The following is a 57443-nucleotide window of genomic DNA, read 5'->3' on the forward strand; positions in this document are numbered from 1 at the left end:
AAACCGTACGTTTTTAATCTTGATACTGAGACGAAGTGGGAAACAGTTTACAATCGGCCGGTAGAAATGAAAGGCCGCCTTCTCGGTGGTTGCATGGATACCATTCGCCATTTAATCGGTACACCTTACGGAGACGTGAAAACGTTCCAGCAAACATACTTGGCAAATGAACCAATCGTGTGGTTCCTTGAGAACTGTGATATGTCCGCAACAGATTTCCACCGTACGCTAATGCAAATGCAGCAAACGGATTGGTTTGATTATGCATCCGGAATCGTTTTTGGACGCACACCAGCAGGTCAGGAGGTTGGGGGATTCACCACGCTTGATGCAATGGAAAGGTTGGCAGAATCGACAAACTTACCTATTATCTATAATGCTGATATCGGTCATGTGCCGCCGCAGATGACTTTCGTCAATGGAGCGTATGCAGTGATTAAAGCTTCAGACGGTAAAGGTGAAGTGACCATGACATTGAAAAAATAACAAAAAGCTGTTCTTCCCTGAAATAGAGAAGAACAGCTTTTCTTATGATAATCCTTGGCCTAGTATGAAACTCCACCGGCAATAGCTTGCAGAATAAAGACACCAAATAACAAGGTAATTAAACGCCAATCGAAAATAGCTGTAGTAAGAGAGTCGACTAAGTTTTTTGTAACTAAGGGAATGACTAATCCGGTTATCGTTTCAGCCAAGGCCAAAATAACCGCGAAAATAGTTATGCCTATAGGCCATTTGAGTGAACGAATCAATTGGAAAAATTGTGTGGATGATGAACTTTCAATCTTCAAAGTGTATGTCGTCCCTTCGTATCATTAAAATTAGTTAGTAATACCCAATTTTAATACTAATCTATCAGAGAAACATTGACTATCTTCCGACATTAATCGACAATAATGTAGGAGATGAATATTGCATACATTTGGAATTTATATACAACATTTGGGAAACGAATGGATTGGGATAGATATGGGAGGTGACAATGTGTCAAATAGACAAGTACAAGCTTATTTTTTGTTGGTTATCATTTTATTGACAGTTGTTACCTTAACTATTTTTAATTATAAATCTTCAAAAGAGTTTGTCCAAGAAACTGTAAAAAAAGAAAATCGTTTATTACTTGATAACTTTACAGATGAAACAAATAAGTTCTCAAATGAACGTGTAGCCGAGCTTGAGTTGATAGCTGATTACATAGCGTTACTTAAAACAGAAGAAGACATCGTTCAGTTTCTGAAGAATCAGCGTGAAAAAATGCCGTTTTTTTCTTCACTAGGTTTCATAACTCCTGAAGGGGAAGTGTTGGCGGGAGATGGTTCTCGTTTTAAAGTGAATCAACAAGAATCTTTTGATCGTGCTTTGCAGGGGGAGCTGGTCTTTAGTGAATTATTTCCTTACTATCAAGATTCCACACAGTTGGTAAGTGCAGTCCGAATTCCTGTATTCCAAGACGGCAATATCATTGGCGTACTCTCTGGAGTATTCAATATGGGCAATCTAGTTGGTGCGATCGCATCAGATTCAAACTTACCGGGGACATTATTTTTATTTAGAGAGAATCAAGTGATTTTCTCTAATTCCAATCATGATTTTGAAACAGCTGTACCTAATGGATCTCAAGTCCTGTCCCAAATCAACGCAACGGGACAAGGGACCATCATAATAGACGAGAATAAAGCACATTATGTTATGTATCAGCATACTAGTGGCGGTTGGACATTTGTAGTTGACTCCTATAAAGAGAAGACTGTTCAGCAAATTTCGTCCATTTTTTGGCGTAATACGATGATTGTAGTATTAGCAATTATCTTTCTTTGTAGCATTCTCTATTATTTGAAACGTAATGAACAACGTGAAGAAAACATGTTGAAACGTGATTTATTAACGAATTTGCCAAATCGGGTAGTGTTAGAAGAACGTTTAAAAAAAGGATTGAACCCACAGAATTTTAAAAGGTTCACCTTGTACTTTATCAATTTAGATCGATTTAAAGATATAAATGAACGAAATGGCTATCAGTTGGGTGATAGAGTGCTATTTGAGACAAGTCGAAAAATCCAGGCATTTGCCGGCAAGAATGAGTTGTACAGAGTTGGCGGAGACGAATTTGTTCTGCTTGTACCCGCTCATTCGGAAGAAGAATTACGAACCAGGGGACTTGAACTAGTAAAATTAATGGAAGTGCCCATCGAATTATCTTCAACGGAAAGTATGTGGGTAACATTCAGTGTCGGGATTCGTAAGTCTCAATTAGGTGACTGGCCAGATCTAATGATGCAAGATTCAACATTTGCAGTACAAGAAGCAAAAAAACAAGGCGGAAACCGTTTTGTCTTCTTCTCTCAGGAACTTGCCAATCAAAATGAGCGTGTTCGTTTGATTGCTAACAATGTGGTTCATGCGTTAGCCAACAATGAATTTTTCATGGTCTATCAGCCGGTTTATGATTTATCTACGAAAAACATAACGAGCTATGAAGCTTTGTTGAGGTGGAAGTCTCCAACTATTGGACAAGTGTCCCCTGTGGAATTCATTCCTTTATTGGAAGAAAGCGATTTGATTATTCCTGTAGGAAAATGGATTTTGCGCCAAGTGACGGCACAACTGAATCGTTGGGAAGCGGAAGGACACGAAGATTTTCAAGTGGCTGTCAATATCTCCGTCAGGCAAATGATGCATCCCGATTTTTTACATGATGTAAAATCCATTATTCACGAAGCTAACATATCTGCACAGCGATTAATTTTTGAAATTACGGAAACCGTGGCAGTACAAAATAGTGAACTAGCCAATCAAATTTTGACCGAGTTAAACAATTTAGGTGTCAAAACAGCACTGGATGATTTTGGAACCGGCTATTCTTCTTTATCAATATTAAAAATCTTACCTATCCAACAACTAAAAGTAGACCGATCCTTTATCGTGAAAATGGAACTAGAAGAAGACAAATCACTGGTGATTTTACAAGGGATTTTGGACATTGCTCGAAATCTTGGGATGACTACCGTTATGGAGGGTGTAGAAACACTCGAACAGCTCGATTTATTGAAAAATATGGGTGCTCAAAAAATCCAAGGTTTTCTAATCAGCCAAGCCGTAGTGGCGGAGCTTGCAATTGAATTGCGAAAACAAACATGGCTGCATTAAAAAAGGAACTTCTCTCGAATGAAGAGAAGTTCCTTTTGCATTCTTTTGAATTAGAATTTTTCTACGTTATCTCATGTCTAGTTCCAAGCGCAAACTCGCACAAAGAAGGCTTTCAAATCAACCTTCCAGAGCCGGCGTCGAGTTAGAGTGGTGCTTTTCATCTTCAATTAAGCAGGATTTGCTTCAAGTTCTACAGTGATTTTAATGTCTTTTCCTACTAATACACCGCCAGTTTCAAGCGCTTGGTTCCATGTCAAACCAAAATCTTCACGGTTGATTTTCGTTTCAGCTGTGAATCCAACTACTTCTTGGCCCCATGGGTTTGTGCCTTTACCCTCGTATTCAGCTTCAAAGACAACCGGTTTCGTGATGTCTTTAATCGTTAAATCTCCAGCAATTTCATATTCGTCGCCATTTTTCGAGATATTGTTAGCCACAAATTTGATTTCCGGAAACTCTTCAGCATTGAAAAAATCACCTGAACGAAGGTGATTGTCACGATCTTCGTTACCTGTATTAATACTTGCCACATTGATATTGAATGCAATATTTGCATTAGTTAAATCTGCTTCATTCGCTACTACAGTTGCACCGAAATCACCGAAATTTCCACGTACTTTTGATACCATCATATGTTTTACAGAAAATCCAATACTTGAGTGAGCTGCGTCGACATTCCAATTTTTCATTTTTTATTCCTCCATGTTGTTTTTTGTTTTCTATAAACTACTATATGCAGGTGATATCTCGATGTCAATAGTTCTTAATTAAAATATCTCGAATTAAAGATAATTATTTTTTTTAATAAACGACAATATTTATCCCTCTAAAATCAAGTTGTTAAAAGTAACCTGCTATTAAAAGGTAATTAAATTACTGTATGGTTTACGTGGGTTTTTATTTACGTTATAATGACTAACTATAGAGGTGATTTCAATGAAAGAAACTACATTATGCCCACGTTTATCAAAAGCGATGGAACTCATCGGGAAAAGATGGACTGGCTTGATTTTATATCAATTATTAGAAGGTCCTCAKCGATTCAACGAAATTGAATCAGCTTTGCCGGTTAGCGGACGTCTTCTTTCCGAACGCTTGAAAGAACTTGAAAAAGAAGGATTAGTTAAGAGACATGTTTTTGCCGAAGTACCTGTGAAAGTTGAATATTCTTTGACAGATAAAGGAAAAGGGCTGAAAGATGCAATTGCCAACATCGAACAGTGGTCAAAAGTATGGTTATCTTAAAATTACTTGTCAAATAGATCGCCAATACGCATACTATGTAATGGAAAGAGTTAAGGGAAAGGATTTGGCTTTTCATGACTAAACAGCGTTGGTTTGACGATTTAACAGAAAAAATTTCACACGAATGTGTAAAAATAGATGAACCACTTTACTTGCACACGATGACAAAAATGGGTGGCCGGGCCGATTTATTTGTATCTCCGACTACCGAAGAAGAAGCAATTTTTGTTGTGTCATATTCCCATCAACAACAGATACCCATGCTTTTGCTAGGGAATGGATCCAATATGGTGGTCCGAGATGGTGGAGTACGTGGAATTGTCTTGAATTTGTCTAAGTTAAATGAAATAAAAATTGATGGTACGCGTGTATATGCTCAAAGCGGTGCTGATATCATTGATGTATCTAAAGCGGCAGCAAAAGAAACCTTATCAGGTCTCGAATTTGCGTGTGGTATCCCAGGTTCAGTCGGTGGTGCAATGGCCATGAATGCGGGCGCATACGGTGGAGAGATAAAAGATGTTATTTTCCAGTGTACTGTATTGACTCATGAAGGGGAAAAGCTGGTCTTATCGAAAGATGAGCTTGAGTTGGATTATCGCATGAGTGTGATTACGAAAAAAGGCTATTATGTATTATCTGCAGAATTTGACTTAGTTAGTGGAGATCAACTGACCATTGATGCGAAAATAGCGGATTTGACACATTTACGTGAATCTAAACAACCTTTGGAATATCCTTCAGCAGGAAGTGTGTTTAAACGTCCTCCAGGTTATTTCGCTGGGAAACTTATTCAGGATTGCGAGTTGCAAGGCAAAGGATTTGGTGGAGCTGAAGTGTCGACGAAACATGCAGGCTTTATTGTAAATAAAAACAATGCCACTGCTACTGACTATATCCAAACAATTGAAATGGTCAAAGAGAAAGTAAAAGAACAATTCGGTATCGAATTAGATCTTGAAGTGAAAATTGTAGGCGAAAATGAATAAATGAAGAAGCCTCTAATTCCATTGGGATTAGAGGCTTCTTTCATTCCGTTAAACTAAAGAGACAATCTGTGCGAAGAATTATTGAAATACTACAAGTGGAATGGACTGTGACAGGTCATGTCCACTTGTTTTTATTTGAAAGGACTTTTTTGGTCTCAGTCGAAATAATATAGTAAGAAAGTATCAGGGGGAGAAAGAAGTGAAGAGGAAGAGAAAGATAGGAAAGTGGATTGCTTGGATTGTCGGCGGCATAGCACTGATTCTTTTAGCCGTAGTCATTTTTTTGAATGCCTACCTCAGTAAATCTGAACCGCAAATTGAAGGGAACATGGCAGTGGATGTACTGGACAAGGAAGTAACGGTTACCCGTGATGAACAAGGGGTACCTCATATCAGCGCGAAAAGTGATGCGGATTTATATCGGGCCCAAGGATTCGTGCAAGCACAGGATCGCATGTTTCAAATGGATTTAGCGCGACGGCAAGCTAGCGGTCGTTTATCCGAAGTGGTGGGTGCAACAGCGGTAACAACAGACCAGTTCTTCCGTACGTTCAGTTTGAGAGAAGCTGCAAAAGATTCTTGGGCTGGATATGACGAAGACGCAAAGCAAGTGCTCTCTTGGTATGCAGAGGGCGTGARTGCGTACATGGAACAGGCGAGCGAGCAAGGCAAACTGTCATTTGAGTTTAAATTACTGGGATATGAGCCTGAGTCTTGGACAGAAGTAGATTCTTTAACAATCGGAAAATTCATGGCGTATGATCTTGGCGGAAATTGGTCGAGTTTAGCTGTTCGCCACTGGGCACTGGGGAACTATCCTGAAGATAAAGCTCGTGAGTTATTCATTACATATCCAGAAGATAAACCGGCGATTATTGCAGCAAATTTAGAGAACCAAGTAACAGTTGCAGGTCAATTTGACCCTACTGTTATTCCTAACGAATTCAATGGTAGCAATAACTGGGTGGTTTCCGGTGATAAAACAAAGTCGGGCCTTCCATTGCTTGCGGACGATCCGCATTTAGGATTAAGCACGCCGTCCATTTGGTATCAGATGCATCTCCAGTCACCAGAGCAAAATGTAAGCGGTGTCATCTTTGCGGGAATACCAGGCATTATTTTGGGACATAACGACGAAATCGCTTGGGGTGTAACGAACGTTGGCCCTGACGTTCAAGATCTTTATATCGAAACACCAAATCCTGAGAACCCAACACAATTCAAATATGAAGGAAAATGGGAACAGGCTGAAGTTCGTAACGAACCGATTAAAGTGAAAGATGGTGAAACGGTTGACTTCGAAGTTGTCGTTACCCGCCATGGCCCAATTGTTTCAAATGTCATGTTTGATGAAGAAGAACCAACGGCGCAGTTCTCCATGCAATGGACAGCACTGGAGCCCACGCGGGAACTACAAGCCGTGCTGAATATGAACAAGGCTTCTAATTGGGATGAGTTCGAAACGGCATTGGAGGATTTTCATGCTCCCGCACAAAACTTTGTTTTTGCAGGAAAAGATGGAACCATTGCGTACAAAGCGAATGGTCGTATTCCGATTAGAAAATCGGGGGATGCCCAGTTGCCAGTACCAGGTGATTCCGAGGAATACGGGTGGCAAGGGTACGTTCCGTATGATGAACTACCGACTGTTGTGAATCCTGATGAAGGGTATATCGCAACTGCAAATAATCAAGTGGTAGACAATTCGTATCCTTATCACATTACCGACTTTTGGGCTCAATCCTACCGCTATGAACGGATTGCGGAAGTATTGGAAGAAGGCGATGATTTCACGAAGGAAGATATGATGGCACTTCAAATGGATCAACATAATCTACAGGCACGAGAGTTCTTAAAAGAGATGGTTGCATCCGTTGAAAATATGGATAAAGAAAATAAATATGATGATATAACGGATATGTTAAAAAAATGGGATCAAGTGGACTCAGTTGATGCTGCTGCACCTCTCGTTTTCCATAAATGGATCAAACAGTTGCCTGCCWCTCTATTCAAGGATCAAATGCCAAAAGATATTTACGATTTATTGGCAGGGAAAGGCAATATTACGGATGCCATGATGCGTGAAAGTTTCCAAAATCAAGAAGGGGCATGGGTGAAGGAGCAAGGAGGGGTGGATAAGTGGATGATGGATTCATTTGAAACGGCCGTCACTTCTATTACGGAGGAGTTTGGCAAAAACTCGGATGACTGGAAGTGGGGAGATTACCACCAACTCACATTTGACCATCCATTAGCAGGTGCGTCACCAATTTTTGCTTATTTCTTGAATCCATCACATGTGCCGATTGGTGGTTCCAATATTACGGTTCAAGCTGCAGGGTTTGCTGCAGATGGCTCGGTTGATCACGGGGCTTCTYGGCGTTTTGTAGCAGATATGAAGGACCTATCAAGTGCCCATCACATCGTAGGGCCTGGTCAAAGCGGTCATATGAAATCAAAATGGTTCCATAATCAAAGTGAATGACTGGGCTGAAGGAGATTATCATGAAACGATGGTAAATGGTGACATACAAGATTCCCATACGTTAACATTAAAACCATAAGAGGGTATGTTAGGGCGTGTTAATCGTATGAAGGAATTTTTATTAGTGGGCATCGGTGGAATGATTGGTGCATTATTGCGCTATAGCGTGATGTTGACAACGCCAGATACGCTTGTTTTATGGATAGTAAATCCAATCGGTAGTTTCGTTTTGGGATGGTTGACAAGACGTGCTGCCACTACCGGAAAAACCGCTTCCGTTTTATGGACAACAGGAGTTCTCGGTTCATTTACTACATTTTCAACTTTTTCTGCGGAATGGCTAGATCTAATGCAAAATCATTTTGTGTTGGCAATGGCTTATGGTCTTGGCATGACATTGACTTGTTTTGTTACAGCCGCGTTAGGCTATAAGTTTGGAGGTGCATGTAAATGACACTTTTCTCAATAGTACTTGGTGGTTGTTTTGGCGCTATGTTGAGATATGCCATTTCCCTAAAAATCCAAGGTATGAAAGGAATTCTGTTGATTAACTGCGCAGGTTCCTTCTTGATGGGCTTATCCCTTTATATAGCCGTGGAAACGAGCTGGTTGCTCATATTTTGGACAGTTGGTTTTTTAGGTGCATTCACAACCTTTTCGACTTTTGCCGTTCAATTCATTGAAAGCTGGTCGAATGGACAGCAACGAAAAGCAGTAGGTTATGCATTTTTCACCCTCGTCGGTGGTTTTTTGTCCGTCACCCTCGGATGGTGGATTGGAACTGTTATATGCGAATTGCGAATAGATTGTCTCAAACCGTGAATAGAGGGAAATATGAAAGTAGTAAAGGGTCTTCCGTGAGAACGGAAGTCCCTTTTTATTAGAAATGCCCTTTTTCAATGACTCTGCCTAAACGACCCGTTGTAGTTTCAGCGAAGCGAATAGACTGATAAACAGATTCTTCCGTAGCTTCAATCGCCGCTTGGAATAGTTCATTCATAAGAGGATGATCATCCCTTAATAACGTTTGTGTTTCAAACGGATGATTTGATTCATGTGAAATGATAGTGGCATTAGAGAATGCGATAACAATGTCACCACTGCCGTTATGAATGTGTGTGCCCGTTCGGCCGAGTCCGATTGCTGCACGTTTCGCCATTCGCTTCAATTGACGTGCGTCTAGAGGAGCGTCTGTTGCAACGATGATAATGACGGACCCATCTGGTTTGTCCAAATTGTCTTGTGCCCAATTTGCCATTCGACACTCATGAGCACGACCGAAATTCGTTAGTGTAAGAACTCCCACGGTAAAAGCGTATTCTTCATGTTTAGCAATTCGCGATGAACTGCCGATGCCTCCTTTCACCCCGTAACAAATCATCCCGGTACCAGCACCAACTGCACCTTGTTCAAAACTTCCAGGTGTAGCGTTCTCCAGAGCTTCAATCGCATGTTCGGGACGAACCGCCATAAGGCGAATCGAATTTAAATGACTATCGTTGCATTCTCCCACTACCAAATTAAGCGAACTCGTTGAATCTCCGATTGCTGGATTTTGTTCCAACATGAAGGAGAGTGTGCCCTCTAATACCGCTCCGACACTGAATGTATTTGTCAGCATTATGGGCGATTCCATTAATCCCAGTTCTTCAAGTTGAATGAGACCGACCGTCTTGCCGAAGCCATTCAGGACAAAACTTGCAGCAGGTACTTTATGTAGGAATGGATTTTGCTCATGTGGCAATATCGCAGTGACCCCTGTACAAATCGAATCTTTTTCATCCAAATATTGTTTCAGCGTGACATGTCCCACTTTTATACCGGGTACATCTGTAAGTAAATTTAATGGACCTTTTTCCACTTGATCATCTCCTGAACGAACATAAAGACTGACCAATGAATTGGTCAGTCTGAGTTCGAGTTTATAAGTAAGTACTGAATTCATTTGCTTCAAGGTGTTTATTTGATTAGTAGGACAGGTGAATGTACACGTTTTGCCACTTTATGACTTACACTACCAAGCACCATTTCCTGTAGGGTATTTAGCCCCCGGCTGCCGATTACCACGATATCGTAATTTTCCTGGTTCGCATGCTCCACAATGACAGGACCGGCTTCACCATGCAGCAATTTAATTTCAGTTGAAATCCCTTTGGACGTAAATAATTCTTTTATAGGCATAATCTTGTTTTTGCGATCTATATGCAACTCTTCACTACTCATGCTATGAATGACATCAGTCCTTGTTTTATCGTAATCCAAAACATATAACAAGGTAACATGCGCATCCGGACTTGAGCTCGCCAGGAAAACAGCGTGAGTTGCTGCTCTCTTCGAATGTACAGAACCATCTACGGCCACCAAAATTTGTTTATACATCCTCAACCCCCCTTAGTGAAGTGATTCTTCTCTGAACCTTATATACATGATATATATTCTCTAGAGTGAAAGCTAAATCCTTTATTTGCGCAGATACATTTTTATTATTTGGAGTAAGCGAAGCAATCTTTAAGTACTTCCTAAGAACCAAAACGACGGTGAAAGAAATTTGTGCAACCTGGAATGCCATTCTGTCTACCTGGAACCCAAAAGTGTCAACCTGGACCCCGATACTGTCTACCTGGAACCCCAAACTGTCAACCTGGACCTCGATTCCAAATCATAACGCTTAAGAAATGGAGGATGACCTGGAAAAACTTCCATATACCATTCATTTGAGCCGAAAAGCATTGCGTATTATTAAAGAAAACATTATGTTTGCATTAGGTTTAAAAATAGTGGCGTTACTGCTGATCATTCCAGGGTGGCTGACTCTTTGGATTGTGATCTTTGCAGATATGGGGGCAACGTTACTCGTTGTATTGAATTCAATGAGATTACTGCGCATTCAAAAGTAACGCCGTTCGGGGGAAGAGCATGCGATTAACAGAATGGACAATGGAAGAGCAAGAACAACTGATACATTTTATGACCACAAATACCTGGCCTTTTCACGGAAATTCAAATCCTGCGAGAGAAATTATTGAAAAGACTATTGAAGAGGGCGGGTACGAATCAGACGAAGTCAAAACGTTTTGGGTCGAAAATGATGAGCAGCAAAAAGTTGGTATTGTAAAAGTGTTCGATTTGCAAGATGAAATACCCGTATTTGATTTGCGGATTGCTGATAGTTATCGGGGTCATGGATACGGTCCCGCTGCTTTAATCAAAGTGGCGGAATATGTATTCAATCTGCCTGAAAAGAAAATTCGTGTGGAAGGGCATACTCGACAAGATAACTTTGCCATGCGCAAAACGTTTGAACGTGCAGGGTTTGTAAAAGAAGGGCATCTTCGAAAAGCTTGGTTTTCACCAAAAGAAAATTCCTATTATGATGCTATTACGTATGGAATAACAAGGGAAGACTTTATTGAAGGTACGACTACCCCGGTCTTATGGGATGATCAGCAAGTACCTGAGAAATCGGAAGCGAAAGTACATGTCGCGATGCGTAATTTCCCGGATTCATTTGAATCGGAGAGACTCTTTATCCGTGCACCAAAAGTTGAAGATGCACCACTGGTGTGGGAAAGTGTCAAAGTATCCCACAAAGCCCTCCAACCATGGATGCCGTGGGCACAAAGTAGTCAAAAAATCGAAGACACAACTGAAAATACAAGACAGGCTGTTGCCGATTTTGTCACAAGGAAAGATTTGCGACTTCATTTGTTTTTAAAAGAAACAGGTGAGTTTATTGGGGCAAGCGGCTTTCATCGTATAAATTGGGACATACCTAAAGTTGAAATTGGGTACTGGTTGGACAGTCGATTTGAAGGGAAAGGCTATATGACGGAAGCGGCTGAGCGTTTGACTGAATTTGCTTTCGAAGAGTTGGGAGCCAGAAGAGTGGAAATTCGGTGCGATACAGATAATGTGAGAAGTCGGGCTGTCGCTGAACGATTAAAATTTACGCTAGAAGGAATTCTGAAGCAAGAGTCGCTATCTGCGGATGGTAAATATATACGTGATACTTGTATCTACGCCAAAATCAAATAACATGAAAAGGGATGTCCGTAATATACGGACATCCCTTTTGTTACAGTTTTCGTTTACCCGTTACTAATTGTACGACTAAAATGATACCTGCAATTAATAAAATCAAGTGAATCAGACCGCCGCCAATTTTAAATACAAGTCCTAATAACCAAATAACTAATAATACGACGATGATCATCCATAAAATTCTACCCATTCAAGCTCATCCTCTCTGCATTTAGGCCGCTTTTATATTAGTAAAGTACCCCTGATATTTTCGCCATAAACCACTCAAACTAAAATTAAGTTGTTTTTTGTACGTTTCGGCATATATAGCTTGCATAACCTACATAATTAGGAGATGCAACTTTGTAATTAACTCTTTTGAGGAAGTATCTGCTGTTAATGATCATTCAGCGTCTGTGTAGATTTTAGCATCCTGTTGCACTTTGCTTTATTCATTGAGAACGATAAGCGACTATAGTACACTTATATAAGCTATGGAAAGAGAGGAACAGAGTGATGCCGACACCTAGTATGGAAGACCATATTGAACAAATCTATATGCTGATTGAGCAAAAAGGATATGCGCGTGTATCGGATATCGCTGAATCTCTTTCAGTTCTTCCTTCTTCTGTAACGAAAATGGTTCAAAAACTCGACAAAGATGGATACTTGATATATGAACGCTACCGAGGTCTGATGTTAACACCGAAAGGGTTGAAATTAGGAAAGCGGTTGGTTAAGCGTCATGATTTGTTGGAACAATTTTTGCGTTTAATTGGCGTACAGGAAGACAAAATATATGAAGATGTTGAGGGAATAGAACATCACTTAAGCTGGAATTCGATCGATCGTATTGCAGACTTGATTCAAGCGATGGAAGAAAACCCTGACTTTCTTCAAAAACTTGAAGAACTTAAAGAACAGCAACAATCAGAATAGGAAAAAGCGAAAGGAGTGTCCGCTATGAGCGAAATGATATCTGGAGAAATTGTTGACTTACAGATAAAGTCACAGGAATCTTCTAAATGGATATTATCCAATGGTGAAATTGAAGTACCAATCAATGGATCTGAAGCACCTGAAGGAGTTCAGGAAGGCGATACAATTAAAGTATTTTTATTTAAAGACCGTCGTGGCAATTTAAGTGCAACTTCCACATTGCCACATATCACAAAAGGTACTTACGGATGGGCAAGAGTCATTAAAATGGACGAGCGTGAAGGTGCAGTCGTCGATATCGGCAGTTCACGTGAAGTGATTGTGAAACCATCTGACTTGCCATTATTAAAAGAGCTATGGCCAAAAACTGGTGATCATTTATACATGACATTGAGAACCGATTTTAAAGGAGACTTATTCGGTCGACTGGCAACCGAAGATCGCGTAGCTGAAACATTCGTGGAAGCGCCGACATCTGTAATGAATGAAAATTTGAAGGCTAGAGCATACCGCTTATTGCCAATCGGTTCGTTTTTCATCAGCGTTCCTCAAGGGTACAGAGTGTTTGTTCACCACACGGAACAAATGGCTGAACCACGTATAGGTGAAGAAGTTGAAATTCGGGTGATTGGTGTGAAAGAGGATGGGTCATTGAATGGCTCGATGCTGCCACGAAAACAGGAGCGATTGATGGATGATGCAGAAACACTGTATCGTTACTTGCAGGATGTTGGCGGTAAAATGCCATTTACTGATAAATCAACTCCAGATGAAATTTACGACATGTTCAATTTGAGCAAAGCTTCTTTTAAACGTGCACTAGGAAAGTTAATGAAAGAAAAGAAAATTGAACAAAAAGATGGTTGGACTTTGGTCAAATCTGACATTTAAGTTTAAAATACACTTTTAATGGGCACAAAAAGAATGGGGAGAAAAATCTCGCCGAAACTTTTTGTGCCTATTCGTCGTATTATCAAAAGGGAAGCATATTCATAGACAGAATGGCTTGACCCATCACAATAAGAATTGTTCGTTCTGAGAGGAGAAATATCAATGAAAAAGAATATTGTCCGCTTTGCTTCATTTCTATTAGCTGCCTCGTTGCTAATGCCTTCTGGTGCTTTGGCAAGCACAGGTTCCTCATCTTCTGGAAATGTAATTAATGAAAAATTTGGCATGCCAATCGTCGTGTACGGAGCTGATTTAACAGAAGCTGAAAAACAAAGTGTCAAAGACAGTCTGAATGTGACGAGTGAAAGCGAAGTCGAAGAAATCTCAGTAAATGGCGATGATTTAGTTAAGTATATTAAAGATGGAGATTCGTCAGCCCGTATGTTTTCATCCGCAAAAATCACACGCGAGGATGCAGGCAAAGGCTTAGTGATTAAAATCGTGACAGAAGAGAATATCACGCAAGTAACCGCTGAAATGTACGAAAATGCAATGTTAACTGCCGGAATCGAAGATGCAACGGTTGAAGTGGCAGCACCAAAGAAAGTAACGGGTCATTCCGCTTTAGTGGGGATTTACAAAGCATATGAAGTCAGTGGAGAAACATTGGACAAAGAGCGTACGGATGTAGCGAATGAAGAACTTTCCGTGGCAACCATTTTAGCTGATAAATCGGGTATTGATGATGCAAAAGTAAGTGAACTGTTAACGGAGATTAAAAAAGATATCGCAGAACAAAATCCTGCAACTAAAGAAGAAGTTGAAAAGATTGTTCAAGATCAATTGGCGAAACTCCAAATTGAGTTAAGTCCAGAAGACCGTCAATTATTGGTCGATTTAATGGATCGTATTCGACAACTGGACATCGATTTCAGTAAATGGTCTGATCAGTTGAATGACTTAAGCAAAACAATTGAAGATAAAATCGGCAACATTGTTGATAATGAAGGCTTTTGGCAAAGTGTTAAAGACTTCTTCAATAGTTTAATCGATTCCATTCGGTCATTATTTAATTAAGTGAAAAACCTCCCAAGTGGAGGTTTTTTTTCATGAAGTGAAATGTTTAAATCTTGTACATGCAGCTACTTTCTTTCAAGGCTCAATTGGTCTAGCTCCAGTGCCAGAAAGGCGAAATATTCGTTTATTCCTTCCATCATCGGTGTAAAACTAGAGCGGAACTTTTCACTTTTCTACATTGAAACAGAACAATTGCGCATCCTTTAATTGCGTGCTAAACTAAAAGAAAAAATATCTCGAATTCGAGATATTTTTATATAGGAGGAATTATTATGGAATTGGCCGGTATTCATCATGTATCAGCAATTACAGCGAACGCTGAAAAAAACTTTGATTTCTTTACTCGTATAATGGGTATGCGACTCGTGAAAAAAAGTGTGAATCAAGATAACACATCGTCATATCATCTGTTTTATGCGGATGCAGTAGGTACACCTGGGACGGATATGACCTATTTTGATATTCCGCACGCAGCAAAAACAGTACCTGGTGTTTCAAGCATCAGTAACACGGCTTTTCGCGTAAAAAGTGAAGATGCCCTGGCATTTTGGAAAGAACGCTTTACGGAACACAATGTTTATTTCGAAGAAGTGATTGAACGTTTCGGAAGAAAAACGATGTATTTTGAAGACTTTGAAGGATCACGTCTCATGTTGGTAGTTGATGATGGAAAAGGAGTACCTTATGGAATCCCTTGGACAAAATCAGCGGTTCCTGAAGAATTTGCAGTTGTTGGATTAGGGCATGTCACTTTGACTGTTCGCAAAGCTGAACAAACACAACTTGTCTTGACTGAAGTATTAGGTTTTACAAAAGTAGGCACGTATCCATCACCTATTCAAGGAATGCCTGAGATTACGGTTTTCTCCACTGGGGAAGGAGGGCCTGCGTCAGAAGTGCATATTGAAGAACGTCCCGATTTGCCAATGGAGCGACCAGGTCGTGGGAGTGTCCATCATGTGGCATTCCGGGTAAAAACGTTTGAAGACTATGATAAATGGGAAGAGTTACTCCGTTCAAAAGGATTTATGACTTCTGGCAAAGTTGATCGCTACTACTTTAAATCAATTTATTTCCGTGAACCAAATGGAATATTGTATGAACTTGCAACTGATGAGCCAGGGTTTGCCACTGATGAGTCAATGGATACATTAGGTGAAACCCTTGCATTGCCACCGTTTTTGGAATCACGTCGTGAACAAATTGAAGCCTCACTTCGCCCGCTTTCATTGAAAGAGTAAATTATGCTACACTGAAAAAAAGGAGTGGTGGTAATGGAGTTCCAGTTTATAGAATTAGGTCATGATGCATACGCATTTGTGCATGAAAAAGATGGTCAGGCCTTAGGGGAAATTACATGGACGTTGCTTGGGGATGTAATGGTGATGGATCATACATTTGTTTCTCCTGCACTTCGAGGGCAAGGGGTAGCTAAACAATTACTCGATCGTTCAGCAGAATATGCTCGGGAAAACGTATATAAAATGGAAGCCGTTTGTTCATATGTCGTGTCTGCTTTCAATCAATCTGATGAATATGAAGATCTTAAAGCATAAAAAAGGCAATCCGCTAATTCATTTAGTGGGTTGCCTTTTATGTCGACTTCGTCATATTGTTTATCCCTCACATTTGAGTAAAAATAAATAAAAATCCAGTTAATACGGAAGACCCTACCATTGTGTACATGAAATCTGATTGACTGAAAATTAATTTCTTTTCCATCTTGCATCAACTCCTTCCATTATGGTATTACTGATTGTGTACCCGTGCATTCCACTTTTAAAACAGGTTTATTCATAATTTCTTAAGGGAATAAAGAATAATGAAACCATATTACCTGTGGTTCGTACATAATATAGTAAATAAAATTTAAGAGGTGAATGCTTTGAGCAGAGCGGGAGAAGTAACATTAGGTGTAATTGGTACTATATTAAACGTCATTTTATTAATTTTTGCGACACTTACAGTTGTGGGGGCATCCAATGCAAACCCCGATGAAATGAAACAAATGTTAGAAAAAGAAATAATGTTATCCGATCCGTCCATGACAGCTGAAGACATTGCTGTATTTAATGATGTTGTTGATGTCGGTCTGAATGTAGTCGGCGTGGTAGGATGGGTAATTGTTGTAACTTTACTTATCAGCGTCATTTTAAGTATATTGGGCGTAGTGAAAGTGTCCAAAAACAAGAGTCCGAAAGCTGCAGGAATCTTATTCATCTTTGCAGGGTTATTGTCAGGTATTTTGTTATTAGCGCCAATTTTGTTCTACATTGCAGCAATTATGTGTTTCGTGCGTAAAACACCTGTAGAAGATTCTTACTACAACAATGAAGTGCAACATCAAAATCAACCACAACAACCATTATAAAAAAGTGGAAAGCGCTAATCTAGTCTAAATCTAGCGCTAACCATATACGGCTTTTACAGGTAGGTTTTAAGTTTAATAGCCTAACTAGATAAGAAAACGCCTGTTAACATTTAATTGTTAACAGGCGTTTTTAAATAATAAACATATTTAGCTGTCGATAAAGGGTGTCCTTCAAAAAACTCATCGAACTCTTCGACACATGTAAAATTACTACGTTCATAGAATGTACGACCTTTTTGATTTTCGCTTTCAACGTAAACAAATAATTGTTGAGCATCTTGAATGTGTTGCAGTCCTTCATTTAATAACTGCTTCCCATATCCTAAATGCTGATGCGAAGGCAATAAATAAATGGCTGTCAGCTCGGCATCTCCATCTTCATCTACACGCGTGAAATTGGCAAACCCAATAATTTCGTCATCATGAATAGCGACATACACAGATGTTTTTTCTAAACGTTTCATCATCATGGCATTTGAATAAGCCCGTTCAATAAATAAATCTTGAATTTCAGCTGGAATAATACCTTCATAAGTATCATGCCAACTAATCTTAGCGATTTGCTGTACCGCAGCAATATCGTCTTGTTTCATCGCTCGTATCAAATCGTCTCACCTCAAAATTCTTTCAACTATCATACCAAAGATTTCACTTGTATGCCATAGCTGTGAAATAATATCCTCAAGGGGAGTGGAAAATATGTGGACAATCAAATCATTTCAAGAGTTATCAACATTCGAACTTTATACATACTTACAATTGCGAGTGGATGTCTTTGTAGTAGAACAATCATGTCCCTATCCCGAGATAGATGGATGCGATATGGATTCATACCATCTCGCTTATATTGAAAATGGTGAATTGCTTTCATATGCACGCATTTTACCTGCCGGGATAAAATATAACCGTATTTCAATTGGAAGAGTGATTGTGAACAAAAAAGCACGGGGGAGAGGGCTGGCAAAGCAATTAATGGAACAGGCAATATCTTTTAGCAGTGAAAAATGGCCAAACGGTGATATTCAATTGCAAGCTCAAACGCAGCTGAAACATTTTTATGGAACTTTTGGCTTTGAGGAAATTTCGGAAGAGTATAACGAAGATGGAATTCCACATGTCGATATGCTATTGCACAAGTTTTGATAATGTCATCATTTTGCCATCATTATGAAGTGTTGAACATGAAAATAAGGGGTATCTAATAGTTATAAAAAGAAATTAGATTTTTTGGAGGATTGGTGACAATGGGAAAAGGGAATAATCGTTCATTACTGTTAGCCGGACTGGCAGCAGGAGCATATGCTTACTTTAGTAAACCTGAAAATCGTGAAAAAGCACTAGTAGCTTTCAATAATACGAAAACAAAATTCAATGCCTATATGGAATCACAAAAAGTGAATAAAACAGAATTGACGAAGGCAGGTCATTCAGAACCTCATGATATTGACGACAATAAAATGGTAGGCGAAGGTGCCATGACAAGTGTTCATTATTACAACGAGTCAGTCCAGGATAAAAACAAACAATCGGATTCAAATGATACAGATCCAATTGAAAAGAAATTGGATACGGAAAATGAATAAAAAAGAAGGCTACGCTACGAGCGAGCGTACCCTTCTTTTTTTTTGGAAGTGATTAAGGTCAAAAGTATCACCGTTAAACATACTAAAGAACTATTCGCGTGATTACATTTAGAATCCGAGGGATCTTCGGAAATAACTAGCATATCGCTGACTGACAGGAATTCTGGTTCCATCAGTCATCTCAAGTAAAAAAGTCGAATGGGAATCAGGTTGAATTTCTTTAATGAATGCGATATTGACTATGTATGAACGGTGACATCTGATAAAGGTTTCCGAAGAAAGAAACAATTCCAATTCACTTAAATTAAAACGGTGATAACCTTCCTTACTTTCGGTTTTCACAAACGTTTTTCTTAGCTGGGTTTCCAGGAAAAGGACATGTTCATGTTTAACAGGATACCAATTTTCGTCCGTTTTTATCGTCATATATTGACTTAAAAATGGAGAAGGTTGATGGGGAAGTATTGCAGTTACTGCACCTTTGGTTTTACCCTCTTCGATAATGGGGATACTCATTCCATAATAAGATACACCAAAAAGATCAGGATCTATAAACTCGTTCACTTTTTGACCATATAAAAGAGCTTTATGTGTTGCCGTTCCTTCTTTTATCGGATCACCAGGAAGTATTTTTAAATCAATTCTTTTACTCGGTTGATAATACACATACTCGTTGGTATTTGATATCGCAATGGATGCTTGCTCAGGAAAAAACTCCTGTATGACTTTCATGATTTCATTTATTGATTTTGTGTCCAATTACTGCACCTCATTTTTAAACGAAATTCTCTTTTTCACACTATTTTACCATATAAAACACTTAGGGTCAGAGGAGGTATTTTCCTTGAAAAAAGCCTTGTTCCTTCATCAGGTAAAGAATTAGCAGAAACCTATTAATATTTGTATTATATCTGCAAAAATCCTAATATATTAAATGTCTCTTGTTTCTTTTGATGGAGCATGTCGTACAGATGTGATAAAATACCTAATATTACAGAAAATTTACAAAAAATAAAAAAGTAATAAAACTATATTCATAGATGACAATTAATTATATAGTTAACTAATATGGTGAAATACGGGTGGTGAGTTTTTATGCAGTTAAATCAATCAACAGGCAGTGAAACAATAGCTAAAAAATATATGAGTGAAATTGAAATATCCTCTCAGTTTGAAGGAATAGATGATTTCTTTGAATTGGAAGCTAAGCTTTTGTATGAAATTCACCATTTGGAAACGGAACAAGCAAAGAAAACCTTGCATCTAATTATCGATCTAATATCTCTGAGAGCAGGTAAGCAGACGATTCGTGGAGTTAAAAATTACTTCAATGTGCTGTCATCCATTATGGCGAGGAAATTATATGAAAACCAAGTGCCTTCAAAAAAGGCTTTTGCTTTTAATGCAGCCTGTATCGAAATGATTGATTTTCATATGAGTGACGCGGCATTCCTTCAATTTGCAGATGATTTAATCGATTTTTTTGTGTCCGTAATTTCCGAAAGAAAACAACCTACCTTCAGTCATCAAACCGTAAATAAAGTAATTTTGTTTATTAACGAGGAAGTAGAATCCGAATTGACAGTAGAAGATATTGCAAAGCATTTCCAAGTCACCACGAGCCACCTATCACGAATTTTCCGGGAACATGTTGGGATTACGCTGGTAGAATATTTAAATGTCAGACGTGTGGAAGAATCACAATACTATTTGCGCCATACAAACAAAAGTATTTCAGCGATTTCAAGACAATATCATTTCTGCAATCAGAGCTATTTCACCCGAATATTTAAGAAATATACAGAGGTTACTCCTAAACAATTTCGTGACCAAAAAGAACATGAATATTTTAGGTTTACATTACCAACAACAGTTTAAAGAGTCGTCCATACGACTCTTTTTTCTCTGGATTTGAAATTTGGTAGTCATATAAGGTATACTTTTCTATAGTTTAAAAGATGAAGGTGAACCTAGTGAAGAAAAAAATCGGATTACTGTCAATGCTTGTGATGGCTGCCGTAGTTTTAAGTGGTTGTTCGGGTGTTGAAAATAAGGAAGGGTTTTTCTATGACTTTTTAGTATACCCTTTTGAATATTCGCTTAACTTTTTTGGTGATTTGTTTAACGGAAGTTTCGGCTTAGCTATTATTGCGATTACTGTATTGATTCGACTTATATTAATGCCTTTAATGTTGCGTAACTATAAAAATCAACAAGGCATGAAAGTCAAAATGGATGCAATGAAGCCAGAAATGGATGAAATCCAAAAGAAAATTAAAGCATCGAAAGACAAAGAAGAGCAAATGAAGTTACAGCAAGAGATGATGGGACTTTACCGTAAACATAATGTAAATCCATTAAATATGGGTTGCTTGCCTATGTTGATACAAATGCCAATCATTATGGGACTTTATTTTGCGATTTTGCATTCTCCAGAAGTAAAGGATCATCAATTCTTATGGTATAGTTTGGGATCACCTGATATTATCATGACGTTGATTGCAGGTGCTGTTTACTTCTTACAAGCAAAAGTGTCATTATGGACCGTTCCTGAACAACAAAAGCAGCAAATGAAGATGTTTGTGTATATCTCACCAATCATGATTATGTTCGTGTCATTTACATCGATGGCAGCTCTACCACTTTACTGGACAGTTGGTGGTTTACTGTTAATATTCCAAACCTATTTAGGACGCAAGTTTTACTCGAATCATCCTGAAAAAGCATTAGAAGAATAACATGAAAAAGTCGGTGGCACATTGCCCCGACTTTTTTTCTAGGAGAGAGCATGATGAAGACTAATTGGTTAATCGGTTTACTCATGACCGTTTTAAGTATATTGGCCATTGTATTTATTATTAAAGGGAACATTAACATGGCTGTTTTGTTCATGACCGCGATATTCGCCATAACGAATGGTTATCGTGCGATGAAGTTAAAAGAAAGTGGATTTGGCAAAGAGGCTAAGTGGATGAAATCGGTAGCCATATTGTTTGTAATTGCGTTTTTCGTAACACTTTTAATGATGTTTCTTTAAAAGTGTATAAACTATAAATTTTAAGCCATCATGCTAATGAGAGACTATATTCATGCATGGAGGTTTTTAGATGAAAAAATGGATGATAGTATGTGTTGCTATACTCACATCAGGATGCATTCCCCAAAATGATTCAATTCCAGTAAGTGGTGTGATTGAACATTCACTTGCAACCACTATTGTAGATGCCACTGGTAAAGGAATAGGTTCAGCAGAGTTAACCGAAACAGAATCGGGAGTTAGAATTCATCTAATGCTGAAAGGACTAACACCAGGAGTCAAAGCAGTTCATTTCCATGAAGTAGGAAAGTGTGAATATCCGAAGTTTACAACTTCAGGAAGTCATGTGAATCCTGCAAAAAAACAACATGGTTTTGAGAATCCCAAAGGGTTTCATGCCGGAGACCTTCCTAATTTGACCGTGAACGAAAATGGCGAAGTAGATTTAGAAATTACTTCTCCGCATGTGACACTAGAAAAAGGAAAATCAAATTCATTACTTGATGATGATGGAAGTGCATTAGTGATTCATGAAAAAGCAGATGATTATGTGACGGATCCTTCAGGGAACTCGGGAGATCGAATTGCTTGTGGAGTACTCAAATAAAAAACGTTCGTAACCTTTAACGGTTGCGAACGTTTTTCTGTTTATTGTCTCTGTTTTTGTCTCGGGTTCTATCTTCTTTACGGTTTTCTAAGAGTTCATCTAATTGATGCATTAATAGTAGCACGTCGAACTTTGAGATTCGTGACATATAGACACACTCCTGTCTCGATTTTGTTACTATATGATTCGTATTGCAAGATAGTTTTCTGTCCGTCTAATGAAAAAAGTTTTTAATATGAGAACTTTTTTCTTGTAAGCAGTACGATAACGATGGATGGAATGGAACATAACGTCATGCCCAAGAAAGCGGCCCCTGGATGAATTTCATATAAATATCCGCCTGCCAACGTCAATATAGCAGTACTTAAACTAAAGGCAAATGCGGCATACATTCCTTGAGCCGCAGGGATGTCACTGGGAGATAGACTCCTTGAAATATACTGGATAAAGGCATAATGCGCCACACCAAAAGAAGCAGCGTGAAGCAACTGAGAGATGTTAAATACCCAAACGTTGGGGAAAAGATAGATCAAGACCCAACGAATAGTGGATCCGATGCCAGCAATCAAAAACATGGTAGACACTTTGGTGTTGGCGAAGAGTTTGTCTGCTCTAGTGAAAAATAAAATTTCCAAAAGAACCGCGACATTTAAAACTAACCCAATATATAAACTGTTCACGCCAAGATCTTGTAAGTAGATATAACCAAAGTTGTAATAGGAAGCATGGGCTCCTTGGAGTAATATAGCAAGGATCAACACGGTTACAAAAGGTTTGGAAGAAAGTAAACGTTTGAAATTGGATTTTCTGTTTTCTCCATCAATAGACTTGTGTTTCACGGTAAGAGAAACAGGAGCTGGACGCGTATGCAAAATCCACATAAAAGCAAGTCCAGCCAACATAACCCATAGAATAGCCTGTTCCGACCATATAGCTACAACCGCTCCGATGAGTAAGAGACCTACCGTATAGCCAATTGAACCAAAGGAACGACTTTTTCCGTAATGTATTTGTTCATTTTGAATTAAAACCGACGCGCTACTTTCCATCGCAGGAAGCAAATTTGGATAAACGAAATTAAAAGCAATAGTGATAAGTAGTAATGACACGAATGTGTTGGCGGGAATATACAATGCCATGACCAACAATGACAAAAATGCCGTCCACATCATCACTACACGAAGAGAGAAGATTTTCGTAGCTGCAGGAAATAACACAAATGTAGATATGGCACGCGCCAGCATTCCTGCCCCCATAATAAGACTTGCATGAGAAACGGAAAGTCCTTTTTCCGTTGTTAACCAGCCTGTCCAAAAGGGGAGGAATACGCCCCATGTAAAGAAGAAGGCGAAGAAATTAGTAGATAACCATTTTTGCGAATTTATCATAAATGAAACCTCTTATCTATTTCAATAGTCTAATGTATTATAGCGAAAAAATATTGATGGGTGTCATCTATAAACAATTTAATGGTAAAATAAATATAAGTAAAATGAAAGAAGGCTTCTCATGCAATCTCCAAAATACCGTTTTAATAAAAAAGATAAAAAGAATTGGCCAATTGTCCTCGCTGTTATTCTAGGTTCCCTTGTATTACTTGCACCTGTGGTTTGGATGGGATTACACAACTGGAGTCTGGATGAAAGTATAACTGCTATGAATTTTCAAAAAACAGATGAACCTGAACCATCACATAGTACGGACAAACAGGTGGATGAAGTAAATGAAGATCCAAATCAAACTCAAAAGCCGGAACTGCCTAAAGAAACTGTCCCTCCAAAGAAACCGGAAAAGACTGAAACACCAGTCGAGCCGAAAGAAAGTCCATCACCACCAGTTGAAAAACCAGCAAGCGATGAATATATACCAAATCAAAAATATCCATCAACCCCGACACTCGTAGAAGGGTTTGTTATTGCAAATAAACACTATCCATTACCGACAGACTACAATAAAGGCGAAGATTCAAAGGCCCGTGAAGCTTTCGATCAAATGGCAGCTGCCGCTAAACTTGATGGCTTTGAACTGGTAGCATTCAGTACGTTCCGTTCTTTTGAGCGACAGGAGACATTATATAATCAATATGTTTCGAAAGACGGTCAACAAGCTGCAGATCAGTATAGTGCACGCCCTGGATACTCTGAGCATCAGACAGGTTTGGCTTTTGATATCGGAGAGAGAAACTTTGAAAAGCACTGGGCTTCTGCTTCTTTTGGAAAAACACCAGCAGGCCAATGGATTGCAAGTAATGCCCATAAGTATGGGTTTATCATGCGATATCCACTTGGGAAAGAAGAAGTAACGGGCTATATGCACGAGTCATGGCATTTCCGTTATGTAGGAGTAGAGCCTGCTACGGATATGTTTACACATAAACAGACGCTGGAAGAATATTTAGATCTATAAAAAGAAGAGGATTCGTTCCTCTTCTTTTTATTTTGTATCGATATGTTAATGTAGTTATCCTTAATCTGGAGGCTGTGTAAAGTGTCTAACCTTACGCTTTTCCGGGAACCACTTTGCGTACCAATGTATAAGATGGGGTAAAAGGAGTTCATACATGACGGTTAGTGAAAATACCCAATATGTCTATACGGTTCAACCTAGTGATACCCTGTACAGCATTGCCAGGCGTTTTGGCAGTACAGTCGCTGCTATTGAACAAGCAAACTCCCTATATCCGCCCTTCACCGATCCTGGCTTGATCTTTCCCGGTCAATTACTCATAATTCCGGGGGGAAGATTCGGTTTTCAAAATGAAGTGTATTACGTAGTCTCCCCAAGTGACACTTTGTTTTCCATAGCACAACGGTTTTCTGTGTCTACAGACCTTTTATTTGGCATTAACTCACAGATAGCGAATCCCAATTTTATTTTTTCAAACCAAGTCATTCGTGTCCCGGCATTCATATATGAAGTATCTAGTGGAGACTCATTATCGCGAATTTCCAGTCAAACAGGAGTGTCTCTGGAAAAAATAATTAGAGCGAATGAACGTCGGGCAGGATTTTCCCCTGAAGTGCTGTATCTTGGCTATCGCTTACTTATGCCGTTACCTGCTTCCCGCAACATACTGGTCCTACATCCATTGCCAGGGGATGTACTTCAATCAGGTGGCTTAATTCAAGGAATGGCAAGGGCTTTTGAAGCAAATGTACTTTATAGCATCTTGGACACACAAGGAAATGTGGTATCCAAGGAGAAAAGCATAACGGCACGTGCAGCCGGACCTGAATATGCTGAATTCTCCACCAATGCTCAATTCGAGCTTAAACCCTCCACGCCTACAGGTGAATTAAGAGTCTATACACGAAGTGCCAATGATGGAAGCATTCAAGATTTGGTAAGAGTAAAGGTTCGGTTTGAAGAATAATAAATAGTCTATGTTAAACTATCCTGTTGTTTATCGTACATTTGCGCTTGCCGGTTCGTCCGCGGAAAGGGAGATGAGTCCCTCTCTATTTTTATATCTATATTAGCTAACCGAATAGTTTAAAAAAGCCTGAATCAAAAAAGACACTCAAATTTCTGAGTGTCTTTTTCTTGGTTATATATTAACGATTATCAATCGTTTCTGGATACATGTCGTGATTCATCATGCGATGTGCAGCCATTTCTTCATATTTGGTACCAGGTTTTCCATAGTTCGTATAAGGGTCAATACTGATACCGCCACGCGGAGTAAATTTGCCCCAAACTTCGATGTAGCGTGGGTCCATCAATTCAACCAAGTCGTTCAAGATGATATTCATGCAGTCTTCATGGAAGTCTCCATGATTTCTAAAGCTGAACAAATATAATTTTAGGGAMTTACTTTCGACCATTTTAATATCAGGAATATAACTGATATAAATCGTAGCGAAATCGGGCTGGCTAGTGATTGGACATAATGAAGTGAACTCCGGGCAATTGAACTTCACGAAATAGTCTCTATATGGATGTTTGTTATCGAATGATTCCAACACACCGGGATTATATGAAAAATCATATTGTACATTTTGATTGCCTAATAAACTGATTCCTTCTAAATCTTCTTTTTGACGGCCACTCATCTTATTTCCTCCTAGTTAGACACCGCGTTTATTTCCCCAAACTAATGCGTGCAATTGGGGCAATACTTTAGCATCGTTCATAATAGTAGATTTCATGGCACGGTCAATCAGCCATTCAAATCGGGTCAATAGAGTCGAAACCAATGCTTGATCATCGACGGTTAGTACATCTTCATTTCCGACCTGCAAGTAGAAAGGAACGGCCGGATAACGCATGTGTACCATTTCTGCAAAATCAAAGTCTTCTTCATTGAAAACGACAACCTTCAGACTGATATGGGAGTCTTTTAAATTCATCATGAAAGTATCAAGTTTGTTAAAATCAGTCACCATTAGCGAGCTCGGTGGTTTTGGGGAAATCGTGATATCATCGATTTCTGTTAGCCAGTCTTGCCAAAATGATCCTTGTGTTTCAATGGCCACTTTCCATCCTTGCTCGTGACATTGGTTGATGAATTCACCCAACCCTTTATGAAGAGCAGGATTGCCCCCTGAAATCGTTATATGTGAAAAAGCGTCTCCGCCGATTTCTTTGAGTGAAGAAATGATTTCCTCTGCTTTCATTGCAGTACTTTTACCGGTTCCATCCCAAGTGAATTTGGAGTCGCACCATGAACATGAATAATCACATCCGCCCGTACGGACAAACATCGTCTTTTGTCCAATGACCATTCCTTCACCTTGTATGGTGGGTCCGAATATTTCCATCACAGGTATTTTCATAGCAGATCCTCCGCTTTCGGACGATACACAACATAGCTGGTAGGGGTTTCACGAACCACAACTTGAATACATTTTGGTTGGTTGGACAAAGTCATCAATTTCTGTTGGATGGTCGTCCAAATCACTTGAGCTACTTGTTCGGTCGTAGGGTTATTCTGTTTGAATTCTGGATGATCATTCAGCACTGTATGATCATATTTTTTGTGAATGAGATGTTTAATCACTTTGAAATCAATAAGAAAACCCATTTCATCCAGTTCGTCTCCAGCAATCGTAATGTTGATGAAGTACGTATGGCCGTGCATATATTGGCAGTTGCCCGCGTCGGCATGTGGAATGAAATGCGCCGCAGACAAATGCATATCTTTGTTTAATTCAAATCGGTAAGTATGAGGTGTTTGTGGGTAAAATTGCTGAATCACTGGGCTGCACTCCCTTGTTTTTCTTCAAGGTAAGTTGTTAACCCATTTTTGCGCAATACGCATGACGGACACTCGCCACAGCCATCCCCGCGAACTCCTTCATAACAAGTGAGTGTTTTGGTGCGGACAAAATCCAACGCGCCTAATTCATCAGCGAGTTTCCATGTTTCCGCTTTATTCAACCACATTAATGGTGTTTGGAATTCAAGTGAAGTATCCATAGCCAGGTTAATGGAAACATTAAGTGCTTTTACAAATACATCACGACAATCTGGGTATCCACTGAAATCAGTTTCACAAACGCCTGTAATGATATGGCGTGCCCCAATTGACTGAGCATAAACGGCCGCAAATGATAGGAATAAATGATTTCTTCCTGGGACGAATGTTGATGGCAATTCACCATCGACTGCATCGGTTACTGCAATGTCATCTCTGGTAAGTGCATTGGCAGATAGCTGGTTGATTAGTGTCATATCCAACACTTTAAATGGCACGTTTAATTCCTTGGCAATTTCTTCTGCACATGTAATTTCTTCGATATGTCGTTGACCGTAGTCAAACGTAACTGTATACACTTCTTCGTACTGTGTTAAAGCCCACAGTAGACAAGTGGTACTGTCCTGGCCACCACTAAAGACGACCACTGCTTTTCCTTGTTTCATTGCTCATTTCTCCTTTTGAAGAATGAGTATTCGACATCTCTATTTAGGTGATTCAGTTTTCGAACATCACATATAAACATGAAAATGGCAGTCACCGAGCGAATCGGCGGATGCATGAACTGAATTGGGGCTGATTAAGCACAAAAAACTGTAATGCTAAGCAACAGTTTTCACCTTAGTTTTTTATAGAGGGAGTTTGCGAACCTCTTCCTATTTTGTTACATCGTACATAATAGCACAGAACGGATAGAGTGCATATAAAATAGGGGCTTTTAATAGTGTTGAGTCCGTTGCACCAAATAAAAAGGCATGAAGATTAAATTATCTTCATGCCGGTTTTAAAGTAGTCATTATTAAAGAATAGGAGATAGAAGTCTGGAGAAAGACTCCTTCAATTTAATTATTCTTGTCCGGGATTCATAAAGTTCCCATGTTAACTCCCTGGATAACAACATATCCTGCTCAAATAACTCAGCCAATTGATGGGAAGTTTCCCGATCATAAATAAAGGCATTCACTTCGAAGTTTAATTTGAAACTGCGTACATCAATATTTGCTGTCCCAACAGTAGAGGCTTCATCGTCGACTACAATCATTTTCGTATGCAGGAAACCATTGTCGTAAATATATACTTTTGCCCCTGCTTTTATTAGATTGCCGACGTACGAGTAAGTCGCCCAGTAAACAAACATATGGTCAGGTTTATTTGGAATCATAATCCGTACATCAATACCGGATAGACAAGCAATGCGAAGTGTATCCATAAAACTCGCATCGGGAATGAAATAAGGTGATTGAATATAAATATATTTCTTAGCCATTGTAATTAACTTCAAATAACCATTTTTGATTTGTTCCCACTCTGAATCAGGTCCACTTGAAACAATTTGCAAGCCGACTGATCCTTTCAAAGGAATAGCAGGGAAATAACGATCGGAGTATTCGATATCCTGTTCCTTCGATGCCGCCTGGTTCCAGTCCAAAATAAATCTTGTTTGCAAAGGGTGAAGGGCACTGCCTTCAATGCGTAAATGTGTATCGCGCCAATAGCCGAATTTGCGATCTAATCCTAAATACTCGTCTCCAACGTTAAATCCACCAATATAGCCGACGCGTCCATCAATTACAACGATTTTGCGATGATTACGGTAATTCATTCGAGGATTAACGAGCGGCATGATCGAAGGGAAAAATGCTTCCACTTCGCCACCCAAATCCATAAGTTCCTTGAAATGTTTTTTACGAACTCCCCGTGAGCCCATATCATCAAAAAGTAAACGGACCTTCACGCCTTGCTTTGCCTTTTTAATGAGTACATCATAGATGCGACGACCGAGACCATCTAAACGGAAAATATAATATTGAATATGAATGTGGTCTTTCGCGTGTTCCAGGTCTTCTAATAAAGCGGAAAACTTTTCATTTCCATCATTGTAAATCGTCAATGCATTATCCTGTGTCAGTACAGCATGATTGTTACGCAAGTGCATGTAAATCATATCTTGGTAGTCTTGGGAATCGTCAAGACGATACTCAAAAGTTCCTTCTTCGATTGCATCAATTTGATAATCTATCAAGTTATCAATCCCGATTTTACTGCGACCTTCCCATCGGAATAAATGCCTTTTACGTAATTGTCTACCCAACATCAAATAAAGAATGAATCCTAGGATAGGAATAAAAAATAAGACCATCAACCATGCCCATGTTGAAGAGGCATCTCGCCGCTCAAGGAAGATTAACACAATGGCTAGAAAAATATTAAGTATGATAATGGCGGAAAAGCCGATGCCGAGTAAATTGGCAGCCATATAGTCCCTCCTAAATAAACTGATTTGGTCATATTTAAGTATAGCTTAAAGTAACATAAGAAAGAAGGGGGTGAAAAATCGAACAGTTAAATGAATGTTTCTCGACTCCTTAAGCTTTTGGCTGTGGTGACTTTATTATGAGCAGGGGGGATTATTTTGGATTATTTATTTATCTTTATCAATGCCGCCATATTGCTACTCTTAATTGGACTTCTTATATACATGGGACGGAAGCATATTTCATTTTCAAAAAGGGTGTTCACAGGACTTGGCTTAGGGATTGCATATGGTCTAGTTTTACACTATGTATATGGGACAGATTCTGAAATACTGAGTGAATCAGTCCAATGGTTCAATCTAGTTGGAAATGGTTACATCAAATTGCTTCAAATGATTGTTATGCCATTAGTGTTCATTTCCATCCTTTCAGCCTTTACCAAGATTACAATCGGGAAAAATTTCGGCAAAAAGACGGGCCTTATTTTAAGCTTATTGATTGGTACTACAGCAGTTGCTGCTGCAGTCGGAATCCTTTCAGCGGTTGTATTCGATTTAGATGCTTCCCAAATTGTGAGCGGAGACGCTGAAACGGAGCGCGGCGCTTACATTGAAATGCGTACGGCAGAAGTGGCTGATCTAACATTGCCACAACAGATTGTTGATTTGTTACCAGGAAACCCATTCCTTGATTTCACAGGTGCACGACCGACTTCCACTATTGCTGTTGTCATTTTTGCTGCATTTTTAGGCTTCGCTTATTTAGGAATAGCTAGAAAAGAAGAAGAACATGCGGCTGTACTAAAAAGCACTGTGGATGCAGTGTATGCATGGATCATGCGTGTTGTGAAAATCATCTTACGTTTGACGCCATATGGAATTTTGGCCATTATGGCACGCACCGTTGCCATGTCTGATTTTGATGCCATTTATGATTTAGGTAAGTTTGTCATTGCGTCATACGTCGCATTGATTATTATGTTTGCTATTCACTTATTGATCGTTTCACTTTCTGGATTAAACCCATTCACTTATGTGAAAAAAGCAGCTGAACCATTATTGTTTGCTTTCACTTCACGATCAAGTGCAGGTACTTTACCACTGACAATCAATGCTCAAACTACTCGTTTAGGTGTACCAGAAGGTATTGCTAATTTTGCAGGTTCATTCGGATTATCCATTGGCCAAAATGGTTGTGCAGGTATTTATCCTGCGATGCTTGCGGTCATGATTGCGCCAACAGTAGGACAAAATCCATTAGAGCCGATGTTCCTGTTAACGTTGATTGCTGTTGTAGCCATTAGTTCGTTCGGCGTGGCTGGGGTTGGCGGAGGCGCAACTTTTGCTGCTATTCTCGTATTGTCCGCAATGGATTTACCTGTTGCATTAGCCGGGTTACTAATTTCAGTCGAGCCTTTAATTGATATGGGACGTACAGCGCTAAATGTAAGTGGCGCTATGGTGTCAGGTGTTACGACTTCTAAAATAACAGGCGAGCTGGATACTGATATGTACAATGAAGCAATCGATAACCAAACAGTGTAAGGATATAACGTTTTATTGAATGACGGGGGTACTCCATTAGTGTATAACACTTTTGGGGTACGCCCGTTTTTTACTTGTTTCAAAATTGTAATTTTGCATGAAGCTTAGATAAAACACTCCTGACGTCCGTCTCTTGCTACGTCTGCAGACGGATTAATTACATACGCCTCCTTGATATCCTTAAGTACATAACATTACGGGTAAGTGAGCGGGAGGAATTCATATGTTTGCTATCGTCAAACCACAAGGGTTTTTTGGTTGCAGAAGAGACATGAACTTAGAAACGACCGTATCGTCTGAAAAAACGGGCAGGGTTGAAGTTGCCCCGTTACCGATGAACGTGGAAGAAAAGGATTCAAACAACCATAAGAATTTGTGAATAAGGGCCGTGCAAAGGATATGCACAGCCCATCTTTTTTTTGAGCATGGGGGTTTTAAAGGGAACTGTATAAAATTTCTTTAAAATGACAGAACTTCCAGTCCCCTAAAACGTCCAATTTAATAAAGTGGAAGGTGCATGCAATGTATTGGTGTAAAATCGCTCGAACAGAGAAAGAATTTGAGGCAATAGCTAAACTGAATTATGAAACATTCGTAGAGGAGATACCTCAGCATGAACACCATCCGAGTGGCAAACGTACAGACGAATTCCATGCTGAGAATACATATTTAATCGTACTGAAAAACCAAGAACTAGTGGGAATGATTGCACTTCGTGATGAACGCCCATTTTCCCTGGACCGCAAAATGGGACCGGTAGAACATGGGCTTCCTGAAGAAGCGTTGGACGGCAAATTATGTGAAATACGATTGCTTTCGGTCCGCAAAGATCATCGGAACGGTCGTGTATTTTTCATGCTGGCACGTGCATTGGCTGACCATGCCTATGAAAAAGGCTATGGGGCAGCGGTCATTTCAGGAACCGTCCGGGAATTAAAACTTTACGACCAACTCGGTTTCAAAGCGTTTGGAAAACCTGTAGGAAGTGGGGAAGCCGTTTTTGTCCCCATGTATTTGACTAAACAGCATTATGAACAATCGGTTGCTGCTCGCTTTCAAAGCAAGCGCTATACTTTCTATCCGGGTCCGAATGAATTAAGTGTGGAAATGAAAAAAGTTTTTCAGCGCTCACCGATCTCCCATCGGTCATATCAATTTGAAGCGTCTCTGAAACGGGTACGGACCATGCTCTTGGAAATGGCAGGGGCATCACATGTTCATTTGCTGGCAGGAAGCGGGACACTTGCCAATGAAGCCATGATCGCCCAAATTACACAGCTCGAATCCAAAGGGGTAATTTTGGTTAATGGTGCATTTGGGGAACGTTTGAAACAACAGGCTCAAAGATGGGGTCTGGCGTACGACACTATAGAAATGGAGTGGGGAGAGCCATTCGATTATTCAGAAGTGGAACATCATTTGAAGTCTGGTATGTACGGATGGATTTTACTGACACATGGGGAAACCTCCACAGGGATGCTGAATGATGTGGCTCCGATTAAGAAACTTTGTAATGAACTTGGAATCAAGGTGTGTATGGATTGTGTCAGTTCGTTCGGCGCAGTTCGCTTTCAGCTTAAAAACATCTACTTGGCATCGGGTGTAAGTGGGAAAGCAATCGGTTCGATGTCTGGAATGGCAATGGTTTTTTCAAATCACATAATCGAAGAATCACACACCATTCCAACATATTTGGATCTGGGGTGTTATTCGAATGGTCAAATCCCATTCACTTATTCTTCTCAAATGCTTGCAAGCCTTGAGATTGCGTTGGGTGCATACAGGCAAAATGAACGTTATGACTTGTTAAATACCCGCTATCAAACGCTTTTAATGGCGGAAACCAACAAAGAGCTTGAATTTTTGACTGGGCAGGGCTATCCAATGATTGTGACCCTCAAAGTTCCGTCGAAAACGGAGTACCTTGTCAAGGATGCGAGACTTTCTGGATTTGATCTTCATGCTCAAAGTGAATATTTGAAGCAAAGAAAGTGGGCCCAACTGTCACTCATTCAGCCAGATTTTGAAGAAGCTTTCGAGAAATTCCTATTGTGGCTTCATCATTACAAAGCATATGAAAAGCAGTGAACTCAGAAGGAGTCACTGCTTTTTAGCAAGTCGTTATACGTATGGAGAATAAACGTTTTATATGGTGTTTCGGGTAACGGTAGAATCAAGTCATGACCAATCTTGGCTTCATTCACCGCTTTTTCTTTATCACCAAGTTTAGCGTAGCATTTCGCACGATAGGCATGAACCTCATAACTCATTGATAAATCAAGTGGGTGATGGGAATAGTCGGGCACTTTATATTGGTTTAGTAGCGTCAGCGCTTTATTGATTTGACCCAGCCCGAATAATGATTTTCCTTTTTCGAGCAGGTAGTGGTTGGTATCCTCTGTATTCTTATACAGTTCTTTTCCGAGTTCTAGAAAATGTTCGATATGGGTCAGCGCTTTATCGTACTCATGTGCATAGGAGTTGTAATAATGTGCTTCCAGTAATTCTGCCATGGCTGTGGAATAAAGATTTTCTGCGAATTCTCCGTATTGTCTGACCTTGCGGAGATAGTATTCACGGTCCGCATCGTTTCCGTTGATAATGGCCTGGGCTCCAGCCAATCGATATAAATCGTCGATGCGGTAAAAAATTCGTTCTTCTTTTGAGTAAGATAAGGCTTCATTCATTTTCAACTGGGATTCTTCATATTTGCCAACTGCCGAATATAAAATGGATTCAATGTACATGTAGTCAAGGGTGGTCACGGCATCCAGTTTGATAGCGGGTGAATCAAAACGGGCATGTTCTTCCAAAATAATCGACAAGGCTTCTTCGTAAGCGTGTTGGTTGAACTTGATTAACCCTTTAAACATCGCTAGCGATGCCCACTGATTGTATAGATGCAATTGCTCGTAAAGTTTCATTGCCTGATTATAGTAAGTTTCCCAATCATCACGTTTTAAATAGTAGCCGCATTTACTGTAAATCTCGAGTAAACGTGCTGATTCGTAACTGATTGACAATTTATCGACAACCGGCTGAACGAGTTCAATTATTTGTTGGTGTTCGTCCTTTAAATCCGAGAATTCCACTTTATATAATTTTTCCACTTGGGCCAACAAACTTCTTTTTTCCGTTTGACTGACGTCTTCCATCAATTCGGACGATTCAATCCCAAGTCTTTTTGCAATATAAGATAAGCTCTCCATAGAAGGTTGGGCTTTGCCGTTTTCAATTAAACTCAACATCCCTTTTGTTAGCTGATCTCCAGCTAATGCTTCTAGTGTGAGTTTCTGTTGCTTGCGTAATTTTCTGATACGTAATCCAAGTGAATCCATAACAATCGCTCCATTTCTAATTAGTTTAATTATATTAAACTTTTGGTTGCAAGGGAAGTTTTTTCGTGTTATTATTTGTTTAATTAAATTAAACTTTCGAAAAGGGGAATGAGTCATGGAAGAATCCATGAAGTTAAAAAAAGCGACCTATCACTTGTGGACGTTCACCATTAGTAAATTAATTTCGACGTTCGGTGTCAGTGTCTTTTCGTTTGGAATCAGCTTTTATATTTTATCGGTAACAGGCTCTGCAACGAGCTTCGCTATAGTGCTGATCTGCAGCATACTGCCAAGAGTTCTCGTTGCGCCGTTTGCAGGGTATGCAGCGGATAAATATCCGAAAAAAATGATTGTTATCGTTGCACAGATATGCAGTGTGTTGGCGGTAGGAGGGTTATTGGTTGTTAGTCTAACTTTTGGTCTTTCACTGATCGCCATTTATATTACGCAAATCATTTTATCAATTACCTCGTTGTTTTCTGGGGTTACATTCAGTTCTTCCATTGCAAATTTGGTGGATGATGCACGAATTCAAAAAGCGATGTCTTTCAATCAAATGTCAATGTCAATTGCATCAATAGGAGGACCTGCGGTAGGAGGTCTATTATTCGGTCTGGTATCCATGAAAATGTTCCTCATCATTCACATGGTCAGTTACATCATTGCTGTCATTCTTGAATCCACTATGGATTTCAATTTGTACTCGAAGAAAGCGGCTGAATTTATGGAAGAGAAAAAAGAAACGATGCTTGAAAACATGAAAGCTGGCATCACTTACTTGAAACAGCACAGGGTACTTTCGGTAATCGTATGGGTAGCGTTAGTAATCAATTTCTTTTTCGGTGCGTTTACGGTTGGTTATTCTTACATCCTCGTAGAAGAACTGAAGGTTCAATCCGCCCATTTCGGTATAACGGAAGGAGCAATGTCTATCGGAATGCTGTTGGCTTCCATTTATTTAGCCGCACGCAAGGAGATTAAGTTTCCGCTTATTGTCTCGAAAAGAGGGATTATTATAATGGGGCTTCTGATGGCCGCTGCCACGCTGCCCTTACTTGTGACTCTTTCTTATATGGGGATTGTCAGTTTCTATTTCGTTCTCATGTTCTCCTTTGGTGTGGCCATGATTTTTGTTAATACACCGATTGGCGTCATGATGCAAAAACAAATAGCGGAGGAGTACAGAGGTCGGGTTTTCGGACTCCTTGAAACGATGGCTATGTCATTGATGCCACTTGCGATGGTGTTGTTCGGTTTCTTGTTCGATATCGTACCTGCACAATATGTATTGCTAGCTTCAAGTTCCATTATGTTGGCAGCCGTCATTTACATGCTTCGACCATCCGTCATGAAACAAGCACATCCGGATTTGGAAGTAGAAATGGTTTCTGAACCAATTAAAGCTGTATCAACCCAATAAAAAAATCCAGCCCCTCAAATCATGAGGAGGCTGGATTTTCGTTTTTCAATGACTTACTGGAGTTGCGGAACAAGATAATTAAGACAATAGAAATCAGCGCAAGAACAGCTGATAAAACATATACGTTATCTGGCTGTACGGTAAAAATCCATGTGAACAGAAGGGGACCGATAATACGACCCATATTGTCCATCGAATACGTCATACCTGCCGCTGTTCCATATCTGCCACCAGACTCTTTTGTCGTCAATGAAACCAATACTGTTCGTGCAAGTGCATTTCCGGCTGTAAAGACGCTGAGTGCAAAGCCGGCCCACAGAAGGCTGCCTGTAAATAGTAATAATATCAGTCCAATGGCTGTTACTACCTGTGCCGCCATAATCCATTTCGTTTCCTGACCATTTTTCACACGTCGAACGACACCGCCTTGAATAGCGGCATCTACTAAACCACTTGCCATAAATAAATAGCCGAGTTGCAGAGGAGTAATCGATATTTTATCAATTTGGAACAACTGGAATGTAGCTTCCAGGCCTGCAAGCAGAAACGTCACCATAAATGAGAACAAGAAGAGATAGCGAATTCGATACTGCCAGAGTTTGTTGGCACCTTTTGGCACAATGGCTCTTTTTCTTGCTTCCCCTCTAGATGCCGGTTCTTTTAAAATAAGACCCGCATACACCATCAAGGCTAGTATCAATAAAGCCGAAACAATGAAGGGAAGTTGCAGTGTAAGGCCACCGAGGACACCGCCAATAGCAGGTCCGAAAATGAAACCGAGTCCTATTGACATCCCAAGCAAGCCCATATATTTGTTGCGTTCTTCTTCAGTCGTCATATCCGCTACAAACCCGGTAACGGCTGTATATAATGCTCCGGAAAAAATACCTCCGACGATTCGTGAGACATATAACATCGGCAGCTGCTCAATAAAGAGAGCGAAAATCAAAAAACTCATACTGAAACCTAATAGGCCAATCAGAATTAATTTTTTTCTTCCTGTTCGATCCGATAATGAACCCCACAGTGGAGCTGTAAAGAAGGAAGCTAATGCATAAATCGTCAATAATCCGCCAACGTGAACTTCACTGTAACCCTGCTCCAAAACTACCTCAGGCAAAATTGGAATGATGATTCCAAAACCTAAATACACAAAAAATTGTACAGACATTAATAACAAAATGGCTTTCTTCATTTCAAAAGAACCCGCTTTCTAAACTCAATCCGTATAATTCATTTTACTCACAAATCAACCTTCAAACAACAAAGGACAAAAAAAAAAGTGGAAAGCGCATATCTAGCCTGACGACGGCGCTGGAAGGACCTCAGGCGAAAGTTCCCTTTCGCCTGAGGGCACGTGGAACTAGACATATAAAAACTTGAAAGAAAGATAATACATATAAAAATTCATGCCTTTTTATAAGTTTTAAAAAACCCGCAGATAGTATTCTGCGGGAGAAAATTAAAGTTTTGCACGTTGAAGACGCAGTGCATTTAATACAACCGAAACCGAACTAAATGCCATGGCAGCCCCAGCAACCCAAGGTGCAAGTAATCCGGCAGCCGCAATCGGGATGCCGATTGAATTGTAGGCTAATGCCCAGAATAAATTTTGTTTAATATTTCGTACTGTCAAACGACTCATGAGTAATGTGTCAGGTACACGCAGTAAATCTCCGTGCATCAATGTTACGTCTGCCGCTTCCATCGCAACGGCCGTTCCAGTGCCCATGGCAATTCCGATATCAGCAACGGCTAAAGCTGGAGCGTCATTGATGCCGTCACCGACCATGGCAACCTTGCGACCTTCATCTTTCAGAGAAGTGATGACTTCTGCTTTTTTCGTAGGGAAGACACCTGCAACGACATGTTCGATGCCAACTTGTCTCGCAATCGCCTGCGCGGTTGTTTCCTGATCGCCAGTTAACATCACCACGTGAATGCCCATTTGCTGTAACTTTTGAATAGCTGCCTTTGAAGTTTCTTTTACTTGATCAGCGATTGCAATCGTGGCGACATGAACATCATCAACGGCCATGAACATGACCGTTTTCCCGTCCTGTTCGAGTGAAGAAGCTTGATCCAATGCCGAGTCTAACTCGATCGTGTGGTCAAACAAAAGTTTACGTGTACCAATGACAATTGCTTTGGAATTAATAGTACTCTTAATGCCGTGCCCTGGAATCGCTTCAAATGAAGAACTCTTATACTGGATTTCATTGATTTCCTTACCAAAAGAAGTAATCGCATGTGCTATTGGATGCTCAGAATTACTTTCGGCAGCCGCAGCCAACAGAATGAGTGTTTGTCGATCCTGCTGATTTGCAACAATAAACTCTGTTACAGCAGGTTTACCTTTTGTGATGGTTCCAGTTTTATCGAACACAACCGTATCTATAGATTTTGTGTTTTCCATTGCTTCAGCTGTCTTGAATAATATCCCAAGCTCAGCCGAGCGACCTGATCCCGCCATAATTGAAGTAGGAGTTGCAAGCCCAAGCGCACATGGACAAGCAATGACCAGTACAGCAATCGTACTTTCCAATGCCGAGGCAAAGTTACCGATGTCCACAAAAAGGTACCAAACTAGGAAAGTCAGAAGAGCAAGTCCTACAACAACCGGCACAAATATACCCGAGATTCGGTCTGCCAATCTTTGTATCGGAGCTTTGGATCCTTGTGCTTCTTCAACCACACGGATAATGGAAGACAGAACGGTGTCTTTACCGATCTTCGCAGCTTTTATTCGCAGTGCTCCATTCGCATTGATTGTTGCAGCGAAGACTTCATCATTTTGTGCTTTTTCAACAGGCAAACTTTCTCCGGTCAGCATGGATTCATCCACCGCAGATGAACCGGATAGGACAACGCCGTCAACCGGAATGGATGAACCTGGCTTAATAAGCAAGATATCGCCTTTTTGTACAGATTCTATAGGGATTTCACGCGTCTGGCCATTTTCCTCAATTATGGCTAATGACGGTTGAAGATTCATTAATTTTTTTATAGCATCTGAAGAATGCCCTTTCGCACGCGCTTCGAAGACTTTCCCTAGTAAAATTAGGGTAATCAACACTGCGCTTGTTTCGAAATACAGTCCGAGCATATGTGTTTCCCCGTGTTGCAAGCTATCCAATACGAGATAAATACTGTAAAAATAAGCTGCCGATGTACCGAGAGCAACTAAAACATCCATATTGGCACTCTTATTGCGAAGTGCAAAATACGCCCCTTTATAAAACATCCAGCCAATCCAAAATTGAACCGGTGTCGCTAATGCCCATTGAACAAATGGATTCATTAATAGCTCTGGAACATATAACGCTGAAGTAAATGAAAAATGTCCTAACATTGTCCATAAAAGGGGAAGTGATAGAATGGCAGAAATCCAGAACAAACGGGTTTTCTTTTGAATGTCCGCTTTTTTATAATCAATGGCTTCGGCTTTTGCATCATTTTTGAAAGTTGCATCGTACCCTAAATCTTGGATTTTCTTCACAATGTCATGTGGGTTTGTCTGATTCGGATTAAATGAAATCTTTCCTGTTTCAAGCGCTAAATTTATGGCTGCTTCATTTACACCAGGCAAATTATTCAATCCTTTTTCAATACGGGTTGAACAAGCTGCACATGTCATTCCTTGAATTCTCAGGTCAACTTGCTCACTGATTACGTCATAGCCAAGTCCGCGAACTTGGTCTTCTAACTGATTCGGTTGAATGGTTTTCGCATCGTATGTAATATGTGCTTTTTCAGTTGCAAAGTTAACGGTAGCGGAAGATACACCTTCCATTTTCTGAAGCCCTTTTTCAATGCGATTTGCACAGGCTGCACAAGTCATACCGGTTATCCATAATTCTTGTTGAGTGTCAATCATAATTTTACCTCCTTATACATACCTTTACGGGGTATATAAAATGTTGAAAAAAAACTGCGAATTTCGCAGTCTTAATTTAATACTTATTTAGCTACCGAGTATCCTTGCTCTTCTATCGTATCCGTAATTTTTTCAACTTCAACTACGTCTTTGTTAAATTCAACACCCACTGTGCCGTTTTCCAGATGTACCTGCACGTTATCAACACCAGAAATTTTTGTAACACTGCTTTCAATTGCTTTAACACAATGTCCACAAGACATACCTTCCACTTTTAATGTAACGTGATCTACCATTGGAATTCCTCCTCGTTATTTTCGCATTAGTTTTTGAACCGTTGTTAGTAATTCATCCAGCACATCATCTTCGCCTGCAGCTAATCGTTCTTTCACACAGCCTTTTAAATGACCAGCAAGAAGAACTTTTGCAACACTGTTTAAGGCAGATTGAGTTGCTGATAATTGGGTAATAATATCATCGCAATAGACATCTTTATCAACCATGCCTTTAATCCCGCGTATTTGTCCTTCAATTCGGTTTAGCCGGGTGGTTAAATCTTTTTTTACGGAATCTGGATGATGGCTTTTTCTACAAGTCGTTGGTTCTAGAGGTTCCTCAAGTGGTGAAGCATCAGTATTAGTGGTCATGATTTTATCACCTCCAGATTTTCTTAAGTATAAAGTACCGTCGGGGGGTATGTAAAGAAAAGAGAATCAAAAATCCCCAAACTTGAAAAATAAGTTTGGGGGGGTGGTTTAAAGATGTCTCGGTTCTGAAATTTCATGGAGAGCTTGAGAAGCTTCATGTGCTGTCTCACTTGGTACAGATAAATCTGCAAGAGCTACGAAGCCAACAAGTTGTTCATTCTTGATGACAGGAAGTCGGCGGATACGGTGTTGCGCCATGATTTCAGCCGCTTCCTGAGAAGTAGATTCAGGACCTACAGAAATGACTTCATCCGACATGACATCTTTTACAAGACGCTTGCCATTTTTTGCAACAGACCTTGTAACGATATCTCGGTCAGTAATCATCCCGATTACACGTGAACCTTCAACTACTGGCATACATCCGATGTCCAAAGCACGCATGCTTTGGGCAATTTCCGATATTAAATCGGTAGGTGTACATGTCACGATATCTCGTGACATGATGTCTTTAATTTTCACAAGAATCCCTCCTTATAATAATGGTTAGTATGATTTACAAAGGACTAAAATATGTAACAAAATTGAAAGATTTAAAATAGGCTAAACGTGGTATAATAAGTGTATAAAATAGAAAGTCAAATTTATAAAACGATTTTCTTGAACCTGAACCTTTTAGTAAATGAATACGTTCCTAAACTAGAGGAAGGATAGAGGTGGATTGGATGACGAAAGAAGTTGATTTGCGAAAAATCGTTTCGAACTTGTCAAAGTTGGGTGTCACCGTAACGCTTACCAAATCTCGTCTCGAAATGTTAAAAGCACTCGCTGCACCAACTCAGACTCCACATACTCAAGGCTGAATCCACAACTTAGATCATACATTCGAGACACCTACCAAAAAGTAGGTGTTTTTTTATACGAACTTTTGATAATTTTTAAAATGATTCTTATAAAAATTAGTACGAACCGGCTCCCTTTCCGCAGACAAACCAGCAAGCCTCCTCGCTAAATTCGAGAAAGTTGCTCCAAAATTTAAAAGTTGCCCCAATTACAAAATCCTGCCCCATAAAAAAGGAACAATTATGTAGTTTTCATACTTGTTGGCTCATATGGAACGTACGGTTAGCGCAAATATACGTTAAACAAAAAAAGGATTACGCGATAATTGCGTAATCCTTTTTTATTATTCATCGTCAGAAGAACCAAACATATACGTGCGGTGATGGAATTTCATGCTGAACACCAATCCTAAAGCCAGCATATTCCCCATTAACGAACTACCCCCATAACTGATAAAAGGAAGCGGGATAMCCGTTATCGGTAATAGCTGAATGGTCATCCCGATGTTTTGGAATACGTGGAATGTAATCATGGCAATAATGCCGGCACATACATACGTACTAAATGGATCTTTCAGCGTTAATGTAATTTTGGTCAAGTGGTAAATCAGCAAGAAAAACAGACTCACGACAATACTTGCGCCAATAAATCCATACTCTTCACCGATTACCGTGAATATAAAATCTGTATGATTTTCAGGAACGTATACTTCACGTCCTTGATAGCCTTTACCGGTAATTCCACCAGAGCCGATTGCGGTCATCGCATTAATCAAGTTATAGCCTTCCGACGTTGAATAGGAATACGGATCAAGCCATGAATAAATACGACCGAACTGATAAGCCTTAAAGCCGAATTTTTCCGAAAGAAAATCCTGCATGAAAACAGCCATCCAGAGCAAGGAACCTCCGATTAAAGCGGTTCCCGCAAAAATCGGAACAATCAACTTCCATGTGACACCACCCACAATAATCATTGCTGCGGTGATGGCCAAAAATACAAGTGAAGTACCAAGGTCTGGCTGTTGCATGATGAACAGTAAAGGTATAAGTGCCGTCGCCATGATTTTCCCCAATAGAATCAGGTCTGTTTTCATTGTTTTTGACACGAAATTTTCATGATGATTACTAATCATGCGTGCCATTGCTAAAATAAAGAACGTTTTCATGAATTCCGACGGTTGAATGCTCCCGATACCCGGTAAGTGGAACCAACTTTTTGCTCCACCACGTTTTTCAGCGATTTGACCTTCGCCGCCAGGTGCCAAAACAAGGGCAATTAAAATGAGAATCCCAATAGCATAAAGAACCCACGACATCTTTTTATATTGTTCGGGTTCGAATAACATAGTGAATCCTATAATCACTGCACCCACGATGTACCATAAAACTTGTCTAGGGATGAAATTAATCGGGTATTGACCTGATGATTGTGCAGACGAAATTGCGAACAAACTTACAATGAATAGCAGTAATAATATAAAAGCCAACGTCCAGTCGAAACGATCAGCAAATCCTTTGTTATTTTCCATAGTTGTCACCTGAATTTCTAATTTAAAGTTATAACTTATCAATTATACCGTAAAAGATAAGCAAATGCTTGTGCAGTATGTACTGACGAAGAACATCTTAAAATGTTTCATTCTTCTCAAAGTGAGATTATAATGAAAGGAGGAATGGAGTGATGATAATGGTGAAAAAGGCACGTGATACAGAAGATTACCTTCACCATATTTATATACATATGAACGAGGCTGATCAATTTGTGATCTTCAGCGGTCTTACAATGCAACAATTTGTCCGAAATGCAGGACCATTGCAACATCTATTGTTACTTAAGCATGAATACGAAGATAGTTCGTTTAACATGCATACCCAGCTGGAATTTGTACCAGATGAAGAGGTCTTGTCATTTACCAAAGAATTTATGGATAAACCAACTGATTTGAGATGGATTGATTTTGCGGATGAACGCAGACTCAATATGTTAACGCCTCAGGAACAAGCAGAACTATTATATATCGGGCATAAAAAAGAACCGATTCGATCACCATTTTATTATCAACTCCAAAATCGTTACGTCTATTTATCCAATGAAGAAGAGAGTATGACGAAAATTTATTTTCGTGAATTGAATGATTCAATTCATTTGGTCGTTAATATACTAAATCAAGTGGTCCGTGACAAAGAGAGGGGTGCCCCTTTTTGGCGCAGGAAACAAAAAGAAGGGTACCCTGAACTGACGGTGGACCAATTTATTACACATAAACCTTTGATGAAGGAAGGCGTACTGCTTTCGTTATTCAAACTCGAAAAATCAAAAGCAAGCTATGATTTAGAAATCCGTTCTTTGCCAGAATCGGTATTCCCCGATGAAATATGGGACGAATTAACTGCAGTCATGAAACAAAATCCGGACGAAACCATCCGTTTCTAACTACAATCCCTTGCAAAGATGAGTGCAAGGGATTGTTTTTTGATTAGTGTACGTGGGTAAACATGGTTCATGTTAAAATAAATGTATCCAATATTGTGGAGGTATTAAAATGAAAAAAAGAATAGGTTTATTATACGGTGGGAAATCTGCCGAACACGAAGTATCTTTATCGACAGCTCGTGCAGTGACACAAGCTTTAAATTTCAATGAATATGATGTGTTTCCAATATACATTACACATGAAGGCGAATGGCGTAAAGGTGCCCAATTATTGGCCCCGGTAGAAACAATTGAACAATTGCAATTTGATAATACATTCAATCAAGAATTGCCTAATAATATTTCAAGCTTCTTACCGTCTCAACAGGAGACAGACGAAAACGCGCTGGACGTGATTTTCCCTCTTTTACATGGACCAAATGGCGAAGATGGAACGGTACAGGGATTGCTTGAAGTATTGAATCTTCCTTACATCGGTAATGGTGTTCTAGCATCTTCTGCCGGAATGGATAAAGTTATCATGAAACAGCTCTTCGCGATTGCTGGTCTGAAACAAGTACCATTCGTTCATTTCATCCGTAAAGAATGGCAAAAAAACCAAGAGAATTTGATTGGGAAAATGGAGAAAGAACTAGCTTGGCCAGTTTTCGTTAAACCGGCAAACCTCGGTTCAAGTGTGGGAATCAGCAAAGCCTCAACTCGTGAAGAGTTAATCGCAGCTGTGGATATGGCATTGAAGTACGATCGCAAAATTATCGTCGAACAGGGCATTAAAGCACGTGAAATTGAAATGGGTGTACTAGGTAACGATTCGCCGAAATGTTCTGTGCCAGGTGAAATCAAACCGTTGAAAGATTTTTATGATTACCAAGCAAAATACAAAGACGGCAACACGGCGATGATAATTCCTGCGGACGTCACTGAAGAAGTGGAAGCTATTTTGCAAGGCAACGCAATCAAGGCTTTTAAAGTATTGGATTGCTCAGGACTAGTGAGAGCTGACTTCTTTGTAACGGATGCAGATGAAGTGCTAATTAATGAAGTGAATACATTACCTGGCTTTACGCCATTCAGTATGTTCCCATTGTTATGGCAGCACACAGGCGTGAATTACGCGGAATTAATCGATCAGCTGATTGAGCTTGCGATCGAAAGACATGCCGAAAAACAACAACTACACTATACAATGGATTGAGTGTGAATAATTTTGAAAAAATCATTACAAACAGTTGCTGGGTGGTTAAACATAAATGACGAAGTAAAACCGGATGTCACGGTAAGTGGCGTATCGATCAATACTAAAACCATTCAACCTGGAGATTTATTCATTCCGTTCAAAGGTGAAAAAGTGAATGGTCATCAATATGTGACTCAAGCTTTTGAAAAAGGAGCATCAGCAGCTCTTTGGCAGAAGGATGAACCAAATCCTCCACAAAATCTCCCTTTGCTTTTTGTGGAAGACAGTGAAATAGCGTTGCAGCAAATGGCACGCGCATATCGGAAAGATCATCCGGCAACGTTCATTGGCATTACGGGATCAAATGGGAAAACATCCACTAAAGATTTGGTGGCGGGTGTACTATCTCCTTATTTCCGTGTCCAAAAAACGGCAGGAAACTTCAACAATAACTTGGGATTACCGATTACGATCTTATCGTTGGATGAAGACACCGAGTTTGCCATCCTTGAAATGGGTATGAGTGGCTATGGAGAAATTGAGTTCCTTTCAAACTTGGCAAAACCGCATCACGTTGCGATAACCAACATCGGCGAAGCCCATATGCAAGACTTAGGTTCGCGTGAAGGAATTGCCAAAGCGAAGTTTGAAATCGTTGCCGGCTTACAAGGTAATGGGTGTCTATTTTATGATGGAGACGAACCGATTTTGAAGCCATTCATTCAAAAGTTCAATGATGAAAATGGATCTTCTACTATTAAAACCATTTCATTCGGGACAAATACGTCAAATGACATTTCAGCTCAATCGATTCTAGCGACGGAGAATGGCAGTGAGTTTGATGTGACTGGACTTATTGAATCACATTTTATGATTCCGGTTTTAGGAAAGCATCAAGTCAAAAATGCATTGGTCGCGATATTGATTGCCAAAGAGGCTGGCTTATCAAACGAACAAATTCTGGATTCCTTGAAAAATGTTTCACTTACAGACATGCGGATGCAAGTCATTCCTGCCAAGAACGGTTCATTGTTTATCAACGATGCGTATAATGCAGCACCGACTTCAATGAGTGCCGCCATTACCTTTATTCGTGAAACAACAATTCGTCCTGAAAAGTGGCTGGTTCTTGGGGATATGCTGGAACTAGGTTCTGAAGAACAGGCCTATCATGAAGACTTAGCCAATCAGATAAAATCGGAAGATTTTGCTGGTGTCTGCTTATATGGTCCACGCATGAAATGGTTATATGACAAGTTGCAGAAATCGTTCGATGAAAGACATCTAATTTGGTCGGAAAAGGATTATGAACCGATTCGCACTATGTTGGAAAGCCATACATCAGCAGATTCCATCACTTTAATAAAAGGATCTCGTGGAATGGCACTAGAACATGTGATTAAATAATACTTTACTCAAAGGAAACTCTGTTAATGGAGTTTCCTTTTTGTATGTTCAATATGGTTGGCATGTAGCGTTTGAAAAATGGCGAACTGGGTATCACAACTGTATCGAACAAATTAGCGTTGCGATTCTAAAGGGGACTGAAAAAATGAAAACCGGTCTATTATGCATTCATGGATTTACAGGAGGTCCGTATGAAATTGAGCCTTTTGTGCAAAATATTGAAGAGAAAACGGATTGGATTGTCAAAGTCCCTACGTTGCCTGGACATGGACCTACATTATCATTAACAGAGTTGACGGCGGAAAATTGGATGATGGAAGCTGAACAGGCCTTGAGACTATTGCAAAAGCAAGTGGACAGAGTGTTCGTTGTCGGTTTTTCAATGGGTGGACTGATTGCCCTTTATTTATCTTTGCGCTACAAGATTGACCGTCTCGTTCTTCTCAGTGCATCTGCTAAATACATTAATGGCGTTCAAATATTGGAAGATGTTAAAGATATCGTAGCTGATGTCATGCAAGGGAATCTTTCAACCAATGCGTTTTACCATTTATACGAATACAAATTAACTCATACGCCAATTCGAGCCGCGATTGAGTTTATGCGAGTCGTAAAAATGGTCGAGCCTTATTATGAGTCAGTCACAGTACCGGTATGTATTGTGCAAGGCAAAAAAGATGGGATTGTCCCATTCACTTCTGCACAATATTTGTACGATCGATTGGGTTCAGAAGAGAAAAACATGGTTACTTCAGAATGCGGCAAGCATCTCATATGCTATAGCGAGGATTGCGATGAATGGTTCGGTGAAGTGTTAAGTTTTTTGGAAAAGAATGAGAAAACTAATTATTACGACTGTGGTTGATTAATTGCATATTGTCTTTATCCGTGTTAAAGTGATTAGAGCAATGGATACATTTTGTGTAAAGACTCTTCGGGTTTTGATGAAGAGCTCTTTTTTTTGAACATAACGGTTTGTTCAATTTTTTAGGGTAGGATGTTTAGTTTCAAACATCAAAAATGTGAGCTATCACAATAGCCTCGTTCTCAATAAGAACTTTACAAAGGCTACCAACAGGTCACAAGAGACAGCGTGATGCATACGCTTTGAACATGCTCCCCACTGATCGAACCGCTCGGCAAAAGACCGGGCTTTCCTTTAAATATAAGTCCCCTCTGATAACTCTACAGAGAATTTTAAGTAACGGAAACGTTCCTCGTATAGGCTCGAATTTGCCGCAACTTCATCTGAAAATGTAACCATTTGTCAAATGTAAACAAAAAGGAGATTAAATTTTGACAAATTTTTCAGAATTAAATATTAGCGAATCAACATTAAAATCCGTAAAACGTATGGGTTTTGAAGAAGCAACACCAATCCAAGAAGGTACAATCAAATTTGCAATGGAAGGCCGCGATATTATCGGTCAAGCACAAACAGGAACTGGTAAAACAGCAGCGTTTGGTATTCCGTTGGTTGAAAAGGTTGACCCAAAAAACTCTAACATCCAAGGTTTAATTATTGCACCGACTCGTGAATTGGCGATTCAAGTTTCAGAAGAACTTTACAAAATCGGCCAAGACAAACGTGTGAAAATTTTATCTGTATATGGTGGACAAGAAATCGGACGTCAAATCCGTGCATTGAAAAATAACCCACATGTAATCGTCGGTACACCTGGTCGTATTCTTGATCATATCAACCGTCGTACATTGAAACTTGATAACGTTCAAACGCTTATTTTAGACGAAGCGGATGAAATGTTAAACATGGGCTTCATTGAAGATATCAACACAATTATGGAAAGTGTTCCAGCAGAACGTCAAACATTGTTGTTCTCGGCTACAATGCCAACACCAATCCGTAAAATTGCTGAGAAATTCATGAAAACGCCTGAAGTAGTTAAAATTCAATCAAAAGAAATGACAGTTGAAAACATCGAGCAATTTTTCGTTAAATCGCATGAGCGTGAAAAATTCGATATCCTTTCTCGTGTTATTAACGTACACCAACCTGAACTTGCAATTATCTTCGGTCGTACAAAACGTCGCGTAGACGAATTGTCACATGCTCTAAGCATCCGTGGTTATTTAGCAGAAGGTATTCATGGTGATTTAAGCCAAGCGAAACGTATGTCAGTTCTTCGTCAATTTAAAGAAAACAAAATTGACATCCTTGTTGCAACAGACGTAGCTGCTCGTGGACTTGATATCTCTGGTGTTACTCACGTTTACAACTATGATATTCCACAAGATCCTGAAAGCTATGTTCACCGTATCGGTCGTACTGGCCGTGCAGGTAAAAGTGGTGTGGCAGTAACTTTCGTTACTCCACGTGAAATGGGTTACTTACGTATCGTTGAAGAAACAACGAAAAAACGTATGTCACCACTTCGTCCACCAAGCTCAGATGAGGCTCTAATTGGTCAACAGCGTTTAGCGGTTGAATCATTATCTGAAATTGTAGACAAAAACAATATTGGTGATTACCGTTCATTCGCAACGGAATTACTTGAGAAATATGAAGCAGTTGACGTAATCGCTGCTGCATTGAAATCAATGACTCGCGAACCAAGTGATACACCTGTATCAATCTCTGAAGAACGCCCATTGCCAGCTCGTAAAGAGCGCAGCGGTGGTGGCGGACGCAGCGGCGGCGGTGGCTATAAAGGCAACAACCGTAGCGGTGGAGGCAGATCTTCTTCAGGTTCAGGTCGTAGCTCAGATCGTGGTCCATCTCGCCGTACTGGCGGTCGTGACGGAGCTTCTTCTTCTTCACGTGAGGGCTCTTCAAGCCGCGGTGGACGTCCACGTACATCTTCACGTCGTGAAAGCTAATTAAATTTCAAAAACCACAGTCCTTATGGGCTGTGGTTTTTTTTAGATTGTGAATGGTTGAAACGCGAATAGAACGTACGTAACCGAGAATAGACAGCCCAGAACTGATAATACATCTCTACCAGTATCTTTTTTATGAAACGTTTTTACTGTAGAATCGTATGCATAGTAGAAAGTAGGTGTTCACATGAGAAATGAACCAATTAATCAGATCTCACCAAAAGGATTAAAGGTATGGAGATTGTACGGCTTGATGCATTCCGCCATTATATGGTTATTGGCAATAGGTGCCGGAGTCTTAAATTGGTGGTTGGAAGGGCCATGGTGGGTATGGGTTATTTGTGTAGTGCTTCCTATACTATATACATACATATTTGTTTATTTTTTTCCTAAATTACGATGGCTTCGTTGGAGATATGAAGTTAGGGAACAGGAAATTGAACTTCAGCACGGACTCTTTGTCATCAAGCGGACGCTAGTGCCAATGGTTCGGGTCCAGCATGTAGATACGGAACAAGGACCCATTTTACGCAAATATGATTTAGCTTCTATTACAATCTCGACTGCTGCAACAAATCATACGATTCCGGCACTTATTACAAGTGAAGCGGACGAAATGAGAATTCGCATATCGACACTTGCAAGGGTGGCGGAAGATGATGTCTAACGAACGTTTTAAACTCCATCCAATTTCAGCAGTGGTAAATTTCATTAAAGGCTTAAAGGATTTAATTTTACCGTTTGTCTTCATTTTTGTTGTAAATGGATTTCAAGGCGATTCCTCGGGAGGCGGCCATTGGACGGATTTTGTTCCTTATATTGTGGGGTTTTTGGTACTGGCGTTCATTTTGGGTAGTGGAATCATCAAGTGGAAACGTTTTGTTTACTGGTTTGAAGAGGATGAATTACGGATTGAATATGGATTGTTTGTAAAGAAAAAACGCTATATTCCTTTTGAACGTATTCAAAGCTTGAACTATACCGAAAGTATTTTACATCGACCTTTCAAACTTGTAAAAGTAACGATTGAGACCGCTGGTTCAGGATCTGCAAAAGAAGCAGAAGCAGAACTTACAGCCATCACTAGAGATAATGCAAAGCGGATCGAAACAGAATTGGCGAATGCAAAAAAACGTAAAACGTCTATAACGAAAGCTGAAGTAACATTAACGGAAGATCAAAACCATGAATCGGTCTTAGATTCTGCTGTTCCAATTTATAAAATGTCCATGAAGGATTTAATCATTCTGGCCACTACATCTGGAGGGATTGGTGTCGTATTCTCTGGGTTAGCTGTGTTCATGTCCCAGTTTTCGGATATCATTCCGTACAAGGAGATTTACGATGAGTTCGTTGTATTTCTGAAATTCGGCTTTTTCATTGTGGCAATTAGTATTTTTATGGTTTTATTGTTCGCATGGTTAATTTCCGTCATTCTGACGACTTTAAATTACTACCAATTTACGATTGTCCAGGAAAACGACCAGATTGTTTTAACTCGTGGTTTGCTGGAGAAGAAAAAAGTATCCATTCCAATTGGGCGTGTTCAAGGGATTCGTATTGTCGAGAATCCATTGCGCCAATTATTCGGCTATTGTACGGTTATTGTTGAAAGTGCGGGGGGTTCCCTAGAGGAACAAGATAAAAACATAAAACTATTCCCGCTTGTTAAAAAAAGTGTAATCAAACAACCGTTAAATCAATTGTTCGTAGATTTCGACTTTGAACCTGAATGGACATCTTCTCCAAAACAGGCTAAATCATTTTATTATCGTCTTGACTTCTTATGGATGATTCCCGTGATGGTTGCGGTCAGTTATTTTTACTATCCATATGGATTATTGTCATTATTACTGTTTCCGATTGTGATCCTATTGGCTCTATGGCAACATCATTCTGCTGCATTTGCACTTAATCGTAACCAGTTATCTTTGCGATACAGAGGGATTAGTAAATACACGTTCTTCATCGAAAAGAAAAGAATGCAATCTCTTCAAATGAAACAAAGTCCTTTCCAAAAAAGAAAAAAGCTCGCTTCCATTCAAACCACAATCAAGTCGGGAATGCTTGGAACAACTGCTAGAGTGGATCATTTAAACGTAAAAGATATTGAGGAAGTCATGACTTGGTACGAACCTTCCAAGTATGAAGCGATAGAAAAAGGACAGCCACAATAAGGCTGTCCTATCTTTTTCTCTTTTTCCAGCTAATGATTCGTTGAGGATGGAAGTAACTAAGTCCAATCAGGAAACCAACAGCCAAACCGCTTAAATGAGCGGTAGCGTTAATGTTTGGTGTTAAGAAGGTCATGACGATACTGATGACAATGATCGGTAAAATAATTTGACGAAGTTGGGGTAATGTTTTGCGTGCATAGTACACCAGTGCACCAAAAGCCCCGAGCAGTCCATAAATAGCACCACTTGCACCGACATGAACATAATTAGCGTCTTGCAAAAGGAAAGTTGCAACGGTACCGAATAATCCTGCCATGAAATAAATGGTTAAAAAACGGACTTTTCCTGCAAGCTTTTCAAGTTCAGGTCCAAACAAATATAGTGAAAACATATTGAACAGTAAATGCATTAAACCTGCGTGCAAAAACATTGGCGTGATGAAACGCCACCATTGTCCATCGGAGATTAGGTAATTGACACCTGCTCCATAATTAAATAGCACTGGGCCAATGACTGGGACTAATGTAAGCAAATGAATGATAACATTAAGGGCAATAATTGTAGAAACCACTGGGTAAGACTTAATGTATTGTGAAAAATTTTCTGTACGACTAAACATGAATTCACCTCGAATTTCTATGTAAATATTATACCGTGAAAATGCCATGGGTTGAAAGGAGAAGTGTTGCATGATTAAAGGAATTGGCTTGGATGTGACAGAAATTGAACGTATCAAAGATGCACATATGCTTACGACTAAATTTAAAAGCCGTATTCTGACTGTACGTGAATTGGAGCGCTTTACTAATTTGAAAGAAGCAAGACAACTTGAATTTTTAGCTGGTCGTTTTGCAGCGAAAGAAGCATTTGCAAAAGCATTAGGGACTGGCATAGGCAAGCATTGCAGCTTTCAGGATATTGAAGTGATTTCAAACAGTGTGGGAAAACCTGTCCTGTATTTTAAAGGACAAGAAGTCAACGGTCATGTGAGTATTACACACACAAAACAATTCGCCGCAGCCCAAGTAATATTGGTTGAATAATCCCTGTCCCTCTTTCATAAGATGTTTTAACGGATCGATATGAGAAAGGGTGGATTTATGCGTAGCCGTTTATTTGCAGGGTTAGTTGTACTGTTAATGCTTTTGTTAACAGCATGTGGGGCAGAGTCAAAAGAAGATGTGTTGAAGAAGTTGAGTAGTAAATGGGTTGACACGAAAGGGTATGAGTTAGAAGCACAGATGCAAATCAGTACAGGTTCTGAACCACGTCTTTACGATGTCAGTGTGTGGCACACAAAACCAGAATTTTACCGAGTGAAAGTTAGCCAAGCGGAAGAAGATGTTTCACAAACGATTGTTCGAAATAAAGAAGGCGTATTTGTGATTACCCCTACATTAGGTAAGACTTACAAATTCCAGAGTGATTGGCCGGAAAAAAATAGCCAAGCCTATTTAATCGGGTCTTTAGCACAAGATATTAAAGCGGATAAAGCGTCAAAAATGACAGAAAACAAAAATTCGTATATCTTTGAAACAAAAACTAGAAACAGTCATCAAAAAATGTTGCCGACACAACAAATCCATATCAGTAAGAAAACATTACTTCCGACAAAAGTATCTATCTTAAATGATCAAAAACAAGAACAAATCTTGATTACTTTTGATAAGATTACATTAGGAACTTCAAGAAGTGCTGCCGATTACAAAGCGGAGATGCCTTCTGAAGAAAAAACAGAGAATGAAACTGCAAGTAAAGATGCTGAGGTACCAGTATTCAAAACGCATTACCCTTCTTTACAGTGGGAAGGCGTAGATAAGCTGGAGGAAAAAGTGATTAAAAATGATACACAAGAACGAGTAATCATGACGTATGGTGGTAAAAAAGAGTTTACGCTCATTCAATCTCCAATTACGAAAAAATCTGTTGACTTAGTACCTGTTTTTGCTGCTGGCGACCCTGCCGATCTTGGATTTGCAATCGGGGCCATCACAGATCAATCAATCACTTGGGAACAGAACGGCATTCAATTCTTCTTAGCATCAGATTCGATGTCTCGTGAAGAAATGATAACAGTGGCTTCATCGATGACTGCAGATGATTTAAAATAAAACAATTATTATAACTATCGTACTTTAAATGAGGTATAACCATGCAACCAGCTAATTTTTATCGACCAACATTCGCACAAATTGATTTGAATGCAATAAAAATGAATATACTTAATCTGAAGAAACATATTGGTCCATCTAGTGATGTGATCGCGGTAGTAAAAGCAAATGCTTATGGACATGGTGATTATGAAGTTTCGACTGCTGCAATAGAAGCGGGGGCAAGCATGCTTGCCGTTGCCACACCAGATGAAGCGATTCGATTGCGGGAAAGTGGCATCGAATCGCCCATTCTTGTGTTAGGTGCATCTCCCCCATCCTTTGCAAATGCTGCCAGCCAGCACGATATTATGCTTACCGTTTTTCAAAATGATTGGTTTCTTCACATTCCGTCCTTACCCAAAAAGCTGAAAATACATATTAAAATTGACACTGGCATGGGTAGGTTAGGTGTAACTACGGAATCAGAATTAAGCACGCTTATTCAAACTATCAATCATCGACAAGATGTCGTGATTGATGGCGTCTTTACTCATTATGCGACGGCTGATGATAAAGATATGGACCAATTTACACGTCAGCTAGAAAAGTTCAAAACGTTTTTGCATTGCTTTCCTGAAAAACCACGATGTATTCATACTGCGAACAGTGCAGCTGCATTGATGCACAAAGAATCACTATTTGACGCAGTACGGTTTGGGATCTCGATGTACGGAATATCACCATCAGCACATGTTGATAATGGACTTCCTTTTCCATTGGAAAAAGCAATGAGTTTGCATACAGAAGTTGTGCATGTCAAAAAAGTGACTAAAGGTTCTACAATCAGTTATGGTGCTACTTACACTGCCGATGAGGAAGAGTGGATAGCCACACTTCCAATCGGTTATGCGGATGGTATGCTCCGGGGGTTGAGTGGACAAGAAGTATTGATTCAAGGAAAACGCTTGCCGGTCATCGGAAGAATTTGTATGGACCAGTGTATGGTTCATCTGGATGGACATGTTCCGGTTGGCGAACCAGTTGTGTTAATTGGAAGACAAGGAAATGAACTAGTAACCATTGAAGAGTGGGCACAGAAACTGCAAACAATATCGTACGAAATTCCTTGTGTACTGACGAATAGGGTGCCAAGGACATATCCGCAATAGTGTTCGACATAAACCGACTAAACTAAAAATATTGTCAGATATTTTCCTTCTTTGTCTTCTCATACCAAGTTTTGAATGGTAAGATAGAAAAGTATTGAAAAGAGGGACGGGTTTGTCGGAGGTGTTGACTGTGAATGAAAAGAGAGAAACAAAGGAAGTTATCGTAAAACTCCCACGAAAATTTGTGAACGATCTTGATAGACAGAAAGAGCAACAACTGGCTGAGCCAGGAGAGTTTGTTTATATTTCGACAAAAAAAGTGATTAAACATGTTCAACCCAATCTTATACGAGAAGCGATGATCAAGGGCTACGTGGAAATGTCCCATATCAACTTGTCAATTGCAAGCGAGTGTCTGCATTTGGAATACGAAGCGGAGCATACGGTGGAGCGTCTCGTAAGCGGAGGATGAAATCTTGAACGTAAAACGTGGTGACGTTTTTTTTGCTGACTTATCACCAGTAGTCGGGTCTGAACAAGGTGGAACAAGGCCCGTTCTGGTGATACAAAACGATATCGGGAATCGTTTCAGCCCTACAGTCATCATTGCGGCTATCACTGCGCAAATTCAAAAAGCAAAATTACCAACACATGTAGAAATCAATGCTAAAAAGTATGGGTTTGAACGGGATTCTGTTATTTTGCTTGAACAATTGCGTACGATTGATAAATCGCGGCTGACGGATAAAATTACCCAGCTGGATGATGTACTGATGGAAGAAGTAGATGAGGCGCTTGAAATTAGTCTCGGCCTCGTAAAGTTTTAATCATACATAATAAAGGACATCGTGCGCAGATTTTGTGTACGATGTTTTTTTGGTCCAATTTAAAACACGTGTGTAGTTGGCAATTTTCAGATACAATAGCAGGAACATATGAATTTGATTCGAGGAGGCTTCACCAAACTATATGAATAAACAGATGGCAACATTCATTCAAGATAATATAGATGAAATACTTGTCAGATGGCAGGAATTAATGAAAGACGATTCAGAGGAACGTTTCTTTCAAATAATGTCGCAAGATGTCATCGACAAAACAAGTCGTGAATTTGCAGAGTTAATGATTTCCAACCTATTTGAAGGTGAGAAAAACTATGTGAATCGCCTGAACGAATTTACTAGCAAAGTTGTTCGATTTGGCTGGTCAATCAGCTTTGTAATGAAAGCAATCACTCATTTTTCACAAGTTGTATACGATATGTTGGAACAAAATGAAACCATCACAGAGAGCAATATGAAGGAATATGTTTTGGTTTTCGCTAATTGGATTACACCTATGCGTGATGGCATTGTAGAAACGTATGCTAAAACATGGGAACGTACTGTGCAATTGCAAAAAATTGCGTTACAGGAACTTTCAGCATCATTGATCCCGGTTTTTGACAAAATCTCAGTTATGCCACTTGTCGGCACAATCGACACAGAGCGTGCAAAACTGATAATGGAAAACTTGTTGGACGGTGTCGTAAAACATCGTGCTGAAGTCGTGTTGCTGGATATTACGGGCGTACCAGTTGTGGATACAATGGTTGCACATCATATCATTCAGGCAGCAGACGCAGTTCGTTTAGTTGGGGCGAAGTGTATGTTGGTCGGAATTCGTCCTGAAATTGCACAAACAATCGTCACTTTAGGAATTAATTTGAAAGATTTCACTACTACAAGCACTTTGCAACGTGGTGTTGAACAAGCATTGGCGTGGACAAACCGCAAAATCGTGGAGGTGGAAGAGGAATGAACTTACGTATTCCAATTTTGAAATTAAAAGACTGTCTGATTGTTTCAATTCAATGGGAGCTTGATGATCAAACTGCATTACAATTCCAAGAAGATTTACTTACCAAGATGCATGAAACAAGTGCGCGTGGAGTAGTTATCGATTTAACACCAATCGACTTTATAGACTCTTTTATCGCTAAAGTTCTAGGAGATGTCATCAGTATGTCTGGATTAATGGGTGCCAAAGTGGTTATTACAGGAATTCAGCCCGCGGTAGCAATTACACTTATCGAATTGGGAATTCGTTTAGATGATGTGATGACAGCATTAGACTTAGAGAATGGTCTTGAAAAACTCCAACGAGAATTGGAGGCCTAAGTATGGGGTATCGGTCTTCTGTAGAAATTTTAACTGAGTGGGACATTGTTGCTGCTAGACAACTTGGTCGTAACGAAGCAAAAGAAGTGGGCTTCGGCACGGTTGATCAGGCACGTATCACAACAGCAATCAGTGAACTGGCTCGTAATATTTACTTATATGCGGGAAAAGGTAAAATCGAAATTGAACGTATATCAGAAGGCGGATCATTTGGCATTATTATTATTGCATCAGACGAAGGACCGGGAATTCCCGATGTTCGTAAAGTGATGGAGGATGGCTTCTCTACTTCTGGTGGATTAGGTGCTGGTATGCC

The 57443-nt window shown here is 39.7% G+C and carries 62 protein-coding genes, 3 pseudogenes and 1 riboswitch (2 of these 66 cut by a window edge); of the genes and pseudogenes, 43 read left to right on the forward strand and 22 right to left on the reverse strand.

Annotated elements, in window-relative coordinates; all coding sequences use genetic code 11:
* Positions 1-486: pseudogene (locus AC1DSL_RS01410) on the forward strand (S66 family peptidase) (it extends 537 nt beyond the left edge of the window).
* A 59-nt stretch (positions 487-545) separates the two neighbouring features.
* Here the strand turns inward: AC1DSL_RS01410 and AC1DSL_RS01415 are convergent.
* Positions 546-791, reverse strand: a complete 246-nt coding sequence (locus AC1DSL_RS01415; RefSeq protein WP_477530947.1) for a hypothetical protein — start codon at positions 789-791, stop codon at positions 546-548.
* A 193-nt stretch (positions 792-984) separates the two neighbouring features.
* On the opposite strand from AC1DSL_RS01415, the gene AC1DSL_RS01420 reads away from it, so the two are divergent.
* Complete coding sequence (locus AC1DSL_RS01420) at positions 985-3147, forward strand: bifunctional diguanylate cyclase/phosphodiesterase (RefSeq protein ID WP_477530948.1); 2163 nt, start codon at positions 985-987, stop codon at positions 3145-3147.
* Positions 3148-3314: 167 nt separating this feature from the next.
* Here AC1DSL_RS01420 and AC1DSL_RS01425 read toward each other — a convergent pair whose 3' ends face one another.
* The gene (locus tag AC1DSL_RS01425; RefSeq protein WP_477530949.1) at positions 3315-3836 is read right to left on the reverse strand and encodes a YceI family protein; all 522 of its coding nucleotides are present in this window, start codon (positions 3834-3836) and stop codon (positions 3315-3317) included.
* 247 nt (positions 3837-4083) lie between these two features.
* Between AC1DSL_RS01425 and AC1DSL_RS01430 the strand changes: the two genes are divergently transcribed.
* The 5 genes and pseudogenes from AC1DSL_RS01430 (at position 4084) to AC1DSL_RS01450 (ending at position 8688) form a co-directional block, all read left to right on the forward strand.
* A complete protein-coding gene (locus AC1DSL_RS01430) occupies positions 4084-4392 on the forward strand; it encodes a winged helix-turn-helix transcriptional regulator (RefSeq protein ID WP_477530950.1) in 309 nt (102 codons plus the stop codon).
* A gap of 74 nt (positions 4393-4466) precedes the next feature.
* Positions 4467-5381: a UDP-N-acetylmuramate dehydrogenase gene (gene murB, locus AC1DSL_RS01435; protein WP_016429702.1), complete on the forward strand. Its 915-nt coding sequence runs from the start codon at positions 4467-4469 to the stop codon at positions 5379-5381.
* 199 nt (positions 5382-5580) lie between these two features.
* Positions 5581-7945, forward strand: a pseudogene (locus AC1DSL_RS01440) (penicillin acylase family protein).
* A gap of 27 nt (positions 7946-7972) precedes the next feature.
* The gene (locus tag AC1DSL_RS01445) at positions 7973-8320 is read left to right on the forward strand and encodes a fluoride efflux transporter FluC (protein ID WP_477530951.1); all 348 of its coding nucleotides are present in this window, start codon (positions 7973-7975) and stop codon (positions 8318-8320) included.
* On the forward strand, positions 8317-8688 hold the full coding sequence (locus AC1DSL_RS01450; RefSeq protein ID WP_477530952.1) for a fluoride efflux transporter FluC: 372 nt from the start codon (positions 8317-8319) through the stop codon (positions 8686-8688). The genes AC1DSL_RS01445 and AC1DSL_RS01450 overlap by 4 nt, the downstream gene beginning before the upstream one ends.
* A 58-nt stretch (positions 8689-8746) precedes the next feature.
* Here AC1DSL_RS01450 and AC1DSL_RS01455 read toward each other — a convergent pair whose 3' ends face one another.
* Together AC1DSL_RS01455 and AC1DSL_RS01460 are read right to left on the reverse strand one after the other, a co-directional pair.
* Entirely contained in the window at positions 8747-9727 is a 981-nt protein-coding gene (locus tag AC1DSL_RS01455; RefSeq protein ID WP_477530953.1) for a P1 family peptidase, read from the reverse strand.
* 98 nt (positions 9728-9825) lie between these two features.
* Positions 9826-10245, reverse strand: coding sequence for a universal stress protein (locus AC1DSL_RS01460; RefSeq protein ID WP_016429707.1), 420 nt, complete (start codon positions 10243-10245; stop codon positions 9826-9828).
* A 296-nt stretch (positions 10246-10541) separates the two neighbouring features.
* Here AC1DSL_RS01460 and AC1DSL_RS01465 point away from each other — a divergent pair.
* Together AC1DSL_RS01465 and AC1DSL_RS01470 are read left to right on the forward strand one after the other, a co-directional pair.
* A pseudogene (locus tag AC1DSL_RS01465) lies at positions 10542-10763 on the forward strand (cation-transporting P-type ATPase); the annotation flags it as partial.
* Positions 10764-10782: 19 nt separating this feature from the next.
* On the forward strand, positions 10783-11901 hold the full coding sequence (locus AC1DSL_RS01470; protein WP_342542871.1) for a GNAT family N-acetyltransferase: 1119 nt from the start codon (positions 10783-10785) through the stop codon (positions 11899-11901).
* Between the two features lie 40 nt (positions 11902-11941).
* Here AC1DSL_RS01470 and AC1DSL_RS01475 read toward each other — a convergent pair whose 3' ends face one another.
* Positions 11942-12097 (reverse strand): lmo0937 family membrane protein, encoded by a 156-nt coding sequence (locus AC1DSL_RS01475; protein WP_342542872.1) that lies wholly within the window; start codon positions 12095-12097, stop codon positions 11942-11944.
* A gap of 305 nt (positions 12098-12402) precedes the next feature.
* On the opposite strand from AC1DSL_RS01475, the gene mntR reads away from it, so the two are divergent.
* The 6 genes from mntR (at position 12403) to AC1DSL_RS01505 (ending at position 17164) form a co-directional block, all read left to right on the forward strand.
* Positions 12403-12825: a transcriptional regulator MntR gene (gene mntR / locus AC1DSL_RS01480; RefSeq protein WP_016429711.1), complete on the forward strand. Its 423-nt coding sequence runs from the start codon at positions 12403-12405 to the stop codon at positions 12823-12825.
* Between the two features lie 24 nt (positions 12826-12849).
* Positions 12850-13716, forward strand: coding sequence for a CvfB family protein (locus tag AC1DSL_RS01485; protein WP_342542873.1), 867 nt, complete (start codon positions 12850-12852; stop codon positions 13714-13716).
* A gap of 162 nt (positions 13717-13878) precedes the next feature.
* Positions 13879-14793: a DUF1002 domain-containing protein gene (locus tag AC1DSL_RS01490; RefSeq protein WP_477530954.1), complete on the forward strand. Its 915-nt coding sequence runs from the start codon at positions 13879-13881 to the stop codon at positions 14791-14793.
* A gap of 272 nt (positions 14794-15065) precedes the next feature.
* Positions 15066-16034 carry a ring-cleaving dioxygenase gene (locus tag AC1DSL_RS01495; RefSeq protein WP_477530955.1) on the forward strand — a complete coding sequence of 323 codons (969 nt, stop codon included), beginning with the start codon at positions 15066-15068 and terminating at the stop codon, positions 16032-16034.
* Positions 16035-16067: 33 nt separating this feature from the next.
* Entirely contained in the window at positions 16068-16349 is a 282-nt protein-coding gene (locus AC1DSL_RS01500; RefSeq protein WP_477530956.1) for a GNAT family N-acetyltransferase, read from the forward strand.
* A 320-nt stretch (positions 16350-16669) separates the two neighbouring features.
* On the forward strand, positions 16670-17164 hold the full coding sequence (locus AC1DSL_RS01505) for a DUF4064 domain-containing protein (RefSeq protein WP_477530957.1): 495 nt from the start codon (positions 16670-16672) through the stop codon (positions 17162-17164).
* 110 nt (positions 17165-17274) lie between these two features.
* Here the strand turns inward: AC1DSL_RS01505 and AC1DSL_RS01510 are convergent, their stop codons facing one another.
* Entirely contained in the window at positions 17275-17757 is a 483-nt protein-coding gene (locus AC1DSL_RS01510) for a GNAT family N-acetyltransferase (RefSeq protein ID WP_036660369.1), read from the reverse strand.
* 106 nt (positions 17758-17863) lie between these two features.
* Here AC1DSL_RS01510 and AC1DSL_RS01515 point away from each other — a divergent pair, with 106 nt between their 5' ends.
* Positions 17864-18307: a GNAT family N-acetyltransferase gene (locus AC1DSL_RS01515; RefSeq protein WP_477530958.1), complete on the forward strand. Its 444-nt coding sequence runs from the start codon at positions 17864-17866 to the stop codon at positions 18305-18307.
* A gap of 101 nt (positions 18308-18408) precedes the next feature.
* Positions 18409-18747, forward strand: coding sequence for a hypothetical protein (locus tag AC1DSL_RS01520; protein WP_477530959.1), 339 nt, complete (start codon positions 18409-18411; stop codon positions 18745-18747).
* 108 nt (positions 18748-18855) lie between these two features.
* Here AC1DSL_RS01520 and AC1DSL_RS01525 read toward each other — a convergent pair whose 3' ends face one another.
* On the reverse strand, positions 18856-19506 hold the full coding sequence (locus AC1DSL_RS01525; RefSeq protein WP_016429721.1) for a LytTR family DNA-binding domain-containing protein: 651 nt from the start codon (positions 19504-19506) through the stop codon (positions 18856-18858).
* 336 nt (positions 19507-19842) lie between these two features.
* On the opposite strand from AC1DSL_RS01525, the gene AC1DSL_RS01530 reads away from it, so the two are divergent.
* The 4 genes from AC1DSL_RS01530 to AC1DSL_RS01545 all read left to right on the forward strand — a co-directional run bounded on the left by AC1DSL_RS01530 (position 19843) and on the right by AC1DSL_RS01545 (position 22391).
* Positions 19843-20625 carry a helix-turn-helix transcriptional regulator gene (locus tag AC1DSL_RS01530; RefSeq protein WP_477530960.1) on the forward strand — a complete coding sequence of 261 codons (783 nt, stop codon included), beginning with the start codon at positions 19843-19845 and terminating at the stop codon, positions 20623-20625.
* A 95-nt stretch (positions 20626-20720) separates the two neighbouring features.
* Positions 20721-21485, forward strand: coding sequence for a membrane protein insertase YidC (gene yidC, locus AC1DSL_RS01535; protein WP_036660322.1), 765 nt, complete (start codon positions 20721-20723; stop codon positions 21483-21485).
* A gap of 50 nt (positions 21486-21535) precedes the next feature.
* The gene (locus tag AC1DSL_RS01540) at positions 21536-21784 is read left to right on the forward strand and encodes a hypothetical protein (RefSeq protein ID WP_342542881.1); all 249 of its coding nucleotides are present in this window, start codon (positions 21536-21538) and stop codon (positions 21782-21784) included.
* A gap of 70 nt (positions 21785-21854) precedes the next feature.
* The gene (locus tag AC1DSL_RS01545) at positions 21855-22391 is read left to right on the forward strand and encodes a superoxide dismutase family protein (RefSeq protein WP_477530961.1); all 537 of its coding nucleotides are present in this window, start codon (positions 21855-21857) and stop codon (positions 22389-22391) included.
* A gap of 16 nt (positions 22392-22407) precedes the next feature.
* Here AC1DSL_RS01545 and AC1DSL_RS01550 read toward each other — a convergent pair whose 3' ends face one another.
* The gene (locus AC1DSL_RS01550) at positions 22408-22539 is read right to left on the reverse strand and encodes a hypothetical protein (protein WP_016429726.1); all 132 of its coding nucleotides are present in this window, start codon (positions 22537-22539) and stop codon (positions 22408-22410) included.
* Between the two features lie 82 nt (positions 22540-22621).
* Entirely contained in the window at positions 22622-23779 is a 1158-nt protein-coding gene (locus tag AC1DSL_RS01555; RefSeq protein ID WP_477530962.1) for a 3-phenylpropionate MFS transporter, read from the reverse strand.
* A gap of 121 nt (positions 23780-23900) precedes the next feature.
* Here AC1DSL_RS01555 and AC1DSL_RS01560 point away from each other — a divergent pair, with 121 nt between their 5' ends.
* A complete protein-coding gene (locus tag AC1DSL_RS01560) occupies positions 23901-24797 on the forward strand; it encodes a M15 family metallopeptidase (RefSeq protein ID WP_477530963.1) in 897 nt (298 codons plus the stop codon).
* 154 nt (positions 24798-24951) lie between these two features.
* A complete protein-coding gene (locus AC1DSL_RS01565; protein WP_477530964.1) occupies positions 24952-25764 on the forward strand; it encodes a LysM peptidoglycan-binding domain-containing protein in 813 nt (270 codons plus the stop codon).
* Between the two features lie 181 nt (positions 25765-25945).
* Here AC1DSL_RS01565 and queF read toward each other — a convergent pair whose 3' ends face one another.
* From queF to cls, 5 genes are all read right to left on the reverse strand, one after another.
* The gene (queF, locus tag AC1DSL_RS01570) at positions 25946-26443 is read right to left on the reverse strand and encodes a preQ(1) synthase (protein ID WP_477530965.1); all 498 of its coding nucleotides are present in this window, start codon (positions 26441-26443) and stop codon (positions 25946-25948) included.
* A 15-nt stretch (positions 26444-26458) separates the two neighbouring features.
* Positions 26459-27166: a 7-carboxy-7-deazaguanine synthase QueE gene (gene queE, locus AC1DSL_RS01575; RefSeq protein WP_477530966.1), complete on the reverse strand. Its 708-nt coding sequence runs from the start codon at positions 27164-27166 to the stop codon at positions 26459-26461.
* A complete protein-coding gene (queD, locus tag AC1DSL_RS01580; RefSeq protein ID WP_016429732.1) occupies positions 27163-27588 on the reverse strand; it encodes a 6-carboxytetrahydropterin synthase QueD in 426 nt (141 codons plus the stop codon). The genes queE and queD overlap by 4 nt, the downstream gene beginning before the upstream one ends.
* Complete coding sequence (gene queC, locus AC1DSL_RS01585; protein ID WP_016429733.1) at positions 27585-28253, reverse strand: 7-cyano-7-deazaguanine synthase QueC; 669 nt, start codon at positions 28251-28253, stop codon at positions 27585-27587. The genes queD and queC overlap by 4 nt, the downstream gene beginning before the upstream one ends.
* Before the next feature lie 169 nt (positions 28254-28422).
* A riboswitch (PreQ1 riboswitch) is annotated at positions 28423-28466 on the reverse strand.
* A gap of 140 nt (positions 28467-28606) precedes the next feature.
* Entirely contained in the window at positions 28607-30064 is a 1458-nt protein-coding gene (gene cls, locus AC1DSL_RS01590; protein ID WP_477530967.1) for a cardiolipin synthase, read from the reverse strand.
* 222 nt (positions 30065-30286) lie between these two features.
* On the opposite strand from cls, the gene AC1DSL_RS01595 reads away from it, so the two are divergent.
* The 3 genes from AC1DSL_RS01595 to AC1DSL_RS01605 all read left to right on the forward strand — a co-directional run bounded on the left by AC1DSL_RS01595 (position 30287) and on the right by AC1DSL_RS01605 (position 33694).
* Positions 30287-31606 (forward strand): L-cystine transporter, encoded by a 1320-nt coding sequence (locus tag AC1DSL_RS01595; protein ID WP_081637845.1) that lies wholly within the window; start codon positions 30287-30289, stop codon positions 31604-31606.
* Between the two features lie 223 nt (positions 31607-31829).
* Positions 31830-31985: a hypothetical protein gene (locus AC1DSL_RS01600; RefSeq protein WP_477530968.1), complete on the forward strand. Its 156-nt coding sequence runs from the start codon at positions 31830-31832 to the stop codon at positions 31983-31985.
* Positions 31986-32128: 143 nt separating this feature from the next.
* Positions 32129-33694: a GNAT family N-acetyltransferase gene (locus tag AC1DSL_RS01605; RefSeq protein ID WP_477530969.1), complete on the forward strand. Its 1566-nt coding sequence runs from the start codon at positions 32129-32131 to the stop codon at positions 33692-33694.
* A gap of 2 nt (positions 33695-33696) precedes the next feature.
* On the opposite strand, the gene AC1DSL_RS01610 is transcribed toward AC1DSL_RS01605, so the two are convergent.
* On the reverse strand, positions 33697-34944 hold the full coding sequence (locus AC1DSL_RS01610) for a helix-turn-helix domain-containing protein (protein ID WP_477530970.1): 1248 nt from the start codon (positions 34942-34944) through the stop codon (positions 33697-33699).
* Between the two features lie 115 nt (positions 34945-35059).
* Here AC1DSL_RS01610 and AC1DSL_RS01615 point away from each other — a divergent pair, with 115 nt between their 5' ends.
* A complete protein-coding gene (locus tag AC1DSL_RS01615; protein ID WP_477530971.1) occupies positions 35060-36364 on the forward strand; it encodes an MFS transporter in 1305 nt (434 codons plus the stop codon).
* Positions 36365-36383: 19 nt separating this feature from the next.
* On the opposite strand, the gene AC1DSL_RS01620 is transcribed toward AC1DSL_RS01615, so the two are convergent.
* The 5 genes from AC1DSL_RS01620 to AC1DSL_RS01640 form a co-directional block, all read right to left on the reverse strand.
* Complete coding sequence (locus AC1DSL_RS01620) at positions 36384-37559, reverse strand: MFS transporter (RefSeq protein ID WP_477530972.1); 1176 nt, start codon at positions 37557-37559, stop codon at positions 36384-36386.
* A 267-nt stretch (positions 37560-37826) separates the two neighbouring features.
* Entirely contained in the window at positions 37827-40241 is a 2415-nt protein-coding gene (locus AC1DSL_RS01625; RefSeq protein WP_477530973.1) for a heavy metal translocating P-type ATPase, read from the reverse strand.
* Between the two features lie 83 nt (positions 40242-40324).
* The gene (gene copZ, locus AC1DSL_RS01630; RefSeq protein WP_016429742.1) at positions 40325-40537 is read right to left on the reverse strand and encodes a copper chaperone CopZ; all 213 of its coding nucleotides are present in this window, start codon (positions 40535-40537) and stop codon (positions 40325-40327) included.
* Between the two features lie 15 nt (positions 40538-40552).
* Positions 40553-40888 (reverse strand): metal-sensitive transcriptional regulator, encoded by a 336-nt coding sequence (locus tag AC1DSL_RS01635; protein ID WP_477530974.1) that lies wholly within the window; start codon positions 40886-40888, stop codon positions 40553-40555.
* 108 nt (positions 40889-40996) lie between these two features.
* A complete protein-coding gene (locus AC1DSL_RS01640; RefSeq protein WP_342542893.1) occupies positions 40997-41410 on the reverse strand; it encodes a CBS domain-containing protein in 414 nt (137 codons plus the stop codon).
* A gap of 203 nt (positions 41411-41613) precedes the next feature.
* Here AC1DSL_RS01640 and AC1DSL_RS01645 point away from each other — a divergent pair, with 203 nt between their 5' ends.
* A complete protein-coding gene (locus tag AC1DSL_RS01645) occupies positions 41614-41751 on the forward strand; it encodes an Lmo0850 family protein (RefSeq protein WP_016429745.1) in 138 nt (45 codons plus the stop codon).
* Positions 41752-42074: 323 nt separating this feature from the next.
* Here the strand turns inward: AC1DSL_RS01645 and AC1DSL_RS01650 are convergent, their stop codons facing one another.
* Positions 42075-43262, reverse strand: coding sequence for an FtsW/RodA/SpoVE family cell cycle protein (locus AC1DSL_RS01650; protein WP_477530975.1), 1188 nt, complete (start codon positions 43260-43262; stop codon positions 42075-42077).
* 152 nt (positions 43263-43414) lie between these two features.
* Here AC1DSL_RS01650 and AC1DSL_RS01655 point away from each other — a divergent pair, with 152 nt between their 5' ends.
* From AC1DSL_RS01655 to AC1DSL_RS01685, 7 genes are all read left to right on the forward strand, one after another.
* Positions 43415-44167, forward strand: coding sequence for a hypothetical protein (locus AC1DSL_RS01655; protein ID WP_477530976.1), 753 nt, complete (start codon positions 43415-43417; stop codon positions 44165-44167).
* A 109-nt stretch (positions 44168-44276) separates the two neighbouring features.
* Positions 44277-45362, forward strand: a complete 1086-nt coding sequence (locus AC1DSL_RS01660) for a D-alanine--D-alanine ligase (protein ID WP_477530977.1) — start codon at positions 44277-44279, stop codon at positions 45360-45362.
* A 12-nt stretch (positions 45363-45374) separates the two neighbouring features.
* Positions 45375-46751 carry a UDP-N-acetylmuramoyl-tripeptide--D-alanyl-D-alanine ligase gene (locus AC1DSL_RS01665; protein ID WP_477530978.1) on the forward strand — a complete coding sequence of 459 codons (1377 nt, stop codon included), beginning with the start codon at positions 45375-45377 and terminating at the stop codon, positions 46749-46751.
* 145 nt (positions 46752-46896) lie between these two features.
* Positions 46897-47616 (forward strand): alpha/beta hydrolase, encoded by a 720-nt coding sequence (locus AC1DSL_RS01670; RefSeq protein ID WP_477530989.1) that lies wholly within the window; start codon positions 46897-46899, stop codon positions 47614-47616.
* Positions 47617-48047: 431 nt separating this feature from the next.
* Positions 48048-49589, forward strand: coding sequence for a degradosome RNA helicase CshA (gene cshA, locus AC1DSL_RS01675; protein ID WP_477530979.1), 1542 nt, complete (start codon positions 48048-48050; stop codon positions 49587-49589).
* A 187-nt stretch (positions 49590-49776) separates the two neighbouring features.
* Positions 49777-50256, forward strand: coding sequence for a PH domain-containing protein (locus AC1DSL_RS01680; protein ID WP_016429752.1), 480 nt, complete (start codon positions 49777-49779; stop codon positions 50254-50256).
* A complete protein-coding gene (locus tag AC1DSL_RS01685) occupies positions 50249-51766 on the forward strand; it encodes a PH domain-containing protein (RefSeq protein ID WP_477530990.1) in 1518 nt (505 codons plus the stop codon). The genes AC1DSL_RS01680 and AC1DSL_RS01685 overlap by 8 nt, the downstream gene beginning before the upstream one ends.
* A gap of 7 nt (positions 51767-51773) precedes the next feature.
* Here the strand turns inward: AC1DSL_RS01685 and AC1DSL_RS01690 are convergent, their stop codons facing one another.
* Positions 51774-52385 carry a rhomboid family intramembrane serine protease gene (locus AC1DSL_RS01690; protein WP_477530980.1) on the reverse strand — a complete coding sequence of 204 codons (612 nt, stop codon included), beginning with the start codon at positions 52383-52385 and terminating at the stop codon, positions 51774-51776.
* A 70-nt stretch (positions 52386-52455) separates the two neighbouring features.
* Here AC1DSL_RS01690 and acpS point away from each other — a divergent pair, with 70 nt between their 5' ends.
* From acpS to AC1DSL_RS01730, 8 genes are all read left to right on the forward strand, one after another.
* Complete coding sequence (acpS, locus tag AC1DSL_RS01695) at positions 52456-52809, forward strand: holo-ACP synthase (RefSeq protein ID WP_477530981.1); 354 nt, start codon at positions 52456-52458, stop codon at positions 52807-52809.
* A gap of 57 nt (positions 52810-52866) precedes the next feature.
* Positions 52867-53877 (forward strand): LolA family protein, encoded by a 1011-nt coding sequence (locus tag AC1DSL_RS01700; protein ID WP_477530982.1) that lies wholly within the window; start codon positions 52867-52869, stop codon positions 53875-53877.
* Between the two features lie 41 nt (positions 53878-53918).
* On the forward strand, positions 53919-55028 hold the full coding sequence (alr, locus tag AC1DSL_RS01705; protein ID WP_477530983.1) for an alanine racemase: 1110 nt from the start codon (positions 53919-53921) through the stop codon (positions 55026-55028).
* Positions 55029-55158: 130 nt separating this feature from the next.
* On the forward strand, positions 55159-55440 hold the full coding sequence (locus AC1DSL_RS01710; RefSeq protein WP_036660331.1) for a hypothetical protein: 282 nt from the start codon (positions 55159-55161) through the stop codon (positions 55438-55440).
* Positions 55441-55444: 4 nt separating this feature from the next.
* Entirely contained in the window at positions 55445-55795 is a 351-nt protein-coding gene (locus tag AC1DSL_RS01715; protein ID WP_016429759.1) for a type II toxin-antitoxin system PemK/MazF family toxin, read from the forward strand.
* Positions 55796-55937: 142 nt separating this feature from the next.
* A complete protein-coding gene (locus AC1DSL_RS01720) occupies positions 55938-56768 on the forward strand; it encodes an RsbT co-antagonist protein RsbRA (RefSeq protein WP_477530984.1) in 831 nt (276 codons plus the stop codon).
* Complete coding sequence (locus tag AC1DSL_RS01725) at positions 56765-57127, forward strand: STAS domain-containing protein (protein ID WP_016429761.1); 363 nt, start codon at positions 56765-56767, stop codon at positions 57125-57127. Before AC1DSL_RS01720 ends, AC1DSL_RS01725 begins: the two co-directional genes overlap by 4 nt.
* A gap of 2 nt (positions 57128-57129) precedes the next feature.
* A protein-coding gene (locus AC1DSL_RS01730; RefSeq protein WP_016429762.1) for an anti-sigma regulatory factor crosses the window boundary here: on the forward strand, positions 57130-57443 show its 5' portion. The gene runs 88 nt beyond the window's last position; the window shows 314 of its 402 coding nt (coding positions 1-314); the start codon lies at positions 57130-57132; its stop codon lies off the right edge, out of view.

It is taken from the genome of Paenisporosarcina sp. P4_D4 (assembly GCF_056401835.1).

Excerpts from the sequence above, each read along its gene's own strand:
- AC1DSL_RS01690 (WP_477530980.1), bottom strand. The coding sequence starts at position 52,385 with ATGTTTAGTCGTACAGAAAATTTTTCACAATACATTAAGTCTTACCCA.
- AC1DSL_RS01635 (WP_477530974.1), bottom strand. The coding sequence starts at position 40,888 with ATGACCACTAATACTGATGCTTCACCACTTGAGGAACCTCTAGAACCA.
- AC1DSL_RS01595 (WP_081637845.1), top strand. The coding sequence starts at position 30,287 with ATGGGACGGAAGCATATTTCATTTTCAAAAAGGGTGTTCACAGGACTT.
- AC1DSL_RS01555 (WP_477530962.1), bottom strand. The coding sequence starts at position 23,779 with ATGATAAATTCGCAAAAATGGTTATCTACTAATTTCTTCGCCTTCTTC.
- murB (WP_016429702.1), top strand. The coding sequence starts at position 4,467 with ATGACTAAACAGCGTTGGTTTGACGATTTAACAGAAAAAATTTCACAC.
- AC1DSL_RS01625 (WP_477530973.1), bottom strand. The coding sequence starts at position 40,241 with ATGATTGACACTCAACAAGAATTATGGATAACCGGTATGACTTGTGCA.
- AC1DSL_RS01520 (WP_477530959.1), top strand. The coding sequence starts at position 18,409 with ATGGGAAAAGGGAATAATCGTTCATTACTGTTAGCCGGACTGGCAGCA.
- AC1DSL_RS01620 (WP_477530972.1), bottom strand. The coding sequence starts at position 37,559 with ATGAAGAAAGCCATTTTGTTATTAATGTCTGTACAATTTTTTGTGTAT.
- AC1DSL_RS01600 (WP_477530968.1), top strand. The coding sequence starts at position 31,830 with ATGTTTGCTATCGTCAAACCACAAGGGTTTTTTGGTTGCAGAAGAGAC.
- AC1DSL_RS01720 (WP_477530984.1), top strand. The coding sequence starts at position 55,938 with ATGAATAAACAGATGGCAACATTCATTCAAGATAATATAGATGAAATA.
- AC1DSL_RS01725 (WP_016429761.1), top strand. The coding sequence starts at position 56,765 with ATGAACTTACGTATTCCAATTTTGAAATTAAAAGACTGTCTGATTGTT.
- AC1DSL_RS01540 (WP_342542881.1), top strand. The coding sequence starts at position 21,536 with ATGATGAAGACTAATTGGTTAATCGGTTTACTCATGACCGTTTTAAGT.
- AC1DSL_RS01610 (WP_477530970.1), bottom strand. The coding sequence starts at position 34,944 with ATGGATTCACTTGGATTACGTATCAGAAAATTACGCAAGCAACAGAAA.
- AC1DSL_RS01530 (WP_477530960.1), top strand. The coding sequence starts at position 19,843 with ATGCAGTTAAATCAATCAACAGGCAGTGAAACAATAGCTAAAAAATAT.
- AC1DSL_RS01545 (WP_477530961.1), top strand. The coding sequence starts at position 21,855 with ATGAAAAAATGGATGATAGTATGTGTTGCTATACTCACATCAGGATGC.
- AC1DSL_RS01565 (WP_477530964.1), top strand. The coding sequence starts at position 24,952 with ATGACGGTTAGTGAAAATACCCAATATGTCTATACGGTTCAACCTAGT.
- AC1DSL_RS01645 (WP_016429745.1), top strand. The coding sequence starts at position 41,614 with ATGACGAAAGAAGTTGATTTGCGAAAAATCGTTTCGAACTTGTCAAAG.
- copZ (WP_016429742.1), bottom strand. The coding sequence starts at position 40,537 with ATGGTAGATCACGTTACATTAAAAGTGGAAGGTATGTCTTGTGGACAT.
- AC1DSL_RS01425 (WP_477530949.1), bottom strand. The coding sequence starts at position 3,836 with ATGAAAAATTGGAATGTCGACGCAGCTCACTCAAGTATTGGATTTTCT.
- AC1DSL_RS01560 (WP_477530963.1), top strand. The coding sequence starts at position 23,901 with ATGCAATCTCCAAAATACCGTTTTAATAAAAAAGATAAAAAGAATTGG.
- AC1DSL_RS01660 (WP_477530977.1), top strand. The coding sequence starts at position 44,277 with ATGAAAAAAAGAATAGGTTTATTATACGGTGGGAAATCTGCCGAACAC.
- cls (WP_477530967.1), bottom strand. The coding sequence starts at position 30,064 with ATGGCTGCCAATTTACTCGGCATCGGCTTTTCCGCCATTATCATACTT.
- AC1DSL_RS01670 (WP_477530989.1), top strand. The coding sequence starts at position 46,897 with ATGAAAACCGGTCTATTATGCATTCATGGATTTACAGGAGGTCCGTAT.
- AC1DSL_RS01470 (WP_342542871.1), top strand. The coding sequence starts at position 10,783 with ATGCGATTAACAGAATGGACAATGGAAGAGCAAGAACAACTGATACAT.
- alr (WP_477530983.1), top strand. The coding sequence starts at position 53,919 with ATGCAACCAGCTAATTTTTATCGACCAACATTCGCACAAATTGATTTG.
- AC1DSL_RS01700 (WP_477530982.1), top strand. The coding sequence starts at position 52,867 with ATGCGTAGCCGTTTATTTGCAGGGTTAGTTGTACTGTTAATGCTTTTG.
- AC1DSL_RS01500 (WP_477530956.1), top strand. The coding sequence starts at position 16,068 with ATGGAGTTCCAGTTTATAGAATTAGGTCATGATGCATACGCATTTGTG.
- AC1DSL_RS01685 (WP_477530990.1), top strand. The coding sequence starts at position 50,249 with ATGTCTAACGAACGTTTTAAACTCCATCCAATTTCAGCAGTGGTAAAT.
- AC1DSL_RS01490 (WP_477530954.1), top strand. The coding sequence starts at position 13,879 with ATGAAAAAGAATATTGTCCGCTTTGCTTCATTTCTATTAGCTGCCTCG.
- acpS (WP_477530981.1), top strand. The coding sequence starts at position 52,456 with ATGATTAAAGGAATTGGCTTGGATGTGACAGAAATTGAACGTATCAAA.
- AC1DSL_RS01510 (WP_036660369.1), bottom strand. The coding sequence starts at position 17,757 with ATGAAACAAGACGATATTGCTGCGGTACAGCAAATCGCTAAGATTAGT.
- AC1DSL_RS01615 (WP_477530971.1), top strand. The coding sequence starts at position 35,060 with ATGGAAGAATCCATGAAGTTAAAAAAAGCGACCTATCACTTGTGGACG.
- AC1DSL_RS01515 (WP_477530958.1), top strand. The coding sequence starts at position 17,864 with ATGTGGACAATCAAATCATTTCAAGAGTTATCAACATTCGAACTTTAT.
- AC1DSL_RS01655 (WP_477530976.1), top strand. The coding sequence starts at position 43,415 with ATGATAATGGTGAAAAAGGCACGTGATACAGAAGATTACCTTCACCAT.
- AC1DSL_RS01680 (WP_016429752.1), top strand. The coding sequence starts at position 49,777 with ATGAGAAATGAACCAATTAATCAGATCTCACCAAAAGGATTAAAGGTA.
- queC (WP_016429733.1), bottom strand. The coding sequence starts at position 28,253 with ATGAAACAAGGAAAAGCAGTGGTCGTCTTTAGTGGTGGCCAGGACAGT.
- AC1DSL_RS01460 (WP_016429707.1), bottom strand. The coding sequence starts at position 10,245 with ATGTATAAACAAATTTTGGTGGCCGTAGATGGTTCTGTACATTCGAAG.
- AC1DSL_RS01475 (WP_342542872.1), bottom strand. The coding sequence starts at position 12,097 with ATGGGTAGAATTTTATGGATGATCATCGTCGTATTATTAGTTATTTGG.
- AC1DSL_RS01485 (WP_342542873.1), top strand. The coding sequence starts at position 12,850 with ATGAGCGAAATGATATCTGGAGAAATTGTTGACTTACAGATAAAGTCA.
- AC1DSL_RS01605 (WP_477530969.1), top strand. The coding sequence starts at position 32,129 with ATGTATTGGTGTAAAATCGCTCGAACAGAGAAAGAATTTGAGGCAATA.
- mntR (WP_016429711.1), top strand. The coding sequence starts at position 12,403 with ATGCCGACACCTAGTATGGAAGACCATATTGAACAAATCTATATGCTG.
- AC1DSL_RS01450 (WP_477530952.1), top strand. The coding sequence starts at position 8,317 with ATGACACTTTTCTCAATAGTACTTGGTGGTTGTTTTGGCGCTATGTTG.
- AC1DSL_RS01495 (WP_477530955.1), top strand. The coding sequence starts at position 15,066 with ATGGAATTGGCCGGTATTCATCATGTATCAGCAATTACAGCGAACGCT.
- AC1DSL_RS01445 (WP_477530951.1), top strand. The coding sequence starts at position 7,973 with ATGAAGGAATTTTTATTAGTGGGCATCGGTGGAATGATTGGTGCATTA.
- AC1DSL_RS01550 (WP_016429726.1), bottom strand. The coding sequence starts at position 22,539 with ATGTCACGAATCTCAAAGTTCGACGTGCTACTATTAATGCATCAATTA.
- queE (WP_477530966.1), bottom strand. The coding sequence starts at position 27,166 with ATGAAAATACCTGTGATGGAAATATTCGGACCCACCATACAAGGTGAA.